At 39.3% G+C, this 55,306-nt stretch carries 45 protein-coding genes; 35 read left to right on the top strand and 10 right to left on the bottom strand.

From position 1 onward, the window contains the following. Positions 1–129: 129 nt before the first annotated feature. A complete protein-coding gene (locus ACTVAI_RS10125) occupies positions 130–1,023 on the bottom strand; it encodes a LysR family transcriptional regulator (protein ID WP_443472721.1) in 894 nt (297 codons plus the stop codon). 441 nt (positions 1,024–1,464) lie between these two features. Here ACTVAI_RS10125 and ACTVAI_RS10130 point away from each other — a divergent pair, with 441 nt between their 5' ends. From ACTVAI_RS10130 to ACTVAI_RS10200, 15 genes are all read left to right on the top strand, one after another. Then, positions 1,465–1,857 carry a CidA/LrgA family protein gene (locus ACTVAI_RS10130; protein WP_443472720.1) on the top strand — a complete coding sequence of 131 codons (393 nt, stop codon included), beginning with the start codon at positions 1,465–1,467 and terminating at the stop codon, positions 1,855–1,857. Next, positions 1,850–2,557, top strand: a complete 708-nt coding sequence (locus ACTVAI_RS10135) for an LrgB family protein (RefSeq protein ID WP_443472719.1) — start codon at positions 1,850–1,852, stop codon at positions 2,555–2,557. Before ACTVAI_RS10130 ends, ACTVAI_RS10135 begins: the two co-directional genes overlap by 8 nt. A gap of 36 nt (positions 2,558–2,593) precedes the next feature. Further along, positions 2,594–3,706, top strand: coding sequence for a lactate oxidase (locus ACTVAI_RS10140; RefSeq protein ID WP_443486575.1), 1,113 nt, complete (start codon positions 2,594–2,596; stop codon positions 3,704–3,706). A 413-nt stretch (positions 3,707–4,119) separates the two neighbouring features. Then, positions 4,120–5,325 (top strand): acyl-CoA dehydrogenase FadE, encoded by a 1,206-nt coding sequence (fadE, locus tag ACTVAI_RS10145; RefSeq protein ID WP_443472717.1) that lies wholly within the window; start codon positions 4,120–4,122, stop codon positions 5,323–5,325. A 49-nt stretch (positions 5,326–5,374) separates the two neighbouring features. Next, a complete protein-coding gene (locus ACTVAI_RS10150) occupies positions 5,375–6,229 on the top strand; it encodes a 3-hydroxybutyryl-CoA dehydrogenase (RefSeq protein ID WP_443486576.1) in 855 nt (284 codons plus the stop codon). Positions 6,230–6,240: 11 nt separating this feature from the next. Beyond that, on the top strand, positions 6,241–7,017 hold the full coding sequence (locus ACTVAI_RS10155; RefSeq protein WP_443472715.1) for an enoyl-CoA hydratase-related protein: 777 nt from the start codon (positions 6,241–6,243) through the stop codon (positions 7,015–7,017). A 112-nt stretch (positions 7,018–7,129) separates the two neighbouring features. Next, entirely contained in the window at positions 7,130–8,122 is a 993-nt protein-coding gene (locus ACTVAI_RS10160; protein WP_443486577.1) for an acrylyl-CoA reductase family protein, read from the top strand. Between the two features lie 21 nt (positions 8,123–8,143). Then, on the top strand, positions 8,144–9,493 hold the full coding sequence (locus ACTVAI_RS10165) for an acetyl-CoA hydrolase/transferase family protein (RefSeq protein WP_443472713.1): 1,350 nt from the start codon (positions 8,144–8,146) through the stop codon (positions 9,491–9,493). Between the two features lie 17 nt (positions 9,494–9,510). After that, a complete protein-coding gene (locus ACTVAI_RS10170) occupies positions 9,511–10,689 on the top strand; it encodes an acetyl-CoA C-acetyltransferase (protein WP_443486578.1) in 1,179 nt (392 codons plus the stop codon). Positions 10,690–10,721: 32 nt separating this feature from the next. Continuing rightward, positions 10,722–11,174: a MaoC family dehydratase gene (locus ACTVAI_RS10175; protein ID WP_443486579.1), complete on the top strand. Its 453-nt coding sequence runs from the start codon at positions 10,722–10,724 to the stop codon at positions 11,172–11,174. Positions 11,175–11,307: 133 nt separating this feature from the next. Next, entirely contained in the window at positions 11,308–12,213 is a 906-nt protein-coding gene (locus ACTVAI_RS10180) for a LysR family transcriptional regulator (RefSeq protein ID WP_443472710.1), read from the top strand. A gap of 164 nt (positions 12,214–12,377) precedes the next feature. Further along, positions 12,378–13,562: an acetyl-CoA C-acetyltransferase gene (locus tag ACTVAI_RS10185; protein WP_443486580.1), complete on the top strand. Its 1,185-nt coding sequence runs from the start codon at positions 12,378–12,380 to the stop codon at positions 13,560–13,562. A 26-nt stretch (positions 13,563–13,588) separates the two neighbouring features. Then, a complete protein-coding gene (locus ACTVAI_RS10190) occupies positions 13,589–14,731 on the top strand; it encodes an acyl-CoA dehydrogenase family protein (protein WP_443486581.1) in 1,143 nt (380 codons plus the stop codon). A 33-nt stretch (positions 14,732–14,764) separates the two neighbouring features. Further along, positions 14,765–15,550 (top strand): enoyl-CoA hydratase-related protein, encoded by a 786-nt coding sequence (locus tag ACTVAI_RS10195; RefSeq protein ID WP_443486582.1) that lies wholly within the window; start codon positions 14,765–14,767, stop codon positions 15,548–15,550. 86 nt (positions 15,551–15,636) lie between these two features. After that, complete coding sequence (locus ACTVAI_RS10200; protein WP_443472706.1) at positions 15,637–16,536, top strand: MBL fold metallo-hydrolase; 900 nt, start codon at positions 15,637–15,639, stop codon at positions 16,534–16,536. Positions 16,537–16,580: 44 nt separating this feature from the next. On the opposite strand, the gene ACTVAI_RS10205 is transcribed toward ACTVAI_RS10200, so the two are convergent. Beyond that, positions 16,581–17,207, bottom strand: coding sequence for a hypothetical protein (locus ACTVAI_RS10205; RefSeq protein ID WP_443486583.1), 627 nt, complete (start codon positions 17,205–17,207; stop codon positions 16,581–16,583). A 433-nt stretch (positions 17,208–17,640) separates the two neighbouring features. Here ACTVAI_RS10205 and trkA point away from each other — a divergent pair, with 433 nt between their 5' ends. Both trkA and ACTVAI_RS10215 read left to right on the top strand, forming a co-directional pair. Next, positions 17,641–18,993, top strand: coding sequence for a Trk system potassium transporter TrkA (trkA, locus tag ACTVAI_RS10210; RefSeq protein WP_443486584.1), 1,353 nt, complete (start codon positions 17,641–17,643; stop codon positions 18,991–18,993). A 12-nt stretch (positions 18,994–19,005) separates the two neighbouring features. Next, positions 19,006–20,451 (top strand): TrkH family potassium uptake protein, encoded by a 1,446-nt coding sequence (locus ACTVAI_RS10215; RefSeq protein WP_443486585.1) that lies wholly within the window; start codon positions 19,006–19,008, stop codon positions 20,449–20,451. 440 nt (positions 20,452–20,891) lie between these two features. Here ACTVAI_RS10215 and ACTVAI_RS10220 read toward each other — a convergent pair whose 3' ends face one another. The 3 genes from ACTVAI_RS10220 to ACTVAI_RS10230 all read right to left on the bottom strand — a co-directional run bounded on the left by ACTVAI_RS10220 (position 20,892) and on the right by ACTVAI_RS10230 (position 24,431). Next, on the bottom strand, positions 20,892–21,560 hold the full coding sequence (locus tag ACTVAI_RS10220) for a potassium channel family protein (protein ID WP_443486586.1): 669 nt from the start codon (positions 21,558–21,560) through the stop codon (positions 20,892–20,894). Between the two features lie 12 nt (positions 21,561–21,572). Beyond that, entirely contained in the window at positions 21,573–22,964 is a 1,392-nt protein-coding gene (locus ACTVAI_RS10225) for a TrkH family potassium uptake protein (RefSeq protein WP_443486587.1), read from the bottom strand. Positions 22,965–23,051: 87 nt separating this feature from the next. Continuing rightward, the gene (locus tag ACTVAI_RS10230) at positions 23,052–24,431 is read right to left on the bottom strand and encodes a TrkH family potassium uptake protein (RefSeq protein ID WP_443486588.1); all 1,380 of its coding nucleotides are present in this window, start codon (positions 24,429–24,431) and stop codon (positions 23,052–23,054) included. An 85-nt stretch (positions 24,432–24,516) separates the two neighbouring features. Between ACTVAI_RS10230 and rlmH the strand changes: the two genes are divergently transcribed. The 4 genes from rlmH to ACTVAI_RS10250 all read left to right on the top strand — a co-directional run bounded on the left by rlmH (position 24,517) and on the right by ACTVAI_RS10250 (position 28,893). Then, a complete protein-coding gene (gene rlmH / locus ACTVAI_RS10235; protein ID WP_443472699.1) occupies positions 24,517–24,996 on the top strand; it encodes a 23S rRNA (pseudouridine(1915)-N(3))-methyltransferase RlmH in 480 nt (159 codons plus the stop codon). 617 nt (positions 24,997–25,613) lie between these two features. Next, positions 25,614–26,498 (top strand): ribokinase, encoded by an 885-nt coding sequence (locus ACTVAI_RS10240; protein WP_443472698.1) that lies wholly within the window; start codon positions 25,614–25,616, stop codon positions 26,496–26,498. A gap of 90 nt (positions 26,499–26,588) precedes the next feature. Beyond that, positions 26,589–27,536: a nucleoside hydrolase gene (locus tag ACTVAI_RS10245; protein WP_443486589.1), complete on the top strand. Its 948-nt coding sequence runs from the start codon at positions 26,589–26,591 to the stop codon at positions 27,534–27,536. A 673-nt stretch (positions 27,537–28,209) separates the two neighbouring features. Continuing rightward, positions 28,210–28,893: a YcjF family protein gene (locus ACTVAI_RS10250; protein ID WP_443486590.1), complete on the top strand. Its 684-nt coding sequence runs from the start codon at positions 28,210–28,212 to the stop codon at positions 28,891–28,893. Between the two features lie 57 nt (positions 28,894–28,950). Here ACTVAI_RS10250 and ACTVAI_RS10255 read toward each other — a convergent pair whose 3' ends face one another. Together ACTVAI_RS10255 and ACTVAI_RS10260 are read right to left on the bottom strand one after the other, a co-directional pair. Then, positions 28,951–30,783, bottom strand: coding sequence for an ABC transporter ATP-binding protein (locus ACTVAI_RS10255; protein ID WP_443486591.1), 1,833 nt, complete (start codon positions 30,781–30,783; stop codon positions 28,951–28,953). Positions 30,784–30,800: 17 nt separating this feature from the next. After that, positions 30,801–31,235, bottom strand: a complete 435-nt coding sequence (locus ACTVAI_RS10260; RefSeq protein ID WP_166062908.1) for a MarR family winged helix-turn-helix transcriptional regulator — start codon at positions 31,233–31,235, stop codon at positions 30,801–30,803. A gap of 600 nt (positions 31,236–31,835) precedes the next feature. On the opposite strand from ACTVAI_RS10260, the gene ACTVAI_RS10265 reads away from it, so the two are divergent. From ACTVAI_RS10265 to ACTVAI_RS10295, 7 genes are all read left to right on the top strand, one after another. After that, positions 31,836–32,756, top strand: coding sequence for a restriction endonuclease (locus tag ACTVAI_RS10265; protein ID WP_443486592.1), 921 nt, complete (start codon positions 31,836–31,838; stop codon positions 32,754–32,756). A 173-nt stretch (positions 32,757–32,929) separates the two neighbouring features. Next, positions 32,930–34,204: a hypothetical protein gene (locus ACTVAI_RS10270; protein WP_443486593.1), complete on the top strand. Its 1,275-nt coding sequence runs from the start codon at positions 32,930–32,932 to the stop codon at positions 34,202–34,204. 124 nt (positions 34,205–34,328) lie between these two features. Beyond that, entirely contained in the window at positions 34,329–36,569 is a 2,241-nt protein-coding gene (locus ACTVAI_RS10275; RefSeq protein WP_443486594.1) for an McrB family protein, read from the top strand. Further along, on the top strand, positions 36,566–37,813 hold the full coding sequence (locus tag ACTVAI_RS10280) for a 5-methylcytosine restriction system specificity protein McrC (protein ID WP_443486595.1): 1,248 nt from the start codon (positions 36,566–36,568) through the stop codon (positions 37,811–37,813). The genes ACTVAI_RS10275 and ACTVAI_RS10280 overlap by 4 nt, the downstream gene beginning before the upstream one ends. A gap of 295 nt (positions 37,814–38,108) precedes the next feature. Further along, complete coding sequence (locus tag ACTVAI_RS10285; protein ID WP_443486596.1) at positions 38,109–38,426, top strand: hypothetical protein; 318 nt, start codon at positions 38,109–38,111, stop codon at positions 38,424–38,426. Between the two features lie 72 nt (positions 38,427–38,498). Further along, a complete protein-coding gene (locus tag ACTVAI_RS10290; RefSeq protein WP_443486597.1) occupies positions 38,499–38,666 on the top strand; it encodes a Sec23/Sec24 zinc finger-containing protein in 168 nt (55 codons plus the stop codon). A gap of 215 nt (positions 38,667–38,881) precedes the next feature. Further along, positions 38,882–39,070, top strand: a complete 189-nt coding sequence (locus ACTVAI_RS10295; protein ID WP_443486598.1) for a hypothetical protein — start codon at positions 38,882–38,884, stop codon at positions 39,068–39,070. A gap of 36 nt (positions 39,071–39,106) precedes the next feature. On the opposite strand, the gene ACTVAI_RS10300 is transcribed toward ACTVAI_RS10295, so the two are convergent. The 3 genes from ACTVAI_RS10300 to ACTVAI_RS10310 form a co-directional block, all read right to left on the bottom strand. Beyond that, positions 39,107–39,376, bottom strand: a complete 270-nt coding sequence (locus ACTVAI_RS10300; RefSeq protein ID WP_443486599.1) for a hypothetical protein — start codon at positions 39,374–39,376, stop codon at positions 39,107–39,109. After that, positions 39,369–39,785, bottom strand: a complete 417-nt coding sequence (locus ACTVAI_RS10305; RefSeq protein ID WP_443486600.1) for a JAB domain-containing protein — start codon at positions 39,783–39,785, stop codon at positions 39,369–39,371. Before ACTVAI_RS10305 ends, ACTVAI_RS10300 begins: the two co-directional genes overlap by 8 nt. Before the next feature lie 321 nt (positions 39,786–40,106). Further along, a complete protein-coding gene (locus tag ACTVAI_RS10310; RefSeq protein WP_443486601.1) occupies positions 40,107–41,186 on the bottom strand; it encodes an IS30 family transposase in 1,080 nt (359 codons plus the stop codon). Positions 41,187–41,767: 581 nt separating this feature from the next. On the opposite strand from ACTVAI_RS10310, the gene ACTVAI_RS10315 reads away from it, so the two are divergent. Genes ACTVAI_RS10315 through brxL form a run of 7 tightly spaced genes read left to right on the top strand, consistent with a single transcriptional unit; the run spans position 41,768 to position 55,047 of the window. Next, on the top strand, positions 41,768–41,995 hold the full coding sequence (locus ACTVAI_RS10315; RefSeq protein ID WP_443486602.1) for a helix-turn-helix domain-containing protein: 228 nt from the start codon (positions 41,768–41,770) through the stop codon (positions 41,993–41,995). Continuing rightward, positions 41,988–42,590: a DUF1819 family protein gene (locus ACTVAI_RS10320; RefSeq protein ID WP_443486603.1), complete on the top strand. Its 603-nt coding sequence runs from the start codon at positions 41,988–41,990 to the stop codon at positions 42,588–42,590. Before ACTVAI_RS10315 ends, ACTVAI_RS10320 begins: the two co-directional genes overlap by 8 nt. Further along, a complete protein-coding gene (locus tag ACTVAI_RS10325) occupies positions 42,590–43,171 on the top strand; it encodes a DUF1788 domain-containing protein (RefSeq protein WP_443486604.1) in 582 nt (193 codons plus the stop codon). Before ACTVAI_RS10320 ends, ACTVAI_RS10325 begins: the two co-directional genes overlap by 1 nt. Positions 43,172–43,185: 14 nt before the next feature. Continuing rightward, the gene (brxC, locus tag ACTVAI_RS10330; protein WP_443486605.1) at positions 43,186–46,773 is read left to right on the top strand and encodes a BREX system P-loop protein BrxC; all 3,588 of its coding nucleotides are present in this window, start codon (positions 43,186–43,188) and stop codon (positions 46,771–46,773) included. Positions 46,774–46,796: 23 nt separating this feature from the next. After that, entirely contained in the window at positions 46,797–50,432 is a 3,636-nt protein-coding gene (gene pglX / locus ACTVAI_RS10335) for a BREX-1 system adenine-specific DNA-methyltransferase PglX (protein WP_443486606.1), read from the top strand. 14 nt (positions 50,433–50,446) lie between these two features. Beyond that, positions 50,447–52,963 (top strand): BREX-1 system phosphatase PglZ type A, encoded by a 2,517-nt coding sequence (pglZ, locus tag ACTVAI_RS10340; protein WP_443486607.1) that lies wholly within the window; start codon positions 50,447–50,449, stop codon positions 52,961–52,963. Positions 52,964–52,989: 26 nt separating this feature from the next. Then, complete coding sequence (brxL, locus tag ACTVAI_RS10345; RefSeq protein ID WP_443486608.1) at positions 52,990–55,047, top strand: protease Lon-related BREX system protein BrxL; 2,058 nt, start codon at positions 52,990–52,992, stop codon at positions 55,045–55,047. Positions 55,048–55,306: the final 259 nt, after the last annotated feature.

Here is a 55,306-nt window from a genome sequence, read left to right on the forward strand (position 1 = left end):
GTCTACGGTCCCTTTGAGGCTTGCAAGCCCGGAGACTACAGGCTCCGGGCGGTCCCACGGCAGTACACAAGCAAACACGCAGGCCGAAGGGCATTTCCTTCACCAACACCAGATAACCAAGAACCCTTATTAAGCGACTTCTGCCAACTCTTTTGCCAATGAAATCATCATTTCGTTAAATTCGTTCTGGAACTTGTTTTGATGACTATCTTTATTGAGTATCAAACTAATATAAAAAAGTGGTGGATCAGAAAGGGGTATTTTAACTAAATCCTTGGAATCCTTGACCAGGATATCAATCATAAACGCAACCATATCGGTAGATGATGCAATCGAAAGGGCGGTCTGGATTTCTTTCGTATACAAGGTTTTAGGAGGATGGGTAAATTTTCCCTGGCTCCATTTGCTAAAGATACGCTCGTGCGTATAGCCTTTTTCCAGAGAAATAAAGACGGTATCTTTCAAATCCGCAGCCGACAACTTTTTCCTTTGGGCCAGGGGGTTATCGGGCGAAGCCCACAAAGATAATTCTTGCGTGGCAATGGGTATTTGAATCAAGTCCCCATCGTTGAAAAGGGGGACGTCGCTACCCGTAATAGCAATCGGCACTTCACCGGAGCGCACCATTTCATGCATGATATCAGAACTTTCTTCCTCGATAAATTTAACTGAAGAAGTAAATTTCCCCAGCCGAGGCAAAAGCCCAGACATGAAGTGTCCCCCAATCGTTGGCAAGAACCCGAAATAAACGATTTGATTTTTATAATCATGAATCTCTTCTTTTACCTCAGACAATGACTGGAGAATAACCTGCGCATGTTTGAGTAATATTTCTCCTGACTCCGTTAAGCGCAAGCGTTTATGAAATCTTTTCCTGTCAATCAACAGGGTATCCAGCTCTGCTTCAAGTCGTTTTAATGACATGGAAATGGACGGTTGGGAGACATAAAAATGCTCGGCAGTATCAGTAAAACTGAGACTCTCAGCTAAATGGTTAAAGTAAATAATATCTTGTAAATTCATGGGAGTTCACCTCGTGTTTTATAGTATCCTTGCTTTTGTCATTCTAACAAATGGGTAAATCGGCATTATAAAACAAAATTTCAGTTTCTTCTTCCGACTTTTTCAAAAACTCGGAAGAAGAAACTTTTTTCTGCTGCTCTCCTTCCGACTTCATTTAAAACTCGGAAGAAAAACAAAATCATTTTCCGATTCTCCCCCCTAAAATACCTCCAGCTTGTGAAATCGATTTCTTTTAATGGTTACGTTCCCTATTCAGCTATCTTCATCCAACTTGCTTACTTTGTGAAAGTGTTATCATAAATAATATGTATAAATAAACCGTTACATATAAATTATATTTATAATACCATAAAAATTCAATATTTATCTCTAATTCGAATCAAGTGCTATATTGAATGCATCAAACAACTTGTAATTAATAAGCCGAAAGGAGCAGCACATTTGAAAATTTATAAACAGTTATTCTGGATCTTCTTATTTTCGTACCTGGGCGAAATTGTATCCGCCACCATTTCTTCATTCATCGCTATTCCAGGTAGTGTAATCGGTATGGTTCTGTTATTCGTCGCCCTCCATACGAAAGTATTACGACTTGAGCAAGTCGATGAAATCGGAACGTGGCTCACTGACAATATGGGCATATTCTTTGTTCCAGCGGGGGTGGGCTTAATGGCTAACTTTGGCGTACTAGCTAACACTTGGTGGCAACTATTAATCATCATGGCAATCACAACCGTTTTGATGATGGCCTTCGTTGGCAAAATCGTTCAATTTGTCAAAGCCAAAGTTGAAAAGGGTTTCGTAGCGAAAGAAAGAGGTGAAACACATGCTTGATAAATTAATTTCCAGCCCCTTGCTGTGGATTACCTTAACTGTCGGACTGTATCTAATGGCAGCCAAATTAAACAAAAAATGGCCGAATCCTTTATTCACACCGCTGGTATTCGCAATCATCATGGTGATTCTGATCTTACTCGTCACGAACACGCCGCTTGAAACTTACAATACCGGGGGACAATTCCTTTCCCTGTTTGTAACGCCAGCAACGGTAGCTTTGGCGATCAAGCTTGAAAAAAACTTTGTTTACCTTAAACAATACTACTCAGCAATCTTGACGGGAATTTTCTCCGGCGTAGTCCTGCATACTATCATGATTTACCTATTTGGCTTCCTATTCCGTTTCGATAAAGAAATGGTCGCAACCCTGGTTCCAAAATCCATCACCACCGCCATTGCCGTTGGGGTTTCGGAATCACTCGGTGGAATCGTCTCGCTGACCGTCGCCGTCGTTGTCTTTACCGGCGTCATCGGAGCAGTAGTCGGACCAACCGTTTTCAAACTATTCAAAATTGACGATCCTGTAGCACAGGGCGTGGCGCTGGGAAGTTCCTCCCACGCCATGGGAACGACAAAAGCAATCGAAATGGGCGAGGTCCAAGGCGCAATGTCCGGACTTTCCATCGTCGTTACAGGTATTGTCGTCGTGATGCTGGCGCCACTGACGCAGCCCATCACACAACTATTCTTTGGTTAAAAATAATATAAAATAAAGAAGGGAAAGTGGAAATATATGGCAACAGTAGAAACAAATCACTATGGCGCACCAACTGAAATCAAAGCAATCGAGGTCATCAACGCTTACGAACTAGAGGATGCAGCACGCGAAATCGTACCTAAAGGCGGGTTCGATTATATCTCCGGAGCTTCGGGAGATGAATTTACCTTACGTCAAAACAATGAGGTTTGGAATAAAAAAGGAATCGTTCCCCGCGTATTGGCGGATGTGGAAAATCCCGATACAGCGACATCAATCTTTGGTCATGACATTAAAGTTCCGTTCATCATGGCTCCAATCGCAGCGCATGGTCTGGCCCACGAAACAAAAGAAGCCGGAACCGCAAAAGGTGTTTCCGAATTCGGCACAATCATGTCCATCAGTGCATACTCCGGTGCCTCCTTCCATGAAATAGAAGAGGGGTTGAAAGGCAGTCCGCGTTGGTTCCAAATTTACATGAGTAAAGACGACGAGTTGAACAAAAATATCCTGGATGAAGCTAAAGCAGATGGCGCAACTGCAATCATTTTAACTGCAGATGCAACCTTGAGCGGAAATCGCCATAGAGACGAACGCAATAAATTCGTTTACCCATTCGGTATGCCGATTGTTTCGCGTTACTTAACCGGTACAGGTAAAAATATGTCCCTGAACAATATCTACGCACAATCCAAGCAAAAAATTGCGCCAGCTGACGTGAAATTCATTTCTGAGTATTCGGGATTGCCAGTATTTGTGAAAGGCGTACAGTCTGCTGAAGATGCCTTGCTTGCAATTGGGGCTGGTGCAGCCGGTATCTGGGTATCCAATCACGGCGGTCGCCAATTGGATGGGGCACCAGGATCATTTGCAACATTGGAAGAAATTTCCAAAGCGGTAGCCGGTCGTGTTCCGATTGTATTCGACAGTGGTGTACGTCGTGGAGAGCATATCTTCAAGGCGCTAGCAAGCGGGGCAGACATTGTGGCATTGGGACGTCCTGTTCTTTATGGCTTGGCACTGGGTGGTTGGAAAGGTGTTCAATCCGTTCTCGAATATTTCGAACGAGACTTAAAACGTGTGATGCAGTTAGCCGGGACACAAACCATCGAAGATGTTAAAAAAGCACGTTTAGTAGATATAAAATAAATCAAACATTCAAAAAGAGAGACTCGGGAAACTCCCGAGTCTCTCTTTTTGTATAACCGGTTCTAATCATTAACCGCTGTGTTACTGATCGAGCTTCAAAAATACATCGTCTAAGTTTTACTTATACAATTTTTAAGCGCTCAAAACCATTTAAATAGCCGTTTTCAACAGATGGCAAGAGAAAATTAGATTAAAAAACAATGAATTTCATTAAAACGGCACTTATGAAAAACCCCTGAAAACACTTTAGTATCAACATTATAAGTTCAGCTTATACTCAGCGTAATTTTAAGTAAGTTGTTGAAAAGGCTTTCTGGTTCTAAACTGAAGTTACAGAAAAGGTTGAAAGCGATTTCCGAAAAAGGAAATATTTAAACCTAAAAAAATTAAAAACTTGGAAGGAATGAATCAGCATGACAACAAAAATTCAAACACTTAAGGAACTTTACCCAGAGGACTTATTAGGTTATTCACACGACTTAACAGAAGGAGAAATTGCTGTACTTAGTGAATTACGCGTTGCATTGGAAAAACACTTGAGACCTGTTGTAAATGAATATTACGAAAAAGGAACATTTCCTTTTGATGAATTCTACAAAGTTGTAAACGATGTTAACTTCATGAACGACGACCGTCTATTCGAAGGTCGCGAAAATCGCCTAAAAACAACTGAATTATTCAATATGTTCCTATACCTAGAATTGGCACGTTTTGACGCATCAGTTGCAACATTCTTCACCGTACACGGTGGTTTGTGCTTAAACACAATTTTGGTTGGTGGTTCAGAAGAACAAATCAATGAAATCGTTCCAAAACTACGTTCATTCGAATACCAAGGATGTTTTGGTCTGACAGAACCTGATCACGGATCTGATATCGCAGGTGGTTTGGCAACTTCAGCTAAACGCGATGGCGACAAATGGATCTTGAATGGTGAAAAACGTTGGATCGGTGGATCTGATACAGCAGATATTATTCCAATCTTTGCTCGTGACACAGAAGACAACAAGATCAAATGCTTTATCGTTCGTAAAGGTGCACAAGGATTGAATGTAGACGTTATCCAACAAAAAGGTTCGCTACGTATGATCCATAACGGACACATCACATTAGAAAACGTTGAAGTTTCTGAAGCAGATCGCCTACCAAACATCGAAGGCTTCAAATCTGTAAATGAGATCCTAACATTCACACGTGCAGACATCGCACATTTGGCAATGGGTGTTTCTGCGGGATCATTCATCGCTGCTCACAAATATGTGACACAACGTGAACAATTCGGTAAAAAATTGGCAAGCTTCCAACTTGTTCAAGAAAAATTGGTTCGTATGCAATCTAACTTCGTAGCTAACTTGGGATACTCCGTACAAATTTCTAAATTGCAAGAAGAAGGCGCACCATTGATGACCAACTCTGCATTGGCTAAAATGCACAACTCACTAAATATGCGTGAAAACGTAGCATTGGGACGTGAAATCTGTGGTGGAAATGGTATTACGCTTGAAGCAGACGTTATTCGTTTCTTCTTGGATGCTGAAGCGGTTTATACATACGAAGGTACACACGAAATCAACGCATTGATCGTAGGTCGTGCAATCACAGGAGTAGGGGCGTTCTAATACGCCTCTTTCCCCTTAATACATAATGAATACGAAAGTAGTGAAATAGATGGAAATTAAGAACGTAATGGTTATCGGTGCCGGTCAAATGGGCAATGGGATTGCACAAGTTTTTGCTCAAGCTGGATATGACGTTTACTTGAATGACATTAAAGATGAGTTCGTCAGTAAAGGGATGGCAAACATAGACAAAAACCTTGACCGTCTTGTTAAAAAAGAAAAGATGACTGAAAGTGAAAAGGCTGAAGTTTTAGGTCGTATCACTGCTTCCACAAGCTATGAAGAAGCAAAAAACTGCCAACTTGTCGTTGAAGCTGCAACTGAAAACCCAACAATTAAATTTGATATTTTCAAAAAACTTGATGAACTGACATCAGAAGATACAATCCTAGCATCAAACACGTCTTCTATCTCAATTACTTCAATCGGCGCTGCAACAAGCCGTCCTGAAAAAGTTGTCGGACTCCACTTCTTCAACCCAGTTCCAGTCATGAAGCTGATTGAAGTGAACATGGGCTTGCTGACATCAGAAGAAACACTTGAAGCAATGCGTACAGTAGGCGAAAAACTTAACAAAACAGTTGTTGTGGTTAAAGATTCGGCTGGTTTCGTAGTGAACCGTATTTTGATACCAATGATCAACGAAGCTATTTTTGTCCTAAGCGAAGGCATTTCTTCAGCAGAAGAAATTGATGAAGCAATGAAATTGGGTGCAAATCACCCAATGGGACCGATTGCCCTTGCTGACTACATCGGTTTGGATGTTGTGTTGGCAGTTATGAACACACTATACACTGAATTTAAAGACACAAAATACCGTCCAGCACCATTATTGGCAAAATATGTTCAAGCTGGACAATTAGGACGTAAGACAGGTAAAGGTTTCTACGACTACACGAAATAAGGAGAATAATGATGACATTTGAATCAATTATTTACGAAGTGAAAGACTCCCTTGCGTATATTACGTTAAACCGTCCTAAAGCACTGAATGCCCTGAATCAACAAGTGTTAACGGAGCTTGATAAAGCCATTGACATGATTCAAAACAACACGGCAGTAAAAGCTGTCATCGTTACAGGTTCAGGGGAAAAAGCATTTGCTGCTGGAGCAGACATTACCGAATTGCAAAAACTGGATAGTGTTGGTGCAGCCAAACAATCTGAATTCGGGAATGCAATTTTCTCTAAACTGAGTCAGCTCCCACAACCAGTGATTGCCGCAGTAAACGGTTTTGCACTAGGTGGGGGAATGGAATTGGCATTGGCTTGCGACATTCGTTTTGCTTCAACAAATGCGAAACTGGGTCTACCCGAAGTTGGGCTGGGTATTATGCCCGGTTACGGTGGAACACAACGCTTGGCACGCTTGATCGGACTTGGGAGAGCGAAACAACTTGTTTTCGCAGCCGAGACAATTAACGCTGAAGAAGCTTATCGCTTAGGGATTATCAACAAAGTGGTTGAACCAGAAACATTAATCGAAGAAGTTGAAAAATTTGTTTCAAAAATGTTAAGTAAATCAGCAGCCGGTGTCCAAATGGCTAAGAAGACGATGGACCGTGGCTATGATATTCCTTTAGAAAATGCGTTGGCTTATGAAGCCGCAAATTTTGGCACGCTATTCTCAAACGCCGATCAAGAAGAAGGCATGACCGCTTTCCTGGAGAAACGTGCCGCAGATTTTAAATAAAGAAATAGTGATTGAAACCTACAGACACCAATAAAAGTTAAAAGGCGTTGCATATCGCTGACGCAACGCCTTTGACTGTATCAATGAGAGCTATCAAGGAGGGATTACCACATTGGAACCATTTAAAAGTTATGTTGTTAGAGCAAACGAAAATAATGTTGTGACCCATCAGATCGAAGAAGTAACCGAATCATTTTTAGGTGAAGGAAATACATTGATTGCAGTAGAGTATTCTTCAATCAACTACAAAGATATGTTGGGAATGGAAACAAAGGGTGGCGTTATTCGCACCTACCCGATGATACCGGGAATTGACTTGGCAGGAACAATTATTTCATCAGAAGACCCGAGTTTCAAACCCGGCGACCGCGTCTTGGTTACAGGTTATAAACTTGGAACGGAACATACAGGTGGCTTTAGTGAAGTTGCCCGCGTACCAAGTGAATGGGTTGTGAAATTACCAGAGAATTTATCGACTAAAGAAGCGATGATGTACGGTACAGCAGGATTTACTGCAGCTCTTTCTATTGCCGCTTTGGAAAAAAACGGGATGCGCGTAGAAGAACAGCCTGAAATTTTGATAACTGGTGCAACCGGTGGTGTCGGAAGTGTTGCGGCACAGATTTTAAGAAAGCTCGGTTACAAAAATATCACAGCAACCATCCGTAAAGATTACCAAGCAGAAAAAGCAAAAGCATTCGGTGCCACCAAAATTTGGGATATTAACGAAGTAACATCGAATGGTCGTCCCTTAAACCGTCGCGAATTCAAATATGTAGTGGATGCAGTAGGTGGCGATTTAACAGCAGATATTTTATCTAAAGTTGACGAATACGGAAGTGTCGCAATCAGTGGGAACGCTGGCGGCATCAAACTTAATACAACCGTTTTACCGTTTATTTTACGAGGCGTTAATTTATTGGGCATTAATTCAGTAAGTACGGACATGAAAGAACGTCAATTTCTGTGGAATAAATTAGCGAATGAATGGAATGTTACAGAGGAATTGCACTATAACGAAATAGCACTTGATGAAGTGTCGGAAACCGCTACAAAAATCAAGGCAGGCGCACATCTTGGAAGAACCATCATCAAAATAAAATAATCGTGTTAGAAGGGTGATAATATGCAATTTGTAAATGAGTACAGGCAAAAGCTTGTCACTGCCGACCAGGCAGCTAAAGTTGTTAAATCGGGAGATTGGGTTGATTACGGCCAGTTTGTTTGCCAAACACAATTAGTAGACGAAGCATTAGCAAAACGTAAAGACGAGCTGCAAGATGTAAAAATTCGTGCAACGACAAGAACGACACCATTGGCAGTCGTGAATGCTGACCCACACCAAGAAGTATTTACCTACAATAATTTCCACTACAGTGGTTACGATCGTAAATTACAAGATCAAGGCTCTGCTTTCTTTATTCCGATTTTTTACCATGAAAAACCAGGCTACTACAAAAATTACCTGGATGTAGACGTAGCGATCCTGGCAGTAACACCAATGGATGAATATGGTTACTTCAACTTCAGTACTTCCGTGGCATCCAGCCGTGCGATTGTAGAAAAAGCAAAAATCGTTATTCTAGAAGTAAACCCAAACCTTCCACGTGTTATGGGTGGAAACAATGAAAACGTTCATATTTCTGAAATTGACTATATCGTAGAGGCGAACTGGGCAATTCCGCAAATACCGAATGCAAAACCAACGAAAGAAGATGAAATGATCGCAAACTTGATCATTCCAGAAATCAAGAACGGCTCTTGTATTCAATTGGGTATTGGTGGGATGCCAAACGCTGTAGGTTCGCTTATTGCTAAATCTGACTTGAAAGATTTAGGCGTGCATACAGAAATGTTTGTGGATGCTTTTGTGGATATGTACGAAGCAGGTTGTTTAACTGGGAACATGAAGCAATTGGATAAAGGGAAAATCGTTTATACCTTTGCAATGGGAACGAATAAAACATATGAATTCTTAAATAATAATCCGGCTGCTGCAGCTTATAGCGTGGACTACGTAAATGACCCAATGGTAATCAGACAACAAGAAAATATGGTTGGTATCAATAACTGTATGGAAATCGATTTATATGGACAAGTAAGTTCGGAGTCAATCGGCACACGTCAAATTTCCGGTACCGGTGGTCAAGGAGACTTTACAATTGGTTCTTACGAATCAAATGGTGGGAAATCCTACATTGCAATGACATCTTCTTATGTAGATAAGTCAGGAGTGCGTCACTCACGTATCAAAAACTTCCTAACACAAGGTTCAATCGTAACGGTACCACGTTCGCTTGTATCAAACATCGTAACGGAGTACGGCATCGTCAACCTAAAAGGAAAATCAACTTGGGAACGTGCCGAAGATATTATCTCCCTTGCTCATCCAGAATTTAGAGAAGATCTAATCAAAGAAGCGGAACAAATGGGAATTTGGAGACGTTCAAATAAACGCGCGTTTCAATTAAACTAAGAAAAGGAAGTAAAAAAATGACTGAAGTTGTTATAGTTGCAGCGAAACGTACGGCTATAGGAAGTTTCGGTGGCGTTTTTAAGAACGTCACTGCGGTTGAGTTAGGTACTGCTGCTGTTAAAGCAGCGATGGCATCCATCAATCTGGATCCTAAAGAAGTCAAAGAAGTAGTATTCGGTAATGTTTACAGTGCAGGGAATAAAGGGAATGTGGCCCGCCAAGTATTAATTAATGCCGGAATCCCCCAAGAAGCACACGCAACAAGCGTCAATATTCTCTGCGGTTCTGGGTTAAGGGCAGTAGTCAGTGGGGCGCAATCCGTATTGCTGGGTGATAGTGATGTCGTTGTCGTTGGCGGGGCAGAAAATATGTCCCGTGCGCCATACATTCTTCCCAACTATCGTTTCGGAGGCCGCATGGGTAATGGCGAAATTATCGACACCATGTTGCATGACGGTCTCCATGATGCGTTCCATGATTACCACATGGGCGTGACGGCAGAAAACATTGCTGAAAAATATGGGATTACACGTGAAGAACAAGACCAATTGGCACTTGAAAGTCAAAATCGCGCTGAAGCTGCAATCACATCCGGTCGCTTTAAAGACGAGATTGTTCCCATTTCAATCCCACAAAGAAAAGGGAATCCCATTGTCATTGACACAGATGAATTCCCTAAATTTGGTACAACTGCTGAGACTTTGGCAAAACTAAGACCAGCTTTCAAAAAAGACGGTACTGTCACAGCCGGTAACGCTTCAGGAATCAATGATGGCGCAGCAGCTTTAATCTTGATGACTCGTGAAAAAGCAGAAGCGCTGGGTTTGGAAGTGCTAGCTACGATTGCTTCTTATGGTATCGGTGGCGTAGACCCACGTATTATGGGAACAGGTCCGATTCCTTCCACTAAAAAAGCTTTGAAAAAAGCAAATATGACAGTTAGGGATTTAGAACTGATTGAAGCAAACGAAGCATTTGGAGCGCAAGCATTGAGTGTCATCAATGAATTAGGATTTGACCGTTCCATCACGAACGTGAACGGCGGGGCGATTGCACTTGGCCACCCAGTTGGTGCCAGTGGCGCAAGAATTCTGGTGACGTTGGTTCACGAAATGCAAAAACGTGACAGTAAAACAGGTCTGGCAACACTTTGTGTTGGTGGCGGCCAAGGCGTATCAGTGATCGTCAAACGCTAAAACAAGTTAAGAACACTGAGGTGTATACAAATATGAAAGATACAGATGTTTGGCTCGGTGAATGTGAGGTCGGGGACTATTATGTCTCCGACACTTATGAGGTTACGGAAGAAGAAATCATTACTTTTGCCAAACAGTATGATCCACAACATTTTCATCTGGATGCTGAGAAAGCAAAAGATTCTTTTTTCAAAGGTTTAGCTTCAAGTGGGTGGTTGACCGCCGGCATTATGATGAAACTGCAAGTCGAATCAAATCCTTTTGGGTTTGACCTTGTCGGCGTCGAAGTGAAGCTGGAGTGGCCAAGCCCAACCCGGCCGGGAGATATTCTCCAAATCAGAACGGAAATTTTAGATATTAAAATGTCCCGTTCCAAACCGGAGCAAGGCATTTTAACCGTCGAAACAATAACCAAAAACCAAGACGGAGAAATACGCATGGTCATGCAAAATAAAATACTGGGGTTCGTCCGACCTCAACAATAATAAATTATAGATAGAATAGCAATATTTTGTTAATCGCACATAATAAATTGTTCGGTCAAAAATAATGGCTTTATAAGCTGAACTTAGGTAAGATAGAACTAATAAACGAAAACTTAGAAAAGGCATGATAAGAATGGATATTCAACAACTGTATTACTTTATTAACATCGTTGAATGCGATTACAACTTATCGCTAGCAGCGAGGAAAATTCATATCAGCCAACCCGCGCTTAGTCAATTTATCTCAAATTTTGAATATGAAAAAGACGTACTACTTTTCAATCGGAAACAAGGACGCCTTCACAGTCTCACAAGAGCCGGCGAAATTATTTATCAATACGCCTTGCAGATTGTCAAACAGCATGAAGAGATGCAGGAAATCGTGCGTGTTGAAGGGTTGAAACAAAAAGGTACAATTCGTATCGGTCTGCCTTCCTTGATTTTGCGTGTCTATTTTTCCGACTATTTCCCAAGCCTGGTTCTTGATAACCCCAATGTTCATTTGGAAATTATCGAAAACGGGAGCAATGATTTGCGGAAAAAGTTGATAAATGGTGAAATTGACATTGCAATCTTAATAGAACCAACAAGTCTGGATACGAAAAATTATGAACAACATGTTATTCAAATTGACGAGATGGCTGCTTTTATGGATCCGAATAATGCGCTCGCTCAAAAAGGTAAACTCGAATGGTCTGATTTAAAAGGCTATCCAATTGCCACCTTTAATTCGACTTTTATGACGAATCAATTGGTGACACAAAAATTGGAGAATTATGGCATTCAGGACCAATTGCAGTTTACTTCTTCATCGTGGGACTACTTGATTGAAGCGACCCGTAATAAAGATATTGTCTCGGTGCTGCCACGTCCGGTAGAAAAATTCTTCCCTGGCGAAATTATTAAAGTGAAGCATTTTCGTGACTTTATCCCGTTTAATTTCCATTTATGCAGACCTTTTAAGGATAAGTATAGTTCTGTCGAAAACTTCGTCTTCAGTGATATCATCAATCATTTTTACCAACCGATTGATAACTAGCCAGGGTTATAATGCTGACTTATAGATGGGATAACATATTACAAAGCGATTTCAAAACCTTATCGTTTCATTCACGTTTCATGGTTTATATAATAGGAGTAATGTTCAGTCAGACGAATATAAAGATCTTTATCAATTGAAGTATATCAGGAGGAATTTTTTTTATGAAAGAAGTAGTAATTGTTTCAGCACTACGTTCACCAATGGGTAAATTTGGTGGCGCGTTTAAGAATGTCTCAGCCGTAGATTTAGGAGCTAAAGTTCTAAAAGAATCTTATGAGCGCATCGGCCTGGATCCAGCGAAATTTGATGAAATCATCATCGGAAATGTACTGAGTGCAGGCTTAGGGCAAAACGTGGCGCGTCAAGTATCCATGCATGCAGGCGTTCCGAAAGAAGTGCCTTCATTCACGATCAACCAAGTATGTGGATCAGGCGTTAAGACTGTCATGTTAGGTGTTCAATCCATCGTAGCGGGCGATAACGACATCGTTGCTGTTGGGGGAACTGAAAACATGAGCCAATCGCCATTCGTCATGAATGACTACCGTTGGGGTGGCCGTATGGGAAATGGTCAAGTTATCGACACTTTGGTTAATGATGGTCTATGGGATGCTTTTTATGATTACCATATGGGTATCACGGCAGAAAACATTGCTGAAAAATTTGATATTTCACGTGAAGACCAAGATGCATTTGCATTGGAAAGTCAACTGCGTGCAGAAGCTGCCATCAAAGCAGGTAAATTCGCTGACGAGATTGTTCCAATTGCCGTGCCACAACGTAAAGGTGAGCCAATCATGGTAACCCAAGACGAAGGCCCACGTTTTGGTGCAACTTTAGAAGGTTTACAAAAACTTCGTCCAGCCTTTAAGAAAGATGGCGGTACAGTCACAGCTGGTAACGCATCAACAATCAACGATGCAGCAGCAATCATGATCTTGATGTCTAAAGACAAAGCAGAAGAATTAGGAATCAAACCATTGGCTACAATTGCTTCATACGCAAGTGCGGGTGTAGATCCACAAATTATGGGAACAGGTCCAATCCCTGCTTCCAAAAAAGCGCTTGAAAAAGCCGGCTTAACTGTTGCTGATCTAGATTTGATTGAATCAAACGAAGCATTCGCATCAGAAGCAATCTGTGTGAACCAAGAACTAGGCTTGAATACGGATATCGTTAACGTAAATGGTGGAGCTATTTCTCTAGGTCACCCAATCGGAGCCAGTGGAACGCGTATTATCACGACGCTATTACACGAAATGATGAAACGTGATGCGAAGACTGGTCTTGCGACATTGTGTATCGGTGGCGGACAAGGTAACGCGTTGATTCTTAAACGTGACTAATTAAAATAAAAGGAAGGTGCAACTTGATGACTTCTTCGATGCCCTCAGACCATTCAAAATCCCAACCATTTATAGAAGCCGTGGAAGAGTATGCAAACCAGACACTGGCTCCCATTGCGCGTCATTATGATGAAACGGATGAATTTCCGCACGAAGAAATGCGTTATTTCTTCCAAAATGGTTATTTCTCATTGCTTACTTCAAATTCCGCTGAAGATTTATCAGCTTTTTTTGAAACCATCCGAATTGTATCCAAGAAATTTGCTGCCTTAGCAAGTATCTTGTTGACGCAGGGATTTTATGCTGTCACGCCCATCGCGCAATTCGGAACAGAGGGACAAAAAAAGAAGTACTTAACGGGTTTGGTTAACGGTGAACTTTACGGAGGATTTGGTCTGACGGAGGAGAATGAAAGAGGCGATTCCTTTTATATTCATACCACAGCTACAGAAACAGAAAACGGCTGGGTTATTGATGGCGTCAAGAAATACATATCCAACGCACCAATCGCAGATCTATTGTTTATCACTGCTAAATGTAAACAAAGTGACGGTACGGAGGAACTTGGTATTTTCTTGATTGATTCTAAAGCAAATGGGGTAAAGATTTCAGAACCAATGGCAAAAATGGGGATAAAATCTTTACCCGTAGCTTCCGTTACGCTCGAAAACGTAAGGGTTTCACGTGATTCATTACTCGGAGATACCCTAAACGGATCAGCTCAAGTGGAATTTACGATGAATCTGATGAAATTGTCAGTAGCTATGCAGGCAGTTGGTATTTCACAAGGAACCTTTGAAAAAGGATTGGATTATATGAGCCTGGTTCGTAAATTCGGCAATCGACTCATCGATAACCAATCCACCCAACAAAAAATGGCGGACATAAAAACGAGTATCTATTCATCGGAAGCATTTGTGAGGATGGTTATTAAGGAAGATACACAAAATTCAATCGAAGTTGCAATGGCAAAACTCCTGACCGCCAATGTTGCGGTTGAAGCGACCGAATCAATCATCCAGCTCACGGGTGGCTATGGCTACATGAAAGATAGTGAAATCGAAAGATATACCCGCGATGCGAAGGTGACGGCTATCTATGGTGGTTCATCTGATTCTCAAAGAAGGATGATCACAAAACCATGGCTTGAAGGACAAAAGGAGTATTAGTCGCCTTAATGGATGCAAGTAAGGAGAGAGCTCATGGAGAAGTTTAATACCCTCTTATTAAAAGTAGAAAAAGGGATTGGCTTATTGACGATTAATCGTCCCCAATCGCTTAATACCTTAAATACAGAAGTACTAACCGAATTAGCACGGGCTCTTGATAGCATCGCACGTAGCGAGGCGATTCGTGTTTTAATTATCACGGGAGCGGGGGATAAATCATTCGTAGCTGGAGCAGACATTAACGAAATGCTGGCGAAAAATACAATCGAAGCACACACGTTTTCGACATTGGGGAATACTGTTTTCTCTAAAATCGCTGATTTGCGTCAGCCTGTGATAGCAGCTATCAATGGTTTCGCGCTCGGTGGTGGTTTAGAATTGGCACTCGCTTGCGATATTCGCATTGCTTCTACCAATGCCCGTGTGGGACAGCCGGAAGTGAAAATCGGGGTAATTCCCGGATTTGGATCGACAAAACGTCTCAGTCGTATTGTCGGTTTATCCCGGGCGAAGGAATATATCTTTACCGGACGGACCATCAAAGCGGACGAAGCACTCCGTGTCGGGCTTTTCAACCGTGTCGTTGAACCGGAAAACTTGTTGGATGAGGCGCGTTTGATGGCATCTGATATTGTCCGTAACGCACCACTTGCTGTCGAAAATGCCAAACGTACGGTTAATACCAGTTATGAAATGCCCGTTAGCGACGCGTTGACGTTAGAAGAGAGTGTCTTTAGTTTCCTTTTCAGTACGCAGGACCAAAAAGAAGGCATGCAAGCTTTCATCGAAAAACGTGCTGCTTCATTTAAAAGACAATAATTTAAAGCCGTACGGTCCATCATTCATTTTTTGAATGTGGCTGTACGGCTTTTATCATATAATGATAGAAGAGAAGGAGTGAAAAAATGGCGGACACCTATACATTTCATGACATGGTTTTTACTTGGCTGGATGGGACGACAATGTTAAGTGACGGGGGAATTATATTTGGACCCGTTCCAAAGGCTGTTTGGAGTCGGTACTATCCTTCAGATGAACAAAATCGTATTCCAGCAAAAACGGATCCCATTTTAGTTCAGTATCACGGAAAAAATTACCTGATTGATGCAAGTCTGGGACCGGACAAGATGGACGAAAAAGCAAAACGGAATAACGGCATTCAAAGGATAGGAAATATAGCGTCGAGTCTGAGCACCCTTGATTTAACGCGTGAAGATATTGATGTAGTCATGATGACGCATATGCACAACGATCATGCAGGCGGCCTGACTTTCTTGGAAGAAGGGAAGCTCCATTCTACCTATCCGAATGCCATCATTTATGTGCAAGAAAAAGAATGGGATGACGTCAGGAACCCATCAGATCGGACACGTAACGCCTACTTAAAGGAAAACTGGGAACCGATTCAACATCAAGTCCAAACGTTTGGTGAAAGGTTGGAAGTGGCTCCGGGCATCACCATGATTCATACTGGTGGCCATAGCCGTGGTCATTCCCTGATTCGTTTTGAACAACAGGACAAAACACTCTTACATATGGCCGACCTTTTAATCACATCTGTCCAAACGAATCCGCTTTGGGTTGGTGGCGTCGACGATTACCCAATGGATTCCATTGCGGCGAAGAAAAAGTGGATGGAAGAAGCACTTGCTAATGAGTATGCCTTTATATTTTATCATGATCCATTTTACCGGGTTATCACCTATACCAAAGACGGCAAGGCGATTCAATCCGCCATGCCATGCTCGCAGGAATCGGTTATTCCGATGACCGGAAAACAGGATAAGACCCATAGGATTGTTTAATATCAAAAAATACCGGCTCAAATTTTGAGCCGGTACAGTTATTTCTACTCCCATACCCCTGTTATAGGGTTCATGTGTAAGGTAGTTTGTTCAGTTGCATCATATTGATAGATACCGATGAGATTGACATGAGTGCCATCAGGGGAGTCAGCATAAAAGTCATACTGGTAAACATTGTAGGATGGAGAGGAGACCATAAAGAAGTCATAGTCCGTTAACCCATAAGCAGCAATGATAGCTGCTAATCCGAGTGTCTCTTGATCTTCAACCGATTCTTCTTCAGAAATTTCAGGTTGAACGGATTCCACTTCCGCCACATCGCTTTGATCGGTCTGGTTAAATGTTACAGGTTCCTCCGATTCTGATTCCTCTTCGACAACTATTTCAGTTGAAACAACTTCTTCAACAACCTCGACACTTTCCTCAATAATTTCCGCAACACTTTCTTCTTCAGGTTCCGCTTCAATCACTGCTTCGACTTCCGATTCAGACTCTTCTATATATATATCTTCTTCAGGTAAATAAGATTCTTCGATTACAATAACTTCTTCAACTAAAGGGGGCTCGGTCAGGTATGCCATGGCGCTGATACGTTCCATTGAACCACCCGATAAAGTGCCCCCGGAAATAGAAATTCCAATAAGTGCAGTCAATAATAAGTATGTTTGCATAACTTTCCCTCCTATTGAGAAAACGAATGAACGAGATATTTGGCATCCTGATCTAAACCTACCTTTCATTAATGGAATCGCTTACAACTTTATTATAAGCTATTTTCTGAATTACGTCATCTCAGATCCCAAAATTGAACAGTCAGTCGTGTAATCTCATGAAACAACCCATTATGAGTAATTAAACCATTTAGTCGATGGATTTAGATCCAAATGGTTTAATAATGATTAATAAAACCATTTCAAGGAAAAAATTGCGGTCAAATGGTTTAATAATGGTTAATTAAACCATTTCAAGAAAAAATTAACACTCAAATGGTTTAATAACCAAATTCAAGAAATAAACAAACCATTTTTCTTATTAAAATAGATGAAAAACGTGCCATGGTTATGTCATAATACACATATTGTGTGATTGGAGAGGAAGATTGGCATGAAGATTATCATCGCAGGTGGCGGTAAAGTCGGTTCCGTCCTATGCGCGGAACTTGCGACTGACGAAAATGATATTATCATCATTGAAAAAAACGAAATGCGTCTTGAACAACTTATTAACCAAGTTGATATTTCCGGTATTGTCGGAAATGGGGCGAGCATCGATATTCAAAAAGAAGCAGGTGTTGAGAATAGCGATATTTTTATTGCAGTTACACCGCAAGATGAAGTAAACATTATGGCGTGTATCTTGGCCCAGAAATTAGGTGCTAAATATACCATTGCACGTGTTCGTAATCCAGAATATTCCAGACATTTTGATTCTTTCCGTGAAAGTCTCGGAGTGAATCTGATGATTAACCCGGAAATGGAATCAGCCCGAAGCATTGCCAGAATTATTAAATTTCCAAATATATTGAGCATCCAGTCGTTTGCTAAAGACCAGGTTGAATTGATTGAATTAGAGGTTCGAAATGACAGCCCTATGGCAAATATGTCCTTGAATGATTTTAGAACGCGATATGGTGATGTTCTAGTTTGTACCATTCGTCGTAAGGACGAGACGTTTATCCCATCCGGTCAAAATACAATTCGTATCGGTGATCATATATTTGTTTTGGGAAATAAAGCCACCATTCGTAAGTTCTATAAAAAGATTCGCCGTAAAACAAGAGACGTTCAGTCTGTTTTAATTATTGGGGGCGGACGTTTAACGTATTATCTGTTGGATGTGCTCAAAGACCACCATATGGCCATAAAAGTCATTGAACGAAATCGAGAAATCGCGGAAGACTTAAGCGCGAGCTATCCCGATGTGGAAATCATTCTCGGTGACGGTACGGATCAAGATGTCCTGAAACAAGAAGGCATTGAAAATTATAGTGCTTTTATCAGTTTGACCGGGGTAGATGAGGAGAATATTATTGCCTCCCTCTATGCCCTACAACAAAATGTTGATAAAGTCGTTACCAAGGTAAACCGGGAGATTTTGTTGAAAATTTTTGATTCATTAGGAATGGAGTCCATCATCACGCCCAAGCGCGTCATCGCCAACTCCATTCTGCGCTTTGTGCGTAGCTTAGGCAATACGTCGGTGTCGGATGTCGAGGCGTTGTATCGTCTCGCCAACAACGAGGTAGAAGCCATTCAGTTCAAAGTCAAAAGCGGTAGTAAGGCAGTTGGTATTCCTTTGGAAAAACTTGCGACCAAGGAAAACCTGTTGGTTGCCTATATTATCCGCAACCGTAAACTAATCATCCCGACAGGACAAGATAGCATTCAACCTTCGGATCAGGTCATTATCATCACCAAAGAAAAATATTTCGATGATATTGATGATATTTTAAAATAGGGGGATGCCAGTTTGAATAAACAAATTGTTCGTTATGTAGTTGGACGATTATTGCAAGTCGAAGCGCTTCTCTTGATTCTTCCATTGATTGTGAGCTTTATTTATAAAGAAGCATCCATTTATAAAATGAGCTTCTTCGCGGTTATTATTTTCTTGTTGGTTATGGGACAATTATTGGCGTTTAAAATGCCAACCAACACAAGGCTGACAGCCCGGGAAGGGTTTGTTATTGTCGCATTGTCCTGGATTCTGTTTTCTTTTTTTGGGGGACTGCCCTTTGTCATTAACGGGGATATTCCATCGTTGGTGGATGCCTTTTTTGAAACGAGCAGTGGTTTTACTACGACGGGTTCCAGTATTCTAACGGATGTGGAAGTACTTGCCTATTCCAGTTTGTTCTGGCGCAGCTTTACCCATCTAGTCGGTGGGATGGGGATTTTGGTTTTTGCCCTGGCCATCCTTCCAAAAATCGATTCTCAATCCGTCAATATCATGAAGGCAGAAACACCAGGTCCTACCTTCGGGAAGCTGGTTTCCAAATTATCTACATCTGCCCGGCTACTCTATATTATCTACCTAGCTATGACGGCGGTGGTCGTGCTACTCCTGTATATCGGGGGCATGAGCTTCTTTGATTCCTTGCTCCATGCATTTGGTGTGGCCGGTACAGGAGGATTTGGAATTCGAAATGGGAGTGTAGCGCCTTACGAAACACCTTACTTTGAATGGGTAATCGGCTTCGGGATGTTGGTCTTTGGGATAAATTTCAATCTTATTTATCTCTTTTTAATCGGGAAGTTCAAACAAGTATGGCAAAGTGAAGAATTGAAGTGGTATATCTGGATTGTCATTGGGGCAATCGGCTTAATTTCTCTCAATTTGTTAAGTACCTATGATTCTATCTTAAAACTCATTCGGGATGTATTCTTCACTGTTTCTTCCATTATTACAACTACCGGGTTTTCAACAGCTGATTTTGGTCAATGGCCTCTGTTTTCCCAGATGATTTTGTTGTTGTTGATGTTTGTGGGAGCCTGTGCGGGTTCCACTGCTGGTGGGTTGAAGGTGTCACGTGTCGTTGTTTACGCAAAAATATTTGTAGCGGAAATTAAACGAATGGCCAATCCGAGCCGCATAGTGACAGTCTTGTACGATAAAAAATCATTAAACAAAAATACGAAGCATAGTGTTGCAAATTACCTTGTCATTTATTTCCTCCTTTTTGCCGGGATACTTGTATTGATAACGTTGGATGCACCGGATTTCCTATCTGGATTTAGTGCGGTTGCCGCCACTTTCAATAATATTGGTCCTGCATTGGGAGTAGTGGGCCCCGCGCATAGTTTTGCGGAATTGAATGATTTATCTAAAATTATTCTTTCCTTCAGTATGTTGGCCGGCAGATTGGAGATATTTCCGATCTTAATCTTATTTGCTCCGCGAACATGGAAAAGATAGTGGAGAAAGACGCTCTCAGGAGTGTCTTTTTTCTTTTTTTGTGGATAAATAGGAGGAAAAGTATAAATAGCATGTGAGTAACCTTTTGAAAGCCGAGTATTCGGGTGTTTATAAGAAAAAAAAGTTATCCACAGTTTTCCACAAACGATGTTGACAACTTCACTTCTGTTGTGAAAAAACGGTATCAAACGTTGAATAAACAGCATAAAGATTGTGAAAGTTGTCTGGGCATAACTATTTTTTATCATGATAGAGTGATATTTTCAGAAAACAACATCTTGATTGAAATCAAAAATAGTTCCTAAATATAGTAGCGAACGTGTGTACATGTGGATAACTTCTGTGCATAACTTGTGGGGAGAGGTGGAAAACTGAGCAGTTATGCACAAAATAAAAAGCAGTTAAGAACTTTATAAGTTCCCAACTGCTTTTTAACATGATTAATTTAATTGATTCAAGTAATCGATTTGCTCAAACTTGTCGGATTCCGTGATTCCCACCAAAACAAAATCTTCAGTAATGGGTTCATTGGGATCAAAAGAGACGAGTAATTTGCCATTTTTAGTACGGCGCATGCCAATGATATTGATATCGTATTTACGGCGTAGGTCTAACTGGATTAAAGTTTTACCTAGCCAACGCTCTGGTGGATAGAATTCCACCACCGATGTTGACTCATCCAGACGCACAATATCTTCAATATTCGTCCGTAACAGGTTTTTCGCCACGCGAATACCGGCTTCTTTTTCCGGTTGAATCACGACGGTCGAGCCGATTTCTTCCAATACTTCACGGTAATTCTTGTTTTTCGCTTTGGCAATGATACGTTTGATTCCCAATTTCTTGCAGTTCAAAACACCCAGCACACTCGCTTCCAAATAGGTTCCCGTTGCGATAACAACCGCATCACAGTCTTCCAAACCGATTGTTCGTAATAGTTCCAAATCAGTGAAATCCCCGACTACCCCTTTAGTAATATAAGGTTCAACGCGATTTACATTATCCTGATCCTTGTCGATGGCAATAACGTCACTACCGAATTCAGCCAAGGTTTTGGCGATGGTGGATCCAAAGATACCAAGTCCCAGGATGCCGATTAATTTACTCATAGCTTGATTCTCCTAACCAATGATAATGTTACCTTTTGTATAGGCAATGTCTTTAACAGCTCTATTTTTTCTAACCAAACTATCCACTAATGTGATGGGACCAATTCGGCCTGCAAACATGAGGAACATGTCAACAAACTGGCTTGGTGTATCCAAGTTAACAGTCACGTTAGCTGAAACACCTACCGTCGCTAATGCCGAAACAGCTTCAAACAATAAATACAGTGGATTCATTTCCGGATTAAACATTAACAACAAACTTGTCCCCAACGCCAACGTGCTTAACAAGGCAACAAAAATAATTAATGATTGACGCACCACGTTGCGGGGAATCGTATGATTGAACACATTCACATTACTCTGTCCCCTGATTTCATTATAAATCATTAACAGGACAATCGCGAATGTGGTTGTTTTCATCCCGCCGGCCGTACCTCCTGGAGAACCACCGATGAACATGGTAATGACACTCATGAACATGGAAATAGGGGTGATAGTCGTATAATCAAGAGATGCAAAGCCTGCGGTACGCATCGTCACCGTATGGAAGAAACTTGCCAGTACTTTTTCCCCGAAAGTAAAAGTGCCGATGGAGGCATCGTTTGAATATTCCAATAGTAGAAACAATATCGTCCCACTTACCAACAGAATCGCCGTCACCGTTATAGCGAGACGCGTGTGAAGGGTCAAGGAACGGAGGCGACGCATCAATGATGGTGTTTGCTTCATTTTGACGGAAGCATGGACCATGTTGGAAACGTCAAACCAAACCGAGAACCCGATTCCGCCCAAAATAACTAAGGCAGCAATAACCAGGTTAATGAGAGGGTTGTGAACATATTCGATTAAACTTATATTTCCCATCGTGTCAAAGCCCGCGTTACAAAAGGCGGAAATTGCCAGGAACATGGAGGTAAACAAACCTTTTGCCCAACCAAATTCCGGTACAAAATATAAACTAAGCAAAAACATGCCTGTCCCTTCAATAACGGCTGTGTATTTGATGATGGTGCCGATGTAGGTCCGGAAATCCTTCCCATCCCCGCGGTTGATTCCCTCCTGGACAGCAAGTTTATTCCGGAAACCAATTCTGTGTTTGGAAATTTGGGTGATGAAGTAAGCAATCAAGGTCATCAGTCCCAACCCGCCGATTTGAATAAGTATCATCGAAACGATTTGCCCAAATAGCGTATATGAATCCGCTATGGACTCGGTAAACAACCCCGTCACACATACCATCGAAACAGCTGAGAAAAGATTATCTATATAAGTAGCGTTTGAGGTCGGGAGTTGACTGATTGGTAAAGATAGTAAAAGCGAACCAATGAATATCACGGTCGCAAAACTGGAGGCAATTTTTTGTGAGGCGGTCCAGTTCTCCATTCTATTTAGCAAAATGAACATTCCCTTTCTTTCTGAAAATGTTTTAGAATAGATGTATTTTAATACGAAAAAATGGAAAAAGATAGTTAAATATTTTCCTGAATAAGTTTATCCTAAAATGATTTTTCCATCGGTAAATTGGATGTTTTTTGTTTCTTTATCCTTACGTGCCAACGTTTCAGCCATCGTAATCGGCCCAATCCGCCCAATGAACATCATCAGCATCAAAATAATCCGGCTGAGAACGCCCAAAGTCGGCGTCAGTCGCGCCGACATCCCAACTGTTGTAATAGCCGAAACCGATTCAAACATCAATAAGATAAAATTAACTTCGGGATTCAATAACGACAACAAGCCCGTTCCGGCGATAAACGTCGCCAGGAAAATCAGGAAAATCACCACTGCGTTTCGAACCAGATTAACAGGCAAAGTATAGTTCCAGATATTAACGTTCTTTTGCCCCTTGCTCTCATTGATGATCAATAAAACAACCATCGCAAACGTCGTGGTTTTGATTCCACCAGCCGTACTCCCGGGCGAACCACCCACAAACATCGAAAGTATAAATGAGAACAGCGTAAAGGAATGGACTTCAGTAAAATCGATTGTAGTCATACCGGCTGTCCGCATCGTGATCGTTTGGAAAAAGCTGGCCAATAATTTTTGTCCGGTCGTAAAATTGCCGATGGTATCCGGGTTATTGAATTCCACCAACAAGAAAGTAAGGGTCCCCGAGACAATTAAATATAAACTGACCGACAAAGCCAATCGGGAATGGAGGGTGAGTTCCTGGAAAAAATAACGCAAACTCTTGCGTCGGCTTCGTTGCGGCCATTTGCGAATGAGTTGGGAAACGTCAAACCAAACATGGAAACCAATCCCACCGAGGAAAATCAGTAGGGCTATGACAATATTAACCAAGGGGTCATGGACATACGCAGTAAGCGACACCGCACCTAACGTATCAAATCCACCGTTGGTAAACCCAGATACCGCTAGGTACAAAGCGGTAAACAAGCCTTTTCCCCAACCAAAATCAGGTACGAAACGGAATGATAACAAGATAAAGCCAATACCTTCGAAAACAAATACGTACCTTAAAATCAAACGCATGAATGATCTGAAATCCGTCGCATCTTCGCGGTTGATGCTGGCCTGCACGACCATTTTGTCCCTCAGATTCATTTTTTTGCCCATAAAAGCAATGGCGCTGGCCACGATGGTCATGAGTCCCAGCCCGCCCACCTGCATCAATATTAATGAAACAATCTGGCCGAAGAGGGAATAGGTATGGGCGACTGGATGAATAACCAGTCCCGTCACGGTAACGAGTGAAACGGCATGGAAAAAGTGGTCAAACAAGGTCGCTTCCGAACCGGGAGCCTGGCTGAAAGGTAGAATCAGGAAAATAAAACCGATTAAAATCATGACCAGAAAACTGACACTAATTTTTAAAGAGGTGTGCCAACCATCCATCCAATTGCGCAAAGCCTTCACTCCTTTCGATTTGGTATTGCACGAACGCCCAAAGTTCTCTAACATGAAGATGAATTTAAAAAAGGGGCGTAATCATATGAATATCAAAATTATAACAGTTGGAAAGTTAAAGGAAAAATATTTGAAGCAAGGCATCGCCGAGTATGTCAAACGTCTGGGCAGCTACTGTAAACTCGAAATCATCGAGGTCAACGACGAAAAAGCACCCGAAAATTTGAGTGACAAGGAAATGGAAATGATCAAGGACAAAGAAGGCGAACGCATCCTCGCCAAAGTCAGCGATCAAAGCTATGTTTTCGCCTTGGCCATTAACGGCAAACAATACGATTCCGTTGATTTCGCTAAAAAAATTGAAAACCTCGGCATCACCGGTAAAAGTGATATCACTTTCATTATCGGCGGTTCGCTGGGATTAAGCAAGCAAGTACTCAAACGCGCCAATGAGGAGATCTCGTTTGGGAAGTTGACGTTCCCACATCAGCTGATGCGGTTGGTTTTGGTTGAGCAGGTTTATCGGGCGTTTCGGATTATTAAAGGGGAGCCGTATCATAAATAGACACAAAAATTACTCATGATTTAGGTTGGGCGATGCCTTATAGAGCACCACTAACCGGTCGTGAGTAGGTGGAACAGTCTGTTTACGCAAAGGTTAGGCGATTTAGGGTGACCTTTGCGTTGAGAAGCCATTTAGCGCGCAAAGGTCTGGCTTGGGAGGTGGACCTTTGCGCAGTTGTGAGGCTGTTTAAGCAAAGGTCGGCGATTTTGGGCTGACTTTTGCGTAATCAAAAAATGCTGCTGGTTGGGATATTCAAGAAATGACTTGAAATAACATGGAGATAATACTAGGTAGACTACTCCTCACTGAATTGGAGAAGGCCTTAGCGTTATTAGCAGGCGTTTTTACTCGGTAACAGAATATCCCTGTAGAGTTAATTGATATAGATACAAAATTAACCCGATTTGGTGTTGTGCAAAGATTGACACGGAAATGGTCGATATAGGAAGATATGGATGCAATTCGTCTTGATAATAGAACCTAGTTATATCTTAATGCGATTGACGGTGCTCAAGTGATATGATATTTTCAGATTAGAAAATCTTTTAAACATACAATTCCACGGTATTGTGTTCGTTAACTGTAGTATTTAATTACTTAACAAAGGAAGGAGTCTTATGCGAGTATTAAATTTTGGTTCGCTGAATTATGACCGTACTTATCAAGTAGAGGCGTTTGTTGAGGCTGGCCAGACGATTTCAAGTTTGAAGTATTCGGATTTTTTAGGTGGTAAAGGCCTCAATCAATCTGTTTCATTGAGTCGCGCTGGCTGCGACGTGTACCATGTTGGCGTTGTGGGCCCGGATGGTAGCGAATTAAAACAGATGCTTCATGAAAATGGCATTCATACGGATTATATTTTTGAAAGTCCCATTCAGTCTGGACATGCCGTCATCCAAATTAGCCAGGCTGGAGAAAATGCCATTATTGTTGATGGGGGTTCGAATTTAGAATTATCAAAAGATTTAATCGATTTTGTTTTTGAGCAATTCAAAGACGAGCCTTGTTATGTGCTTGCACAGAATGAAGTTTCAAATATTGATTATATTATCAGTCGTGCAAAGCAGTTTGGGCACACGGTATTTTTAAATCCATCGCCTATGAATGCGACTTTACTACAAGCACCTTTGGATCAGGTCAATTATTTTATTTTGAATGAAACAGAAGCGTTTGCGATTACAAGTTTGGAAGATGCAGATGCGAGCATTCGAAAAATGCATGAAGTTTACCCAAATAGTCATATCATTTTGACACTCGGGGAGCATGGCGTCATATATTTTGACGGCCAAAGTACTGTGAAGCAAGCTGCTTTCAAGACAGAAGTTGTGGATACGACTTGTGCGGGGGATACATTCACGGGTTATGCGATGGGTGGCATTATGCAAGATAAGCCCATGGAGGAAGTGTTGCGAGTCGCAAGTATCGCAAGCAGTCTCTGTATTGGTATTAAGGGAGCGTCCAACTCCATTCCTACATTAGAAGAGGTTTTGGGCAAAGACTGATGGCAAAACCCTGCACAAAGCCCATGATTGGTGCAGGGTTTTTGCGTGTGCGTACGAATGAGACGAGCGAAATTATAGGAGAATGATAAAATGACACATAAAATTATTATTGATTGTGATCCAGGGATAGATGATGCAATGGCTTTGTTGTATGCCATTGCTTCTGAAGAAATTGAAATTCTGGCCGTTCATACCGTAGCGGGAAACGTAAATGTTGATCATACAACCAACAACACGCAGGGTGTATTGGCCTTTTTAAATCGCCATGATATACCTATTTGTCGGGGAAGTAATATGCCATTAGTGGTAAAACCAAGTTTTGCCGATGATATCCATGGTGCCAATGGGATGAGTGGGTACGAATTTGACAGCTTTGCACCTTTATCCGAAAAAACTGCTCTTGAATCATATGTTGATATCTTACGAAATACAACGGAGAAAGTAATCATAGCAGCGGTTGGACCGCTAACGAATGTCGCCATTTTACTGAAAGCTTATCCAGAACTGGCAGATAAAATTGAAAAGATAATCATTATGGGTGGCGGACTCAAAGGCGGAAATATTACAACGACAGGTGAATTTAATTTCTACGTTGATCCACATGCTGCGCACGTCGTTGTCAACTCTGGTCTTCCTATTGTCCTAGCAGGTTTAGATGTAACTGAATTAGCAAGACTCTATAAAGAAGATTTAAATGAAATTGCGTCATATGATGAGAGACTAGGGCAGTTTATGTTGACGATTAATGAGAATTCAATGTCTATTTATAATAGCTTGGGTTTTGGCATGAGTTGCACCCCGAATGATGTTGTCCCTCTGGTACACCTACTTCATCCTGAAGTTTTTGAAACAGAGGATTTGAAAATTGATGTCAGTTATGACAGCTGTGAAACAAGAGGTATGACTTATGTGGATGCTCGGATTCGCGCTCCCCAAAAATCGAATGTACAAATGATTACGGGAGTTGACTTAGCACGTTTTAGAGCTGAGTTTAAGGAGACTGTAATCAAGTATGTCCAAAATACCAATAATCATTGATTGTGATCCAGAGGTGTCCGGTAATCCGTCTCCCTTTCTGCGACGTTCTTGATAGGACAGGTTGGTTGTGCAAAAGTTAAGCGATTTAGGATGACCTTTGCGTCGAAAAGCCATTTAGTACGCAAAGGTTTGATTGTAGGAGGATGCCCTTTGCACAATTGTGGCATTCTTTACGCAAAAGTTGGTGATTTGGGGCTGACTTTTGCGTAATCAAAAAATATTGCTGGTTGGGATATTTAAGATAGGATCTGAAACAACATGGAGATAATACTTGATAGACTACTCCTGGCTGAATTGGAAAATGCCTTAGCATTATTAACGGAGCCGGGTACGCCTGTGACACTAACGCGAGATGCTTTCGTAGCTATGTAGGCTATTTAATAACTGGATAGTTAAGCCGCTGGGGATTATATGTGTAAAAAAATTAGAATATAAAAGACCTTGTTTTGTGAGAGTTACAAAATAAGGTCTTTTATAATGTGTTAAGTTTATAGGAAACACAGGAAGTTGAAATTAGAAGATTCACTATTCCTCTTTTCTGTGATCAGTTTCAATCATTAAAATTGTTAGCGTCTCATTTTTGATATGATATAATTATCGAAAAAATAAAACGCTCTCATTGTATGCGAATTCGTAAGAAATACACATCCTATAATAGAAAGAGAGATTATTAATGAAAAAAAGGTTTGATAAAAATTCATTCAAGAAGAAAAAACAAGAAGATGGAGAAGAAGTTATTATGGAAGAAACCAATGAATTTTCCATGTTCTTCAATGAAGTACTAAAGAAGCTGCCTCAAAAGACAGCGACGATAATAATGGGATCATTTGATAAATCTAAACAACAAGCTGAAAAAATATTATCGAACAGTAAAGAGCAGTATGAAAAGATCTTTGATGAGTTTCTTGTAGGGGTTGATCCTGAGATCCGGAATAAATGTTATAAAACTATTCATGCTGCGACGTTGACAGCTGCAATTATTGGTTGTTCACCAATTCCTTTCTCGGATGCGTTTCTATTAGTCCCTGTTCAACTGACAATGATGTCACGCCTGCATAAAACATTCGGGCAGTCATGGTCAGAGAACTTAGGCTCTGCATTATCTAAAGAGCTTGTTGTCGTGGGATTAGGCAGAAGTGTTGTCGGGAATCTTTTGAAAATGGTACCGACTGTAGGGACTGTTGCTGGGGCAGCGATAAACGGTGCAGTGGCCAGTACGATTACAGCTGCATTGGGCTGGGTAACTGTCAAATTATTGAACGAAGGTGAAGATATCTTTGATGATATCACGTCCTTCAAGGGGCAATTTGATATCCTCTTGAAGACCCTCCAAGCATCAAATAAGAAGAGTAAATAATGCAAGAAGCCCCACTGTAATCAACAGCTGATTACGGTGGGGCTTCTTTCGTTTATTCTACGCGGACACGAGCGTCCTATCCTCATTGAGGTACGGCTTGAACTGGGTTTCGTACATCAATTTGTACATGCCGTCATTTTGCAGCAGCTGTTGATGCGTGCCTCTTTCGACTTCTTGGCCATTTTCCAAAACGATGATTTTATCGGCAGACATGACTGTCGATAAGCGATGCGCAATGACCAAGCTTGTTTTGTTTTTAAGCAAGGAACTTAAGGCTTCTTGGATCAAACCTTCCGAAAGCGAATCTAAACTGGAGGTTGCTTCGTCCAAAATCAAGATTTTTGGATCTTTCAGAAACACGCGGGCAATGGATAGGCGTTGTTTTTCACCACCGGACAGCTTAATGCCGCGATTTCCAACTTGTGTGTTGTAACCATCCGGCAGATTGGAAATGAAGGTGTGGATGTTGGCTTCTTTACAGGCTTGAATCAGTTCTTCTTCAGTCGCATCACTCTTGGCGTAGAGTAAATTTTCGCGGATGGATGCGTTGAAGAGGTACGTTTCCTGGGTAACCAACCCGATATTCTGTCGCAGGAAATGAAGATCCAAGTCTCTGATATCGTGACCACCCATTTTAATCTCGCCGCCAATCACATCGTAAAGGCGGGGGATAAGATTGAAAATAGTTGATTTACCAGCGCCGGAAGGACCGACAATCGCGAGCGTTTCGCCTTCGTTCACTTGGAAATTGATATCTTTTAGAATAGGAGACTGTTCGTTGTAATGGAACGTGACAGCGTTAAAGCTGAGGTCACCGGTAAGAGTGTTTGGAAGCGTCGCATCGGGTTTATTTTCAATATCTACCGGCATATCTAAATAATCGAAAATACGCGTAAAGAGGGCGAGTGAGCGGATAAATTCAATCTGGATATCCATCAGTTGCATCACCGGTCTGTACATGCGGGACATCAAGGCAACCAAGACGGTTATATCCCCAACTGTCAGCCCTTGGTAATTATTTATGAGGATCATAAAACCACCGACCAAATAAATGAACATCGGACCGGCTTCGACGAAAGTTTGGGCAATCATCCTGAACCAACGGCCGACTGTAGTTTCTTTTATTTTAACTTTTGTCAGATTTTCATTAATCGAACTGTAACGCGCGTACTCCGCTTCTTCTTTGGTAAATAATTTGACGAGCTGCTGGCCGCTGACACTCAAAGTTTCGTTTAAGAGCTCGTTGGCTTCATCATTTAAATCTTGGGATTCGTTGGTCAGTTCCCAACGTTTTTTCCCGACTAATTTAATCGGAAAAATTAATAGCGGAATAATGAGAATGGCTACGATTGCTAAGGCCCCGTTTAGTTGGAACATAGCGATCATGGAGGTAGTGAGTGTTGCGAGATTGGCGATGGTTTGCGTCAATGTTCCCGTGACGAAACTTTGAACACCGCTGATATCACTGGTCATACGCGTAATGATTTCGCCTTGTTTGCCGGAAGAGTAAAAGCCTTGCGAGAGTTTTTGAAGGTGGCCGTACATGTGGTTGCGCATATCTTTTCCAATGTTTTGAGACAGCCAGGAACCCAAGTAACTTTGCAAAAGACCGACCAGTCCTGTCAAAATTAAAACGAAAAACGATGCTGCGATGAGGGTGACGAGTTTGTTGAAGTTTCCGCCGATAAAGCCTTCGTCGATGATCCGACCGGTCAGCATGGAGGGCAGAACACCGAGGAGAGAAGCAAAGAGAATAACAAGAATACTTAAGCCGACTTGAAGTTGATAAGGTTTCAAATATAAATAGATGCGTTTCAGTAATTGGCTTGTGACTTTTGGTGGCTGCGCAGTAATTTCTTTGTCTAGTTCTCTTGTGTTGATTCTTCTCAATCAATCACGCTCCTCTATTAAAGTTCCCAACCTTGTTCATCGATAACTATTTCCAGTGCGTCCAATACGCGGATAAAAGCCTGGATGTCCTGTTCATCGACCCGACTCACCAGCGTTTGAATAAGCTTTTCCTGTTGGGCTTTTTTCTCTGCGGCCATCTTTCGGCCTTCATTACTCAAGGTAATAAAAACATTGCGGCGATCTTCAGGTGAAATTTTACGTTCAATCAGGTTTTTAGCTTCCAGTTTATTGAGAATAGTCGTGATACGGGGCGTAGAGACATTCATCATTTTTCCGAGCTCGCTGGGAATGACGTTAGTGTCATTGTCATAGAGGTAAGAAAGAACGATGCCGGTTCCGCGCCCAGTTTTTTGTTGGGAGCGACGTTGTAGCTTTAAGCGATTGATGTGTGTGAGGATTTCAGTGACAGGTGTATTCGGATTGTTTTCCATCGAACCATCCTTTCGTTCATAGTTGTTAATGATTAACTTGTGTTAACTATTATAAATGATTAAGTATGCTTTGTCAAGGTAACTAACATGGAAGTCTTCTTATGATTTATTCATGCAGTAACTAATAAAAGTAATAAGTCTTCACAATTTTTTGTAAGACCGGAAAAATTGTGGAATCAATTCAAGATAGTCTGTAACAGTTCATAATTAAGGGCTTTCTACTTTTTAAGGTTATAACACTCTGCTGATTTCCGATTATTTAAGTGCTGATGGCATTTGTGAATATACGCATCATTAACATCAATAATCGCGACCGATTTCCTTAACTTAATAGTTCCAAGTAATATTGATTAAGTTTAATAATATTGAGATAATAAAAATAAAATAAATTACCCGTTTTGGCTTATTGCGAATGGAGCATAATAAAGTTATCCAAGTCAGCTTGCTTATAAGTGTAGGCATAGTTATGGATTAAAAATTTGTTTTCTTGCTTTTAAATAATACAGTACAATTTTACAATATATGTATGTTTACAATTGAACATACAGTCGATTTTAATTCAAATATGACGATAATAATGCAAGCAAGGAGAAGTGCGTGATGATTCCTAAGTATGATGAAATTTACTATGATTTTTTAGAAGTTCTTTCCGACGGGAAAGTACACACTTTGAAAGAAATTCGAGAAAAAATTGCAGGAAAATGGAAATTGTCAGAAGAAGAACGTATTGCGCGTATCCCAAGCGGAACTCAATATGTTTTCGATAGCCGGGTAGGTTGGGCTAGAACGTATTTGAAAAAAGCGGGTTTCATTGAGAGCCCTAGCAGAGCAATATTCATAATATCACCAAGAGGCCGGAATGCTTTGAAAGAAAATCCTCATGGTTTCGGTAATAGTTATTTAGAACAGTTCTCAGAATTCAGAGAATTCTTTAAACCGGAAACAGAGAGTCTTGATCCATCTAAACCCACAGCGGTATCCAATAATGAAGGAGAGAGCCCTGAAGAAAAAATGGATCAAGCATATGGTTTAATTTTTGAGGGCTTGGTAGAGGAAGTATTGACTGAGGTAACAAAAATGACACCTGACGCGTTCGAGTATTTGGTTGTTAACTTGTTACTATCCATGGGTTATGGGGGAAGTTTGTCTGAAAATGGATTGGTTACCGAGAAGAGTGGTGACGAAGGGATTGATGGCATCATTAAAGAAGATAAACTGGGATTTGATCAGATTTATATTCAAGCAAAGAAGTGGGCCAAAGACGGGAGTGTCAGCAGGCCTGAAATACAAAAATTTGTAGGAGCTTTATTAGGGCAAGGAGCTAGTAAAGGATTATATATTACCACTGCGAAGTTTAGTAAGCAGGCGATAGAATATGCAACAAAACAGTTGTCGACCAAAATTGTTCTGATAGATGGTGATAAACTTGCCCGTTTGATGATTGAGAATAACCTAGGGGTATCCGTAACGAATACTTATGTAATTCGAAGATTGGATTCAGATTTTTTTAATGAATCTTAATGGAGTATTTTAATTGCGAGCCGTGGTCATACAGCTATGCGATCAAAATGTCCCTTTTTATAGTAAGAAGGAATTCCATTTTTGAAAATGATTTTTAGATTTGTATTGCAATAATCATCTTTATTCAATTCCATGTGTAGTTTATATATTGAAAAATAGAGGAGATAGATTAAATGCTTGAAGACAATATGCCTAATAACTTAAATCAAATCAATGAAATTATTATCTCTAATCCTATAGGTGGAGAACTCTTTTTGGAAAAAGTTACTGACTATAAATTGGAAGAAGACACAAAATACAAGGAAGTCTTTGTACCTGACGTATCATTGATGATGGGTAACGTTTCACAGTCTGGACTGCATGTCGCTAATCAAGGGATGACGTTAGCGCAAATTGTTAAACAAGCACCTAATGGATTATTTACTGCCACTGCAAATCCCGCCAATCTATCAAAATTCGCAAATGGAACTACAACAACAATGGTACGAGATACATCGGGACACTTAGTTGGACACGCTGGTTTTGCTAATGTTGGTTTAAGTGCGTCAATGAATCCAGCAATTATTCTTTCAGCAGGCATGCAAGCGATGTCTGCTGTATCAGGCACTTACTATTTGCATAAAATTACGGCTCAAATGACAGAAATGGATGCAAAGTTAGAAGAGCTTCTAAATATTCATCATGATGCTAATATTGGGCGTTTGATTGCAGCAAGAAAGAGTTTGACTGAAATTGCAAATAGAGAATTTGTTGATGTTATTGATGTATCTTCGATTAGAAACTATAAAAAAACAGCAGATGAAGTTCATGAAGAATATATATATCGTTTGAAAAGGCAAGAAAGAGAGCTGAGCTTGAAGCTTGATTCTAAAGTTGAAGAAGAAAAACTGAGGGATATTAATTTCACAATGACAATTGCTTTTGAAGCTAATAAATTATCTTTATTCGCTGAGTTAATTGAGATAGGTACCAGAATGAAACTAGGGAATTCAATAGAAGTTATTAATGGATTAACAAAGCAATTAGAACAGAATTATTCTAATGGTTTTTATCATAATATCGATAAAGAAGTTGAAAAGATTTATTCGAATAAACGTCAGCAGAGTAGTGAAGAATTGGCTGATAAAAAGAAAAAACATGAGGAAAGCCTAGATAAATTAACAGATCTTCATATTTTTAATGGTTGGGGTTTTCTATCAGAAGTTGGGATTAAGACGGGGTTTTTTCTTAAAACAAAAAGCGATGTTAATAAGGTAAAGGAAAAAATTGTTTTAGAGGACCAAAACTTGAACAGGGTAAAAAAAGATATGAAACAAAACAAAGAGAGCGATGGAATTGATAATATTATTGATGAAGTCGTTGAATTACAATTCAAAGAGGCAGAATTACTATATATTCTTACCGATAATAATAAACAAAGAGTATTTGTACCAGTTGAAGATATATAGAAAGTTAATAGTAACACTCTATTAAAGGTATTCGTAAGAAAGTTAGGGTAGTAAAAAGCGCAGTTATATATGATGAAAAGTGAACGTATGTAGGAGTCTTATATAATAATTAAGGAGGAACAGTATGGAAAAAAATATTGAAGAAATAGTTGGTTTCCTGTGTCAACAATACGAGCGTTTAAAAAGTTCTATAAATTTTGTGAACGATGATTTATTAGCAGAACAACGCAATTATTTTACAACCAAATTTTCGAAAGAAGTATTAGAGAGGATGACACCGGAGGAAGCTCTTGAAAACTTGATGAACTCAAAAAATAGAGATAGTCTGGTTTATCATTTGGAATTTAAAAATGATGAGGATTTCAATACAAGTAACTTTGGCGGCATCGGTGGGGGAACGGCTGGTAAATTCACGATTTTTCATTCTAATAAGTTCGATCAATGGGTAAAATGGGAGGGAAATTCTCAAGTTCCTATTTCCGATCAGGCGGCACAAGAAAGAGCTTATGAAATTAGCCAAAACCTAGTTAAACTACATCATCACATTGAGAATAGCCCGCATGAAACTTTAGAAGATGTTCGCGAAATGATTAAAGCGATTGAAGTGGATCAAGAACTTGCTCGCTTTTATCAATATGGGTGGGTTCATAAATATTTCCATCTTTTTTATCCAGAAAAAGTTACAGATTTTTCCTCAACGAACACTTTCAGATCCTTATTGGTAAAGCTCAAGCATCCATTTGTAAATGAAATTTCGGTGGAGGAAGAAAACAACACCTATATTCTTGACTTCCTTTATAACGAACTTGTAAAAAGGATTGGCTTGACACATCCAAATTTAAGCAAAATTGTTTATTCCGTCTTCGAGTTAGGTTCAACAAATTACTATAAAGTGGAACTCAACAAATATTCTGTATCAGACCTTGATAAAATGATTCAATCAGAATATTTCTTCCCACCTATAAAATTAAACAGAGACTTATCTGACTTTACCTCCACAAAAGAGTTGAGAGAGTTTACTAAAGGAATTGATTATCGGGAGTATAGTGCTACACAAATCAATTCATTAACGATAGGCCTGAAGCGTAACGATGTACTTTTGCTTGTTGATGAGCGGGAAGCTAAGTATGTTGGCGTTTTAAAGGGGGAGTATGAATTTATAAGCGAGGAAGCCTTTCAACACCGTGTGCCCATTGTTTGGCACAAAGTCAAAGATACTTTTGAAATCAGTGGAAAAGTGCCAAAACTAATCAACAGAATCTACCCTATAAAAGATCAAGTAAACGTGGAACTGGCAGTTGAGAAGGGCGACACGGTTTGTTCTACAATCTTGCCAAACAGAAAAGAAATAAAACCACTTAAAGGGATTATGAGGGAAATCAACTCGCTACTGATGAAGAAGAAGCAAATTATACTGACAGGCGCACCAGGAACCGGTAAATCGTATTGGGCCTTAAATACGGTGTATGAATTAGTGGCTCGACAAAACTACCAAAATAGTTTTGTTAATTTACGCTTTGAGGAACAAGACCAAGTTAGAAATTCTGAACAAATCAAAGTAGTTGTCATGCATTCAAACTACGGTTATGAAGAATTTGTAGAAGGCTTACGTCCTGAAAATATCAATGGTGGTCTAGTTTTTAATGTAAAAGAAGGTGTATTAAAAGAATTCGCAAACAAAGCTGCATTGAAACCCGATAAAAATTATTACTTGATTTTAGACGAAATCAATCGGACAGATTTGACGAAAGTTTTTGGTGAATTGATTTACTCAATCGAAAATACCAAACGTGGTGAGTATATTGCCCTTTCAGTTTCAAAAGATAGGTTTACGGTACCTAGTAACCTCTACATAATTGGAACAATGAATAATGCTGATAAATCAGTCTCCCTGATTGATTTAGCTTTAAGACGCCGCTTCGGTTTTATAAACCTGGAAACAGATTACGAACTAATAAATCAAGTTATCCAAGAGTCCCCAGTGTTAGTGGATGAAGAAGGAACGGGTGAAGACCTGGAGCTTGAACAAGTAACAACCGGAGCTGAAATCAATATAAGTGACTGGCTCCTTGCTGTTAATGAACGAATTGTAGATACACTGGGATCAGAAGGCAGGGATTTACAAATTGGACATTCTTATTTCCTTTCAAAAGGAGCGGTAATTTCTGAACCCGCACAGTTCGTTGATGTTATTAAGTATGAGATTATCCCATTACTGGAGGAATATACCTACAACAATACCGATCAACTAAAAAAAATATTAGGGCGAAAAATATTTGATTCATCAAATCGTCTTAGAAATGATTTACTGTCAGAGACGAAATTTTCTGACTTGGTCGAAGCCTTAGATGAACAGGTGCTATGATGGTCTTAAAAACAATCCATATGAAAGAATGGGAGACAGTAAAGCTGTCAGATTATGATAATGCGACACTTCAGGAATTGCTCGATTTACAAAAAAGAAACATCATCAAAACGAGTCTCACTAATGAAGGAATCCTAATTACTGCTAATTCAAATGTCGGATTTGAAGCGAATCAGTCTTTTTCATTAGTAATCGAGCCTAAAATTACCTCTCTCTCGATGATGAGAATGATTGGATTCCTGCATGGGTTTATTCCAGCTAATGAAGAAAATTTAGCCCAATTAGGCGTGGGAGAAAACTCCTTTCGTGATTTATTAATTCTTCAATGGCTTGATTTAGTTGAAAAGCTGAGTGCTCAAATCAGAAAGAAGTACGTTTCAGTGCACAACAATGAAATGTACATCAAAGGTAAAATAAACCTTAAAGAACTCGTAAAACAAGGAGTTGTCACAGAACGGACACCGATTGAATACCAAATGCTTCAAATCAATCAACCACTGAATCAAGTAATCAAATCCGGGCTATTGTACTTTAAAAAAGAGAGTAACAATCCCTTTATAGTCAATAAAATCAATCTATTGTTACGAACCTACACTTCCGTTTCAACTGTCCCCCTCAGTATCAAATTTCTTGATGGGATAGTTTCTCGATTAACAAGACTGGAAGAGGCCTACAAAATTCCGCTGAAGTATTTAAGCTGGTTATTAACGGTTACTGGTATCGCACAAGGAAATCGACTCGGTAAATCGATTTGGGTTAACATGAACAGCTTATTCCAGAATTACTTAACCAAGGTTTTTAATGTTTATGTCCCTGAATTTCAATTTATGGCTGAGGTTTCCAATCGAACGATTTTTAAATACGAGGATGATTCAAATCCTTTTAATAAAGCGCCGGTTTCTATCCGACCTGACTTGATGGTTTTTCAAGGTGGTAAACTACATACTATCATTGATTTTAAATATAAAAATTTGATTGAGAATAATGTATCCACATCGGATTTGTACCAACTCTCTAATTATGGTTTGTCCATTGGTGAAGGGAAGATTAATCCCATTATCTTGTATCCGACCATGTGGGAGGTGCCTGATCAAGTAATCCGGGTAAACATCTCGGTATTGGAAAATAAGCAACAGATTATTGTGCGAGGCGTGAATTTAATGGAGTTGGAGAGGCTTATTGAGAGTGGTAGGTATGAAGGGATAGTGGGGTTCGCTCATGGGATGTTGAGGGATAGTATGTAAAATTTGTATTTTCGCATTTTTTAATATTAGATGTAGTGAAAAAGCTGGTCTACTGATGACGAAATAACCTATTTCAAAATACCTTTTCAGTTATGAATAGTTATTTTAAATAGGTTTTTTCTATAAGGAATGACAGGTTTTCAAATATTTACTGGTATAAATTTAAGGGTATATTAATAAATAAAATTAGAGTATTTATATTTATCTTAAGCTGATATAATAAATGTAAGCGAATTCATTTTAACTAGAGCTTTACGTTCGCCAATACTAAAATCGAGAGAACGGAGAGGAACAAATGAGTAATCAGTCAAATAATGGTAAACGAGAGTATTATGAATTCAACAAAACTTACGATTTTAAGGTAGAAATGTCTCCTTCAAATGTTATAGGAGAGCCTGTCAATGAAATTATCGAAGGGGAAATCAATTTTTATTCTGATATAGATTGGGATCCCGAGAGTGGAGTGTATAACGTAAGCTATAGTTGGGACGAATCTACAGGAAGTTTCGATAATGAGATTTCTAGTCCGCCAGATAAAGAAGATGAGTTTTTTGATGACTTGAAGAAATATCTTCTAAGTCAAGGGGTAAGTAGCTCGGAACTTGATTGGTAATTACATATTGTATATTAAGTTTATCTAAGTACGGATATATTAAAACATTACTATTAAATTGGAGGAAGAAATATGCCTAAAAGATTTCCAGATATCGATTGGTATTGCGATAAATGTGGTGCATACCTTAACAATCAGAATAACTTTGATGATAATAAATATCTATGGAAATGTACGGAATGCGGATTTAAAAGTAGCATATCCAAAGATAATATTTTAGAGGAAGATACAGAAGCATAGGTGAATTTACTGTATAAAAATTAGAAACACTATATCCTAAATTGTTCGTCAGTATTAGACGATTTAAAACTTGTTTTAGAAAAATGAACAACGATGGGTTGAAAAGTAATTTATATTGTAGTGAGAGCATTAGGTATACCAACGAATTATTAATGATATACGGGTATACATTTAATATTAATCTACGAAAATTTATAGAGCTAGGAGTTTAAAATATGAAAAAGTATACGTGTCAAGAATGTGGCGGAGAATTTACTAAAAGAGAGCTCGACTCTGATGGATTTGAAGATGGAGATTACTATTGCAAAAATTGTAGTAATTTTCTAGCACAAGCGGGATGGGATGCTGTAGATCCTGACCATAACTTCGACTCTTATAACGATTGGGATGAAAACGGACACTAAAGTTTTTAAGTGGTTATAAAAATCAGATTACCGCAGCTATTTATGAATAGTTACGGTAATCTGATTTTTTATTGTGTGCTTTTTATAGTACTGCTTTTTGTCTATTTTCCAAACTAGTATAACGTTATAAACATGGGTGAGCAGTTGTTTGTAACTTTTGAATATGGAAAAATCTTCTTCAGGTAGAAGCATGTCATCCAGTTCTTCATAATCAAATACGTTCGACTCATAGCCGATTTCATCGATGGTTATTGTCCGACCTAAGTATTTGCTGAGCCATTCAAGGGCAAGTGATTCATTACTCATGTGATATCCCTCCATTGTTTAAGAAATCATTGGCTAGAAAAGAAAAATGGTTGGTTGGTGAAACGATAACATGGTCGAGTAATTCAATCCCAACTAATTCGCCTGCTTTTTCAATCCGATTTGTAAAATCAATATCTGCTTGAGAAGGGCTGATATCATAACTAGGATGGTTGTGTGCCAATATGATTCGGGAACAGTTTCGGATAATGGCGGTTTTGAAAATCTCTCTAGGTGTCGCAACCGTTGCATTGAGTGAACCGATAGAAGCAATTGAGATGAAATTGATGGCTGATTTTGTGTTGATACCGATGACAATCAATGTTTCTCGATCGTTATCACCGATAAAATCACGTGCAAATTCAGCTACTGCTGTTGTAGAGGTTAACTGCACTAATAAAATAGTATTCATAATATTTCCTCCTAATATTAATTTGAGCAACAAAATACCCACATCGACTTTTGCCGAGGTGGGTATTTACCGTTCATTTTTGAGTATACAGTGAATAAATGATACTAATCATTCAAATTTATAATATCGTAAATTTCAATTTTAAGTTAGCCACTACAGGTAACTCATTTGTTTGATACCGTAACTGCCTCGTTATTCTAAATCAGTGAGGCCTTGATAATGAACTGAGGTATGATAGTCTTCAGACGATTCTGGCCCCAGGCCAGCTTTCCAGACATGAAGCCATGTCCCGAGGGAGGATCGTTATCAAGGAATAATGGGTCAAGCCACCAACCGTTCTTGCTTGAATGCCTGGACGAATGTGTCATGTGGTGTCGCATAACACAAAATTTTCCGCGGGTAATCGTTCATCCAACGCTGGATCCGCAAAATCTGGTTCTCGCTCACCTCACTAATCGGGCTTCCCTTGGGGACGAAACGGCGAATTAATTTGTGCTGGTTTTCGCTCGTCCCACGCTCCCAAGAAGCATAGGGGTGGCTGAAATAGACGTCATCTACATCTTGCAGAGCATCGTGTAGCCCCGAAAACTCCGAGCCATTGTCGGATGTAACGGTCTTAAATAATTGATCGAAGTTAGCGCCAGCCCGTTCTCTTAGCTGTTGAACCGCTTGGTCCACCGATTCGGTGTCCTTCCCGTTCAACTTTAGGATGACTTCAAAGCGTGTCTGCCGTTCAGCCAGCGTCAGCAGCACGGCATCCGACTTGGTCTTGTTTCCCACTACCGTGTCGATTTCCCAATGACCGAACGTTTCCCGTGTTTCAACTTCTTTAGGGCGTTCTTCAATTGACGTCCCGAGAACACGCTTGTTGGGACGGTGTCCTGGGCGGACCGCTTTGATTTTACGGGACAGTTTTTCAAGCAAGTCCATGTTCTTTGTTCGCATGATTCCGCGGTCAATCCATTGATAAAGAGCGGTTGTGCTAGGAATGATGGCACAATCGAACAGCTCGTGTTTTCTGGCAAATCCGACCACGACGTCCGGCGACCATTTTTCATTTAACATTTTGTCATCTGCCCAATCAATGAAGGCATTTGTGTTCGCCCATTTGGGGCGTCTGCCACAGTTCAGTCGTTGCTTTTCATAGAAGGCCTGTCCTGCATCAGCGTCATAAACAGAATAGTAGGTGTCATACACTTTTCCATTTTGCGTTTGGCGTTTTAACTGGGTGATGGTTCCGCGATCAATCTCATTGTTTATGGTTTGCGGAACACGTCCCAGCACTTTGGCAATCTGACGGTTGGAATAGCCTTCCTTTTTCAGGATAGCGATTTGGCAACGTTCTGAGTAGGAAAGATGTTTTCCCTTGCGTGAAACAGTGTTATCATGGGTTTGCGTCATGTGAATTCATCCTTGTCTATTGAGAGTTGTGGTAACTTCAATATAACATGGAATTCACGTGGCGTTTTTTTTATTTTAAATGGCTAAGTTCATTATAAAATCCGCCACAAAAAATGAATTATTTAAATTGGCCCGTTTTCTTATTAAAAGAAGCGGGCTTAAGTTCATTTGATAATCAACCCATAACTGATTATAGAATTTATTCGTTTCGAGTGATACCCACATGCGTATTGCACGTAAATGGGGATAACAGAATAAACCGCAGTACAATATGATGCGCAGAACCGTACCATAAGTAAATGAGGTTTTTTAATTTATGATGAATTCTAAATAACTAATAGATAATAAAATTGGATGATGAAGGCAAACTGATACCTCCCTGTATAGTAGACACTTAAAAGTGAAACTACTTTATAAGGAGACTTTTTGGTTTAATGAATTTTATCAATTTTAAGTTTTGAGTATATAAAAAAATTAGAATAACAGCTTTCTCTGATGTTTTATATGGTATATTAAAAGGGTGTAAATGTTTATGAAATTAAACTTTTATTCTATATATTGATGCACAAGGAGGAACCCGATTGGGCTACCGATATAACAGGCTTTGGAAAATACTAATAGATAAGGAAATGAATAAAGTAGAATTAAGAGATGCAGCGGGAATTACTTCTGCAACGTTGGCAAAACTAGGGAAAAATCAAAATGTTAGTATGGAAGTATTAGGACGAATTTGTAAAGTGTTAGAGTGTGATATTGGGGATATAGTCGAATACCTTAATGATACAAAGGAGGAACATTTATTTGAATAAGAATAAATATTCAGCCGATTTAGTGAATAAAGGCTTCTGGTTTACCGAGTTCAAGAAAACCATCGAACTATTTAATGAAGGTATGAGTGGCAAAGATATAAAAATAATCCAAAAAGTAGAGAACGTATACTTGGCGCCTTCAGCGGATACTGGCAGAAGAATGGCTTCGACGTTAGTAAAGCGAGTAGACGCTTTACCGGATGAAGTCATAGAGAATTTCCTTTCATTCGACATAGGCACTCAGAAAATGATCAATTTGATAGCCATTATGGAAAATAACAGACTTTTTTTTGAATTTATGTATGAGGTATACAGAGAAGATAGGCTAATCGGTAAAAAAGAACTAGAAGATAGCAGCCTACGGATTTTCTTCAAGAATAAAGTGCAACATAATGAAAAGGTGGCTTCATTTACTGATGCGACCTTAAAAAGGTTAGCAGGTGCCTACAAAACATTTTTACGAGAAGCAGGTTTCCTTGAGGTGAATGGTAAAATCAATCGCTATCAGCTTCCAGTGATGGATCAAGCTCTAGAAGACTTGCTTCAGAACTCTGAGTGGCAGCCGTATTACAAAGCGATAATGGGGGTAGCTTAATGGTCAAAAGTTTAGAAGAACGTCTCAATTTAATCCACACAGAGATTATAAAGCCTTCCTTTCGTGAAAATAAAGGACTAGGTAATGAGGTAGGTTACTATGTGTTTGATTATCCAGCTGATACAGAGCTAAGGGTAAGAGAACAGGTTGATTATTTAAAGAGAAAAAACACTCCAGGATTGGATGGCTTCGAATTAGTTGTATTTGATGTTTACGACATCATGCTCGATTTTATTGAAGCCGAGGGATTATTAGAAGCTTGTTACGAGATGGAAGCTGAAGATGGCATGGATTATCTCATTGAATCAGTGAGTGCCTTATTGGAAATGAACCAAAATGACAATTATTTTGCTAGATACATTGAGGAACATAGTCCAAAGGATGCGGTGGTATTTATAATCGGCATCGGAAAAATATTTCCTTTTGTTCGGTCACATAAAATATTAAACAACCTTCATCAAGTCTTTGATCGTGCACCAGTTGTTTTATTTTATCCGGGCAAATATGATGGTCTTTCATTAATGCTCTTTTCAGAATTTAAAGATGATAATTATTATCGAGCGTTTGAACTCGTAAAATAGGAGGCAACTAAACTATGTTAATTAAAGATATGTTTGCAAAACCAATCGACAGAGATATTAAAGGCGTCATAAAAGTCGGTCAAGACGACAACGAGAATATCCGGCAAGAATTGGAAGAATACGTTGTAACCAAAGAATTGCAAAAGCACTTTAGAGATTTCTTTTCTAGTTATAAGCGGGGCATTACAGGCAATACAGATAAAATGGGTGTCTGGGTGTCAGGTTTCTTTGGGAGTGGTAAATCTCACTTCTTGAAGATATTATCTTATCTCTTAGAAAATAAAGAAGTAGCAGGTAAACAAGCCCTAGATTACTTCTTGGATGACAATAAAATTATGGATCCTATGGTCGTGGCTGATATGAAATTGGCCAGTACTATTTCGACCGATGTCGTGCTCTTTAATATTGATTCTAAAAGTGAAACGGCTGGGAAGAAGAGCAAGGATGCAATTGTGAATGTTTTCTTGAAAGTGTTTAATGAGATGCAAGGCTTTAGCGGCATCTTCCCTTATGTGGCTGATTTAGAAAGACAATTGGTTCTAGACGGTCTTTATGATGAGTTCCAAGAAAAATATATCGAGCTTACTGGGAAAGAATGGATCGAAACTCGTAATCGCTTTAACTTCTATAAAGACAAAGTAGCAAAAGTGCTTGTAGAGATAAACATGATGAGTGAAGAGTCTGCCCAAGATTGGAAACGAGAATCTACCAAACCGTATCCCATTAGTATCGATCGTCTAGCAGACCTGGTAAAAGATTACCTAGCTACTAAACCAAAAAACCATCATGTCGTCTTCTTAGTAGATGAAATTGGTCAGTACATTGGGGAAGATTCCGAGTTAATGTTGAATCTGCAGACCGTTACGGAAGATTTGGGGACTGCCTGTAAAGGGAAAGTCTGGATTGTGGTAACCAGTCAACAAGACATTGACCATATCACAGAGATTAAGGGCAATGATTTCTCCAAAATCCAAGGCCGTTTTGATACCCGCTTGAGTTTGACATCTGCCAATGTGGATGAAGTGATTAAGATGAGAATCTTGAAGAAAACAGACGCTGCCAGCGACACGCTGTCTATTCTATATGAGACAAAGGAAACGATTATTCGAAATCTGATTCTGTTTAATGATGGCATCGAAAAGAAATTATATGCCGATATGCATAACTTTAGTGAAGTCTATCCTTTCATCCCGTATCAGTTCAATATTTTAGCTAGTGTCTTAACGTCTATCCGGACGCATGGTGCTTCAGGGAAGCACTTATCGGAAGGGGAACGTTCCATGTTAGCTCTATTTAAAGAGTCTGCCGAGAGTATCAAAGACAAAGAAGACGGCGTATTAGTTCCTTTTAATATCTTTTATGATGCCTTGCAACAATTTCTAGATCATAGTCATGCTGGGGTTATTTCTCGTGCTCTAGAGAACGAATACATCAATCCCAATCATGAGTCAGATAACTTCAATGTCAATGTATTGAAGACACTCTTCATGGTCAAATATGTTAAAGAAATCGAAGCCAACGTTGAAAATCTGACTAGTTTAATGGTGTCTAACCTGAATCAAGACCGTCGTGATTTGAAGGAGAATGTACAGTCCGCCTTAGACATTCTTGCGCGTCAAATGCTGATACAGAAGAACGGCGATATTTATATCTTCCTGACAAATGAAGAACAAGAAATTAATCGTGAAATAGAAAGTCAACTGATCGAAACGGGAGAGGTTACTAATAAAATAGCCGAACTTATTTTTGAAGATATTTATCCCGAAAAGAAATATCGCTATCCAAATTTTAATAACCGTTATGTTTTCAGTTTCAACCAGTTTGTTGATGACAACGTATATCGTGCTAATCAACATAACGATTTCGGTATTAAAATCGTGACCCCTCAGTCCGGAATCAACGGGGATGATCAGATGCTGCGGATGGCCAGTAGTGATGGGCAACATGTCTATGTCAACCTGCCAAATGATGCTGGTTTTCTGAATGAAATGCGAGCTGCCTTAAAGATTGATAAATATATTGGCTATGCGAACGCCAATAATATACCTCAGTTTGACGAGATCAAGTCCATTAAACAACGAGAATCAAGAGAACATAAGAATCGCGCTAAGTTATTTTTACAAGAAGCTTTAAAAGAAGCCGATTTATATATCAATGGGGATCGGATTCAGACTCCTGTAAAGGACTTCAAGATCCGTATCAACGAAGCACTCGATCGGGTCGTTAATACGGTATATCACAAATTACCTTATATTGATGCTCCCAAAGACGACATAGATGTTCGTAACTTATTAAAGCAGGATATCAGTAACACGATATCTTTGGATATGGAAGTGATTGAAAACTCATTTGCCATCAAAGAAGTTACCGACTTCATTCACCTCAAGACACAGGGACATTCAAAGGTTTCATTGAAAGTAATCAAAGAACGGTTCTCTAAGGCACCTTATGGTTACACGGATACAGATGTTGCATGGATCATTGCTAAAGCCTTTCATAGTGATCAAATAGGGTTAATTATGAACGGTGAGTCTGTGTCCTTATTGAGAGGCACTACTGATAAAGTGTTTGATTATTTAACGAAAAGAACGTATGCCGAAAAATTATTGATCGAAGAAAAAGAAACGATTCCAGAACGATTCAAACGAGCACTCAAGGATGTCAGCTTGGACTTATTTAAGCAGTCCATCACGACAGCTAACATGGACGAAATGGTTTATGCCTTCCTGGAGTCATCGAAAAAAATGATAGAGAATATGCAGCAACTGAAAACATACTATTCTATGAATAAATATCCAGGGAAAAGAATCATTGAAAGTGGTATCGAACTGTTATCTCAACCCTTACAAATGAAAAATACCGCTAAAATCTTTAAATATATTGATGAACACCAAACGGATTATCTAGATTTAGCAGACGACTATCCACCACTTCAGACTTTCTTCAGTGGTAAACAAAAAGAACATTGGGATAATGCGTCAAGTAAAGTTCAGATCTATGAAGATAGTAAAACTTTTATTGTCAATCAGGAATTAGAAGACTTAATCGTTTCGATAAATAACGTCCTAAACAAACCGATTAATGCGAATCTTATTAAAGACTTACCAAGTTATATTGAGCAATTTGTGGAAATATATTCGAATCTATTAGATGAGCATACTGTCCCAGTATTGCAAGACATCGAGAATGCCAAACAAAGGATCGATGAGGAGTTAATCGGTACTAGCTTAGAAGATAAGTTAGTACATCGATACCGTCAGGCGTTCAAAAAGCTAGTGGATAAAGCGCAAGAATCTGTAGATGTCGCAAAGGTGAATACGGTTTCGATTGAAGCTGATACCTTAAAGGTTCGTTTCTTGGCAGAAATAGCCAATGAAAAAGAAAAATTGGCGAGAGTAATAGAACCTGAATCTAAAGGTGGAACTGAACCTCAAATTACAGTGAAAAGTAAAACAAAAAAACACGTCAGCATTAAAACAATCAATCCTTCCACTACCTGGCAAGTCGAAACCGAGCAGGATATTGAACGATATCTACAAGCCTTACGGACACGACTCATGGAGATGCTACAAGAGGATACCATCGTAAACATTGAATTTTAATTATTTATTTAAAGGAGCAGGTTATGGATAACACAATCGTCAAGAACATCACATCTCAAAGTATCGATAAAGCAGCAATTAAAATCTTTGCGGTTTATGCGAGAAATAAACTCATCAATGATATCAAGAATAAAGCAGCCATGATTGGTGTCACTGAGAGCGGCATTCAAAAACCACTCTCGACCTCTACTGGGAATCTTCAGTTATTTGATATTGGTATGCAAGAACCTTATCGGATTGAAGGAAAGGCAATCGAGCAGCGCAATGGACTCATTAGAGAACTAGAAAAAAGAACGCAAGGATCCAGCTACTCTATAGCTTATGAGACATTGATCGAAGAAGTGGCCTACACATGGTTTAACCGGATTATTGCGATTCGGTTTATGGAAGTGAATAACTATATGCCTGATCGGATGCGAATCTTGTCTTCTGGAGTAGAAGGCGTCAACGAACCAGAGTTCATCAGACATGTATTTGAAAGCAATTTTCAATTTAATGCAAAAGAAAAAGAAACCATCATTGAGCTCAAAACAGATGGCAGTAATCTTGCTATGGATGAACTATTTCAATACTTATTTATCAAACAATGCAATGCTTTGAATTCAAATTTACCTGAATTATTCGAAAAGACCAATGACTATACCGAACTGCTACTTACTGTTTCTTATAATGATGTAGAAGGAGTTATCTATAAATTGGTTCATGATGTTCCTGAAGAGAACTTTGATGTGAATAGTGAGAACGGAAATGGCCAAATTGAAATTATAGGTTGGCTGTATCAATATTACAACACAGAACTTAAAGCAGAAGTTTTTGGAAGGCCAAAGTCTAAGAGAATAGAAAAACATGAGATTCCCGCAGCGACTCAATTATTCACACCAGAGTGGATTGTTAAGTATATGGTAGAGAATTCATTAGGGCGATTGTGGTTAGAAGGGCATTATGATATCGATCTTAGAAACGGGTGGAATTATTACATTGATGAACCTCAACAGGAAAAAAAGGTTAAAGAAAGTTTAAATAGAATTCGTGATGAATATAAGAATATTAAACCAGAAGAAATAAAAGTAATTGATCCTGCAATGGGTAGTGGACATATATTAATTTATTCTTTCGATGTACTCTTACAGATTTATGAAAGCTGTGGTTACACAAAGAAACAAGCTGTGAGAAATATAATAGAAAAGAACCTTTATGGTCTTGATATAGATAATCGAGCCTATCAATTATCTTATTTTTCTATAATGATGAAGGCAAGACAGTATGATCGAAATTTTCTAGACAGGAAAGTTAATTTAAATATTTATGTGATTTTGGAAAGTAACAAAATCAATAGAAGCCATTTAAATTTTTTTGGTCAATCATTAAATGATAATGAAAAAAATAATGCTATTCATCAATTCAATTCTTTATTAGACTCATTTAGAAATGCTAAAGAATATGGATCAATATTAAATATAGGTAGCTATGCATGGAGTTTGCTCACCCGATTTTCAAATAATTTAATCATCGATAAACAAATTTCCTTTGACAACATAGGAATTGAAATTACACAACAGGAACTAAAGAGACTTATATCGCTTGGTGAAGTAATGACCCAGAAATATGATGTCGTAATAACTAATCCGCCTTATATGGGATCCGATAAGATGAATTCTACAATAGATACGTATGTTAAAAAATATTTTCCGGTTAGCAGATATGATTTATATGCTGTCTTTATTGAGCAGTGCATGAAAATGGCAAAAAAACACAGATTTGTTGCCATGATAACTCAGCATTCTTGGATGTATTTAAGTAGCTATGAGAAATTAAGAAAAAGAATTTTCACTTTTGATATTCTAAACATGACACATTTAGGGTCAAGAGCCTTTGAGGAAATACAAGGTGAAGTAGTTCAAACAACATCATTTATTTTAAGAAACAGTAATTATGCAACATACACAGCAAAATATATAAGATTAAATGGTTATAACAATCCTTTAGAAAAAAAACAAAATTTTTTCAATGCAAAGAATTTTTTCACTACATCTAAAAAAGCTTATGAAAAAATACCTGGTAATAACATAGCTTATTGGGCGACAAAAAAAATGATATCTTATTTCGAAAATTATCCAAGTATCGGAGAAATTGCAAAACCAAGGCAAGGGCTTGCCAGTGGGGATAATAAATTTTTCTATAGATTCTGGCATGAAATAGATTTCAAACTTTTTATTTATGATGCTAAATCTAAAGAAGATATGTGGAATAAGGAAAAAAAATACGTTCCTGTAAATAAAGGGGGAGGGTATAAACGTTGGTACGGTAATAATTATGAAGTTTTAAAGTTTGACGAAGAAAACTACAACCTCTTATTAAGAAGTGGAAACAATTTACCATCGAGAGATAAATACTTTTTGGAGGGAGTAACATGGGGGAAGATTTCTTCAGCTAGCTTTTCGAGTAGATACTCACCTACAGGATTTTTATTTAGTGATTCTGGAATGAAGATAACTGGAGAAACAGATAAGATTAAATATATATTAGCGTTTCTTCAGTCTTCTGTAGCTCCCGAATTCTTAAAAGTGTTCTCTGAGACAATCCACTATGAAACAGGTAATATATCAAGAATACCTATAATAATTAATCAACAAAAAATGGAGGAAATTAATCAAGTTGTCGATGAAAACATCTGTTTAGTTAAGCACGATTGGGATAGTTATGAATTTTCTTGGGATTTTAAAAAGCATCCTTTAATAAATGGTAATGATAGCATAGAAGTTTCTTTTGAGAAATGGGATAAGATAACACAAATAAGGTATATAAAACTAAAAAAGAATGAAGAAAAATTAGATAGAGGATTTATTGAGTTGTATAGTATGGATATTAAGTTAGATCATGAAATTGAAGAGAATCAAATCTCCATTCGTAAAGCTGATAGTAATCGGGAAGTAAAAAGTTTTATATCGTATGCGGTTGGGTGTATGTTTGGCAGATACACTCTTAATATGAGTGGATTAGTTTATGCAGGCGGAAAATGGAATGATAATATATATAAGACCTTTATTCCTACTAAAGATAATATACTCCTTATTTCTGAACATGAATACTTTGAAGATGAAATTACAGAGAGATTTATTTCTTTTGTCAAAGAAGTGTATGGAATGAAAACTCTTGAAAAAAATCTTGAATATATTGCTGAAAATTTAAACGGCAGAGGAGCAACTCCGCGCGAAATTATTAAAAATTACTTTACAAAGGACTTTTTCAAAAGCCATTGTAAAGATTATTATAAGAGACCCATCTATTGGTTATACGACAGCGGCAAGCAAAACGGCTTCAAAGCCTTAGTCTACATGCATCGATACGATGAAGACACAACCGGTAAAGTAAGGGTAGACTATTTACATCCAGTACAAAGAGCCTACGAAAGAACGATTGTTAACTTACAAGATGACATAGCCAATAGTAAAGATGCTAAGGAATCCACTCAATTACAAAAACAACTGGAAAAAGTAACCAAGCAACTGAAGGAATGTCGCGACTATGATGAACGTTTAGGTCATATGGCCTTGGAGCGTGTTGGGATTGATTTAGATGATGGTGTCAAAGTAAACTATGACAAAGTACAAACAGATAGCAAGGGTAAATTCCATCAAATTCTAGCGAAGATTAAATAAATGGAGGTGAAGAAGTGGCGCAATTAAGTTTAAATCAGATTTCTGATAAGTTGAATCAAGAGTTTAACGGAGATACTCGTAATATCGTGTTCTGGTATGACGATAAAGGTGAATTTGAAGCGGATATCACAGACTTACGATTGGAAAAAGCTAAGGTGATTCATCTCACCAAAACCAATCTGTTCCAAACCAAAATATTATTAGAGCGAACAGACCCAGAAGGCAATTACTTGGTGTATGCGCCTTATCCAAAGCCACCTTCACGGGACAACCATTTGGCTGACACAATTAAATATTCCAAAGAGTTCTTTGCTGACCGAGCTTCTTTATTGATGGTGGATTTAAATATTCCAGAGACTTACAAGCATGTGATTCAAAAATACTTGAAGTTCTTTGCGGCCAAAGATCGGACCCAGCGCTTCTATGACTTGGAATTGGATCACTATACAACCGAGACCATTGAAGTTGGTTTGATGAGCGCGTTGACGAAATCAAAAAACCCCACTTTTGAAGAAGTGGTACGAACGATCCTAGTAGAAGATGATTTGGAAAATTCAGGCTACTTGGCTGAATTTGAGAAGTATCAGTTAGATGAAGCATTCTGGAAACTATGCAGCCAAGAGTTTGGTTATATAGACGAGAACCCTAGTATTGTAAAGCTCCTCATGACGTTCTTTGTCACGTATACATCAAAGACCATTAAAGGAGACTTGCCCAATTCTCTAAAACCTTATTTGGCTACCAAGGCAGGGAGTGTCCGGTCCTTCATGGATCAGATGATGAATAGCATCTTGTACCGTGAGAAGTTCAATGGCCTCTCAGAGAAAATCTTTAGATATATCGATGGGGAAAGGACACTATCCACTCTACCTTCTCAAGAAGTAGTCGATCTGGAGGTCTTTCCGATTGCGGACGAAATCATGATTAAGTGGATGATTGGAAGGCTACTAGCAGAAGACTTAAATGCAGAGATTGAAGGAAAAACAATCCCGCAACTAACAAAGTACCGTGATACCAAGCATTTTTCGGAGCGCTATACACGGGAATATCACATGTTGAAGCATGCCTACTACGTTATCAACTCTGCAACCTTTGTGCCAGAAAATGATATTTTAACCCTTATCAAACAATATGATGAGCAAACTTATTTCGTTGATACCCATTACCGTAAGTTTTACTATTACTATGACCAGTTAAGTGACGTGCATAAGTACGATGACTTGAGAAGCTTGGTAGAGAATATTTATACGAATCGCTACTTGGATGTCATTATCAAGAAGTTCAATGAGCTGTTCTCCTATGAAAAAATGAAGGACCAGTTTAAACTTCAAAAAGACTTTTACAAGAACTTTGTCCGTGGCAATCGGGAACGGACCATTGTGATTATTTCAGATGGACTGCGTTATGAAGTAGCCAAAGAATTGGTGAAACGATTCCAGCGCGATGAAAAAACGTCAGCTACCATTGAACCACAGATTGGTGTCTTGCCTTCTTATACGCAACTAGGAATGGCTTCGCTCCTGCCTCATCGCGCCCTTACCATTTCAGAGGACTATGCAGTAAAAGTAGATGGAAAACCAACGGATACACTGAAAGCGCGGCAGGACATTCTACAAGCGGTGGATCCTGATTCCCTTTGCATTCAATTTGACGAAGTAAAACGGATGAAGCAACAAGACCTACGCGACACGTTCCAAGGAAAGTCAACAATCTATATTTACCATAACCAAATCGATGGCCGAGGCGACAAAGCGGTTTCTGAAGATGAGGTATTTAATTCCTGTGAAGAAGCGATTACAGAAATTTTTACTCTAATCAAACGTTTGACAACCCAAATTTCCGCCAGCAGCTTCCTTGTGACAGCCGATCATGGCTTTATCTATAAGCGAGAAAAGCTGGAAGAGGGCGCTAAAATCGAGAAGTTTTTCGAAAAAACGGATCAAATAAACCGACGTTTTATTGTTACGGAAAACATTTATGAAGAAATTGGGACACAAAGCATGTCTTTAAAGGATGTCATCGATGAGGACGACGGGCGCTACGTTGTTTACCCTTCTACTTCTAATGTATTCAAGATACCGGGCGGTGGACAAAACTATGTGCACGGGGGCTCCTCACCACAAGAGCTGCTGATACCGGTTGTCCAAGTAAAAACTCAAAGAGGATACGTAGAAACAGAAGATGCCAAGATTTCACTTGTCAGTTCCTTGCATAAAGTCACTAATTTGATTCTTAACCTTGATTTTATTCAAAAAGAAGCAATCAGTAATGTCGTCAAACCGGCAACTTACAAAGTCTTCTTCATGGATGAAGAAGAAAACCTAATCTCCAATGAAAATATTCATGTTGCAAACAATAAGGAATCCGATGCCTCAAAACGACTATTCAAATTACGTTTTAGCCTTAAGAATCAAACCTATAATCGTAGTAATAAATATTATCTAGTAGCCATAAATGAACAAACGGGTTTAAGAATAATGCGGCATGAGATTATGGTGGATATTGCATTTGCCGGGGATTTTGGGTTCTGATATTAGCATGAAGGAGAGGTGAGAAGATGGCTATTACGTTACAAGAAGACGGTAGTAATCTTGCTACCATCAAGTTACTCCATAACTTCCCTGGTAAAATTGTCCGTAAGGATTTAACAAAAAAGATTAAAGAAGGGGCCAACGTGCCAGTCTATGTCTTGGAGTATCTGCTCGGCATGTACTGCTCCTCTGTTGAGGAAGAAGTCATTGAAGAAGGCGTTAAAACGGTCAAGGATATCCTGGCTCGTAATTACGTACGTCCCGACGAGGCTCAAAAAATCATTTCTAAGCTAAGGGAAACAGGAAGTTATACCGTCATAGATAAAATATCAGTTAATTTAAATTATAAAGAAGATATTTACGAAGCAGAATTTTCGAATCTGGGTATTAAAGGGGTCCCTATTTCGGAGTCCTATCCTTCTCAATATGAACGGTTATTGAGTGGGGGGATTTGGTGTATCGTGCAAATGGATTATTTTTATGATGAAGCTGATAAACGCCGAAATCCCTTCTTGATTAATAAATTAACCCCTATTCAAATGCCGGGAATAGATATGGACGAATTAAAATCTGCACGGGCAAGCTTTACTGAAGAAGAATGGATCGACGTTATTTTAAGAAGTACTGGGATGGAGCCGAATCAGTTCACAAAAAGGGAAAAATGGCTTCACTTGACTCGTCTCATTCCTTTAGTCGAAAATAATTATAATTTTGTTGAATTAGGTCCTCGTGGAACCGGTAAATCTCATGTCTACAAAGAAATAAGCCCGAATAGTATTTTAGTTTCGGGTGGCCAAACAACAGTCGCTAACCTTTTCTATAACATGGCTAGCAGACAAATCGGCCTGGTAGGTACGTGGGATTGTGTAGCATTTGATGAAGTCGCAGGTATTACCTTTAAGGATAAAGACGGTATTCAAATTATGAAAGACTATATGGCCTCCGGATCATTTGCTCGTGGAAAAGAAGAAAAAAATGCCTCAGCTTCTATGGTATTTGTTGGTAATATCAATCAAAGTGTCGATGCCATTTTAAAGACATCTCATTTGTTCGAACCTTTTCCTGATGCTATGGCGAATGATACAGCTTTCCTTGATCGGATTCACTGCTACCTACCAGGATGGGAAATACCTAAATATCATCCTGATCATTTTACAAATGACTATGGGTTTATAACCGACTACCTGTCAGAGGCTATGCGGGAAATGAGAAAAATATCCTATGGTGATGCTTATGACAAGTACTTTATGATTGGAAAACAGTTGAATCAGAGAGACGTTATTGGCGTTAAAAGAACCATTTCCGGTTTAGTGAAATTAATTTATCCGGATGGGGAATTTAGCAAAGAACAGATTGAAGAAATTCTCCGTTTTGCAATGGAGATGCGCCGTCGCGTGAAGGAACAGCTCAAGACCATTGGCGGAATGGAATTTTACGATGTTAATTTTTCTTATATTGATAAGGAGACCTTTTCTGAAGAATACGTCCCCGTTCCTGAACAAGGTGGGGGTACTCTTATACCGGAGGGAATAAATAAACCGGGACACATCTTTACCGTTTCACGCGGAAAAAGCGGCATGATGGGCGTTTTTAAGTTAGAAACGCAAATGACTGCTGGATCCGGTAAGTTTGAACGTACCGGATTGGGATCCAATTCTCAAGCTAAAGAAGCGATGGATACAGCCTTTAAGTACCTCCGAGCTAATGGAAATACTATTAGTAATAGCATTAGTACCACTGTTAAAGATTATTTAGTGAACGTACAAGATTTGAACGGTATAGGTATGACACATTACCTGACTCTCTCTACGTTGGTTGCGATTTGTTCCACTGCTCTTAATAAGCCAGTCATTAGTTCAGCAGTTATTTTAGGAGACTTGAGTATTGGTGGAACCTTGCTAAAGGTTGAAGAGTTGGCCAATACTTTACAAGTCTGTTTGGATGCAGGAGCAAAGAAAATTTTACTCCCGCTATCCTCTGCAGCTGACCTGGGAACTGCCCCAGCTGAGTTGATTGGGGCATTTAACCTAATCTTTTACAACAGCGCTGAAGATGCTGTATTTAAGGCGTTGGGAGTAGAATAAAAAAGCTATCTGATAATAGTTGAATTAAGAAGAGATACCTTAAAATAGTTAATGTATTTTTTAGAGAGTAGTATGAATAGAGCCTCTAAATAGTATGTAGATAGTTTAATCTGTCTTTTGAAATATATATTATAGGTTCTATGTCAAATAGTGTTGGTGGACCAAATGAAAGTCAAAGCGAAGACTAACTCGCTTTGGCTTTTTCTTTTTCTTCTTGTCGGCGCTTTTCCTCCTTGTAATGGAGTGCCTTCGGCTCAAA

The sequence above is a fragment of the Jeotgalibaca sp. A127 genome, from assembly GCF_052266745.1.
Classification (GTDB): domain Bacteria; phylum Bacillota; class Bacilli; order Lactobacillales; family Aerococcaceae; genus Jeotgalibaca.

Coding starts and splice junctions, on each gene's coding strand:
- ACTVAI_RS10220 (WP_443486586.1), bottom strand. CDS start 21,560: ATGAGTAAATTAATCGGCATCCTGGGACTTGGTATCTTTGGATCCACC.
- ACTVAI_RS10170 (WP_443486578.1), top strand. CDS start 9,511: ATGACTGAAGTTGTTATAGTTGCAGCGAAACGTACGGCTATAGGAAGT.
- ACTVAI_RS10305 (WP_443486600.1), bottom strand. CDS start 39,785: ATGAATACTATTTTATTAGTGCAGTTAACCTCTACAACAGCAGTAGCT.
- ACTVAI_RS10150 (WP_443486576.1), top strand. CDS start 5,375: ATGGAAATTAAGAACGTAATGGTTATCGGTGCCGGTCAAATGGGCAAT.
- ACTVAI_RS10190 (WP_443486581.1), top strand. CDS start 13,589: ATGACTTCTTCGATGCCCTCAGACCATTCAAAATCCCAACCATTTATA.
- brxC (WP_443486605.1), top strand. CDS start 43,186: ATGTTAATTAAAGATATGTTTGCAAAACCAATCGACAGAGATATTAAA.
- ACTVAI_RS10155 (WP_443472715.1), top strand. CDS start 6,241: ATGACATTTGAATCAATTATTTACGAAGTGAAAGACTCCCTTGCGTAT.
- rlmH (WP_443472699.1), top strand. CDS start 24,517: ATGAATATCAAAATTATAACAGTTGGAAAGTTAAAGGAAAAATATTTG.
- ACTVAI_RS10325 (WP_443486604.1), top strand. CDS start 42,590: ATGGTCAAAAGTTTAGAAGAACGTCTCAATTTAATCCACACAGAGATT.
- ACTVAI_RS10265 (WP_443486592.1), top strand. CDS start 31,836: ATGATTCCTAAGTATGATGAAATTTACTATGATTTTTTAGAAGTTCTT.
- ACTVAI_RS10260 (WP_166062908.1), bottom strand. CDS start 31,235: ATGGAAAACAATCCGAATACACCTGTCACTGAAATCCTCACACACATC.
- ACTVAI_RS10195 (WP_443486582.1), top strand. CDS start 14,765: ATGGAGAAGTTTAATACCCTCTTATTAAAAGTAGAAAAAGGGATTGGC.
- ACTVAI_RS10135 (WP_443472719.1), top strand. CDS start 1,850: ATGCTTGATAAATTAATTTCCAGCCCCTTGCTGTGGATTACCTTAACT.
- pglX (WP_443486606.1), top strand. CDS start 46,797: ATGGATAACACAATCGTCAAGAACATCACATCTCAAAGTATCGATAAA.
- ACTVAI_RS10290 (WP_443486597.1), top strand. CDS start 38,499: ATGCCTAAAAGATTTCCAGATATCGATTGGTATTGCGATAAATGTGGT.
- ACTVAI_RS10180 (WP_443472710.1), top strand. CDS start 11,308: ATGGATATTCAACAACTGTATTACTTTATTAACATCGTTGAATGCGAT.
- ACTVAI_RS10280 (WP_443486595.1), top strand. CDS start 36,566: ATGATGGTCTTAAAAACAATCCATATGAAAGAATGGGAGACAGTAAAG.
- ACTVAI_RS10270 (WP_443486593.1), top strand. CDS start 32,930: ATGCTTGAAGACAATATGCCTAATAACTTAAATCAAATCAATGAAATT.
- ACTVAI_RS10175 (WP_443486579.1), top strand. CDS start 10,722: ATGAAAGATACAGATGTTTGGCTCGGTGAATGTGAGGTCGGGGACTAT.
- ACTVAI_RS10165 (WP_443472713.1), top strand. CDS start 8,144: ATGCAATTTGTAAATGAGTACAGGCAAAAGCTTGTCACTGCCGACCAG.
- fadE (WP_443472717.1), top strand. CDS start 4,120: ATGACAACAAAAATTCAAACACTTAAGGAACTTTACCCAGAGGACTTA.
- ACTVAI_RS10245 (WP_443486589.1), top strand. CDS start 26,589: ATGACACATAAAATTATTATTGATTGTGATCCAGGGATAGATGATGCA.
- ACTVAI_RS10295 (WP_443486598.1), top strand. CDS start 38,882: ATGAAAAAGTATACGTGTCAAGAATGTGGCGGAGAATTTACTAAAAGA.
- ACTVAI_RS10285 (WP_443486596.1), top strand. CDS start 38,109: ATGAGTAATCAGTCAAATAATGGTAAACGAGAGTATTATGAATTCAAC.
- trkA (WP_443486584.1), top strand. CDS start 17,641: ATGAAGATTATCATCGCAGGTGGCGGTAAAGTCGGTTCCGTCCTATGC.
- ACTVAI_RS10140 (WP_443486575.1), top strand. CDS start 2,594: ATGGCAACAGTAGAAACAAATCACTATGGCGCACCAACTGAAATCAAA.
- ACTVAI_RS10310 (WP_443486601.1), bottom strand. CDS start 41,186: ATGACGCAAACCCATGATAACACTGTTTCACGCAAGGGAAAACATCTT.
- ACTVAI_RS10275 (WP_443486594.1), top strand. CDS start 34,329: ATGGAAAAAAATATTGAAGAAATAGTTGGTTTCCTGTGTCAACAATAC.
- ACTVAI_RS10200 (WP_443472706.1), top strand. CDS start 15,637: ATGGCGGACACCTATACATTTCATGACATGGTTTTTACTTGGCTGGAT.
- ACTVAI_RS10240 (WP_443472698.1), top strand. CDS start 25,614: ATGCGAGTATTAAATTTTGGTTCGCTGAATTATGACCGTACTTATCAA.
- ACTVAI_RS10205 (WP_443486583.1), bottom strand. CDS start 17,207: ATGCAAACATACTTATTATTGACTGCACTTATTGGAATTTCTATTTCC.
- ACTVAI_RS10185 (WP_443486580.1), top strand. CDS start 12,378: ATGAAAGAAGTAGTAATTGTTTCAGCACTACGTTCACCAATGGGTAAA.
- ACTVAI_RS10125 (WP_443472721.1), bottom strand. CDS start 1,023: ATGAATTTACAAGATATTATTTACTTTAACCATTTAGCTGAGAGTCTC.
- ACTVAI_RS10250 (WP_443486590.1), top strand. CDS start 28,210: ATGAAAAAAAGGTTTGATAAAAATTCATTCAAGAAGAAAAAACAAGAA.
- ACTVAI_RS10300 (WP_443486599.1), bottom strand. CDS start 39,376: ATGAGTAATGAATCACTTGCCCTTGAATGGCTCAGCAAATACTTAGGT.
- ACTVAI_RS10225 (WP_443486587.1), bottom strand. CDS start 22,964: ATGTTCATTTTGCTAAATAGAATGGAGAACTGGACCGCCTCACAAAAA.
- brxL (WP_443486608.1), top strand. CDS start 52,990: ATGGCTATTACGTTACAAGAAGACGGTAGTAATCTTGCTACCATCAAG.